This window comes from Thauera carbonicopians, from assembly GCF_025699485.1.
Taxonomy (GTDB): Bacteria; Pseudomonadota; Gammaproteobacteria; order Burkholderiales; family Rhodocyclaceae; genus Thauera.
Genome location: NZ_JANUXN010000015.1, coordinates 1 through 56,915, shown reverse-complemented (window position 1 = coordinate 56,915; position 56,915 = coordinate 1). Strand labels below are relative to the sequence as shown.

Below are 56,915 nucleotides of genomic sequence, written 5' to 3'. Positions count from 1 at the left end.
GCCAGCCCCAAAGCACGGCCAGCGGCGGCAGCGCCACACCGGCCAGCAAGGCCGATGCCTGCACGCCGGATTGCTTGAGGCCGACGACGCCGGCTTTCCGGGCTGCAGGCACGGTCTGCGCGATGGCTTGGTTCGTGGCAGGGTTTGCCAGGGATTGGGCGACTCCGCAGAACAGCAATGCCGTGACCAGGCCGCCGAATCCGGGGAGAACCGTCATCAATGAAAACGACAGGCCCACCAGCAGGAACAGTGCCGTCAATCCCGTGCAGCTACCGATCCGTTGTACCAATGCGCCGGCCCAGGGGGACAGGATCGCCGCGAGCCCGAAAGTGCTGGCGGTGAGCCAGCCCAGTTGCGTGCGCGAGATCGCAAGGTCGGCGACCAGTTCCGGCCCGAGAATGCCTATGGCGTAGAAAACCATCATCGGCATGCCCATTGCCATCACCATCAGGCTGGTGAACCCCGCCAATGAAGATGGATGCGCGCTCGCCCCGGTCATTCGGCAGCCCTGGGCAATCGCAGCGAGGGGCATGTCGGGTCGAAGCTGGCACCGGGCGCGGTGGCGTTCAGCAGTTGCCGTCCGATCGTACTGATCAACGCGTCGTCGGTACCGTCCAGGATATGGGTGGTTCGGGCATTGCGGTAGATGTTCGCCAGCGGCGTCCAGTCGCTGAGTCCTTCCGCTCCCATGATCTGGATCGCGTTGTCGGCCGCTTCGCTCACGGCATCCGAGGCGGCCAGCTTTGCCAGATTGACTTCGATGCTGTTGGCGATGCCTGCATCGAACTTGCGTGCGGCGTCCAGCACCAGTGCCCTGGCGGTGGCGATGCCGCGATACACCCGATAGATTCGCGCACGCACCAATTGCTTGTCGGCCAGCCTGGCCAGATGGCCCTTGGGTGAATGTACCCGTTCGCACATCAATTCGAAGCAGCGTTGCGCCTGTCCCAGCCAGTGCGCGGACCGCAGCAGCCTGCCCAGGCCCAGGCGCTCCTGCATCAGGGCAATGCCCTGGCCGGGCTGGCCGAGAACATGGTCGTACGGCACCTGCACGTCGTTGAACGCCAGTTCGGCCTGGCCCTGGTCGCGTCCCAGCAGTGGCAGGGGACGCACCACCTCGAAGCCGGGCGAGTCGGTCGGCACCACGATCATGGACAGGGATTGCGCTACCGGGCCGTCGGTGGTGCGTGTGACGACCGTGACGAAATCTGCGACCTGGGAACGGCAGATGAACCATTTGCGGCCCGTGATGTGCCAGATGCCGTCACGCAGCTCGGCCCGGCAGGTCATGGTCGCCGGAATCGAGCCGATGCTGTCGGGTTCCGACATGCCATAGCTCGAGACCGCATGCCCCTGCACGAGCGGCAGAAAGAAGTGTTCGCGAATGACGGGGCTGGCATGGCGCTTGAGCATGTAGGCATCCAGCGTTGCATCGGCGCCCAGGATGCCCGGCGCGTATTCCGAACGGCCTTCCTGCTCCGCCACTGCGATGTAGTCCGTCAGATTCGCCAGATGGCCCGAATGCTCGGGCGGATAGAAATTGCCGAATACCGATGCTTCCCTGGCCCGCTCCGACAGACTTCCGGCCAATTCCCGGGTGCTGTCATCCTCCCCGGCGAGCAATGGCTCGATGGGGAGGATGTGGTCATCGACGAATCGCCGGACGCGTTGTGCCAACTCGTTTGCCGCAAATGCGGGATGTTGTTTTCCGATCATCATTTTCAACCGTCTGCTCAGGCCGCTGCGGCCGTATCCATGCCGAGCGCTTCGACCTCGCTGGCCAATGCCTTCTTGTCGATCTTGCCTGCAGGCGTCAGTGGCAGGCTGCGGTAGAAGCGCAGGTATTCCGGCAGCTTGTTGACCTCCAGGCCCCTGGCACGCAGGAAGTCGGTGATCTCCTTCAGCGAGAATTTCGCTGCGCCAGCACGTAGGGTGACGCACAGGCATACCCTTTGCCCCAGGTCCGCATCGGGGACGGGTACGCACGCCACGGTCACGACATCCGGGTGCGACATCACCAGCCCTTCGATCTGCACCGGACTGATGTTGGCGCCACCGCGGATGATGATGTCCTTCTTGCGGCCGGCCAGCACCAGACGGCCCTCGGCATCGATGAAGCCGAGGTCTCCTGTCTTGACCCAGCCTTGCGGATCGCGGTACAGGGCATCCAGTTCGGGAGCATTGACGTATTGCATCGGGCTCAGCGGCCCGCGCGCGGTGATCTCGCCGATTTCGCCCTGGGGTACTTCCTTGCCTTCATCGTCGACCAGGCGGATTTCGCATACGGAAGGGTTGGGTTTGCCGACGCTGCTCAGCACCACATCGATGGGGTCGTCCAGGGTGTTGTGGCAGTTCACTCCATCGGCGGAGCCATAGAGGCTGATGAAGCCGCAGCCGAAGGCATCGCAGCATTTGCGTACCGTGGCTTCGTCGATGACCGAGCCGCCGACGATCAGGCCGTGCAGGCTGGATTTGTCGATCTTCGCCAGTGCGGGATCGGCGGCAATGCGCTGCAGCATCGTCGGTACCCCGAGGATGAAACTGGGCCGGAATGTCTGGATCGCATCGATTGCTTCGGCGACGTCGAACTTGGGCAGTACCACCAGTGATCCGCCCAGCCAGCACAGGACGCCGAAGGTGGCGGTCGAGCCGAACGAAGAGCCCAGCGGAACGAGGTACATGCCGCGGAACTCCTCGCCAGCCGGAGCGATTCGCTGCAGGAAGCGCCCACGCCCGCCCACCAGCGCGTTGTGCGAGTAGGCCACCAGCTTGGGTTCCGATTCCGTACCGGACGAAACCAGCAGGCGCACCGGAGAGTTCGGGCACACCTCGGGCAGGATCTCGGTGTCCAGGGATTCGACATCCATCAATGCATCCAGTGTCGACCAGCCTGCGCGCGGTTTTCCCTGGACGATCAGCAGGCGCATCGACAACAGCGTGGGGCGAAGCGACTCGATGATTTCGCACAGGTCGATGCCGGCGTACTCTTCCGGCACGATCACCGCCCGCGCGTCGCAGCGACGCACCAGGGACTGGATGTCGAGCTTGCCCCGGCCAGGCGGGAAGGGGGCGACGATGGCACCGAGTGCCGCCACCGCGAGGTCGATGGCGCAGCACAGCCAGTGGTTGGTCAACTGGTAAGCCACGACGTCGCCCGCAACGATGCCGGCGTCGCGCAGGCTGCGCGCCAGCCGCAGCGAAGCGTCGAGCAACTGGCCGTAGCTCACGCTGCCCTGCGGCGACAGCACGGCTTCCTTGTCCGGGTGTTCCTTCGCCTTGGCGAGGAATAGCGTGAAAACAGGCTGGTTCGGATAGGTGCCGTCCTGTGCCCAGCGTTTGCGTTCCTCGGCGGGAACCAGATCGATGATGCCAGCGTTGTTCATGGGAAGCTCCAGGGGGATTTGACGAAGGAATAAGCCCGGTGGTCCAGGCATTCGGCGAAGCGGGAATCTGCAGCGACAAGGCCGAGGTCTTCGGCGACCGTGCATGCGCCGATACCGCGTGAAATCATCAGTGGCTCCCATTCGCTTGCAGGGAGCCTGCGCAGGCGTTCGGTCAGCAATGCCGGGCTGGGGGTGGAAGAGGCCGGCAGATCGAGCAGCGCGCTCAATGACTGCAATTGAGCGGGCTCCCGGCAATCGATGGCGATCAGGCCCGAGCGGGTGGGATGCACTCCGCGCAGGAGTCCGGCAGCCCTGTCCTCGCTGCTTCGCAGCAGCAAGTCGCCCGCGCCCAGAAGCGAGCTTTCGACCTGGACACCAGTAGCTTCGACGCTGCGTTTCAACAAGGCGGCAGTCACGCCCAGGCTTGCGAGCACGCCGCCCAGCACGTCCAGCACCGTGAACAGGGAGCCGCCATGCGTGCCTGAAGCGGTGGCGATGGCATCGGCCACGCCCGACCATGCCTGCACGGTGAAATCGGTGCCGGGCGCGGCGACCGGGGCATTGCCCCAGCCACCGGCGTAGGCGTACACCAGCCGCGGCTGGACACGGTGCAGATGCGCTGCGTCCAGCATCAACTCCTGTGCCTTTCCGGGCGCCCAGTTGTGCAGGAACACATCGGATTCGCCAACCAGCTCATGAATCAGCCGCCGCCCTGCAGCAGACTTGATGTCCACTTCCTGGACATGCTTGAGATGGTTCAAGGCGTCGAAGCGGACCGAGCAGCCGTCGGCGCATGGCGGCATGGCACGCAACGGGTCGCCGCCTGGCGGTTCGAGGCGGATGACTTCGGCGCCCAGCAGTGCCAGCAGATGCCCCGCCAGCGGCCCCTGGATGCGCCGGCACGACTCGACGACCTTCACGCCTGCCAGTGGCAAGCTCCCTGCTGCAGCCTTGCGCTCGCGAGCAGCCTCCTGCTGTTCGGGAATTGCGGAAGGAAGGGAGAAATCCCATGGTGAATCCTCCATCTGCCCGTAATCCGCGTCCTGGCGGCGCTGTGCCGCCGTGCGTACCGGCACGGTGGCCACACCTGCCTGCTCGGCCAGGTGCCGGATGCGTTCGTAGGGGAGGTCTGCCAGGGCCTCGTGGCATTCGGCGGGCAGCGGCGACACCGCCCGCGCATAGCGAAGAAGAAAGGCTCGCCAGGCCGCGCCGGCCAGATCCCGGCCGATGCCGATGCTTTCCCAGAAGCATCGCCACGGTCCGCTGTCCAGCGTTTCGAGCTCGAAAGAGATCCCGTCGGCAGAGCGGAAAGGCGGACGCAGACGGGCGTCAGTACCGCCCGGCAGGAGCTGCTCGCGGTCTTCGGGCGCAGTGGCGCCCGCCAGGTATTGGCCGATGCTGAGCAATCCGCAGCCCAGCGGTGATACCCGGACCTCACGGAACGTGCCGCCGCGCAATTGGCCGACGGCAGCGGCCAGCGTGGCTTGCAAGGCCATGGCACTGGTCAGCGCGGCCAGGTAATTCACCCCCAGAGGCTGTGCCTTGCCGCTGGCCCGGCCGTGCACCGACATGATGCCGCAGGCGGCTTGTACGAGCAGTTCGGAGAGGCTCGCCACCGGCAGCCATTCGGCCGGTGAGGTGTAGCGGGCCTGGATGGAGGAAAGCGCCGGGTGTGCCAGCACGAATGCAGCATCGTCGGGGTTTGCGGCTGGGCCGGCGGCAGACTGCTGGATACCCAGAGCGCGAGCCTGTCCGGCCAGGGATGTCTGCATGGCCTTCCACTTCGGCAGTGGCGACGCCAGCGCATGCGTCAGGGAGAATTGAGTCAACAGGGGCGGCATATCGGAAGCAGCAAGCAAAGCGTCGTGTGGCGCCTCTGTGCGCATTGGCAAGAGGCGTTTTTTCTCGAACGGATGGGAATGAATCAGCCGCCGGCGACCGCAGGCAGCACGGTCAGGGTGTCGCCGGCCTTGACCGGTGTATCGAGGCCATCGGCAAAGCGAATGTCATCTTCATTGATGTAGACATTCACGAAGCGATGCACCCGGTCGCCATGGACGAGCTTGGCCTTGATCCCGGGGAACTGGCCCTCCAGGTGATCGATGACTTCCGCCACTGAACTGCCTTGAGCGGAAACCCTCTTTTCGCCATTGGTCAGGGGGCGCAACAGAGTAGGAACAACTACCAAAATCGACATGCAGGACTCCTTCTGCCCATCACTGGGCTCGATGTTTTTGAAAAACGGGAATGGCTACTCCAGAATGGAGATGCTTTCTTCAGTCATGCTTCCGTTGCATAGCCGGAAACTTCGGACGGGCACTCGGGCTGCATCCCAGGTCGAAACGATCAGGTAATGCGCTTCGGGGCTGTGGGCGTACTCGATGTCTTCGCGGCTGGGATAGGCTTCGCTGGCGGTATGCGAGTGATAGATCACCCGGCACGCCTCGTCACGCTCAGCCAGCTCCCGAAACACCCGGAATTGCTCCCGGGAATCGAACTGGAAGAACGTCTCGGAAGCGGCCTGGTTGCGCATTGGCACGAGCCTGGACGCCACCGTGCTGCCTGGGGCCGAAGACACGATGCCGCAGGTCTCCAGTGGATGATCTCTGCGCGCCTGGGCGAGAATCTGCTCCAGCACCTGATGCCTGATGTGCAGCGCCATGGTTCTCAGGGGCTCCGGACATCAATAGCTGGGCAGCGAAGGGTCGATATCCCTGACCCATGCCAGTACCCCTTCTTCCAGCGTACGGACATTGCGCATGCCAAGCTGCTGGAGCTCAAACACCACATCGGCAGAGCGCTTGCCGCTCTTGCAACTGATCACCAGATCGGCGTCGTGTCCGTATTCCCGCAGCAATGTTTGCGCCACGGTGGGAGACTTGGGAATCAAGGTGGCGCCGGGAATGCGGACGATGTCCCATTCGGCGGGCTCCCTGACGTCGATCAGGATCGGCATCTTCTGCTGGTCCATCAAGGTCTTCAGCTCGGCTGCCGTGATGCTCGGCAGAGACGCATCGGCGTTGCCGGCGGGCGCCCCCAGATTGCAGAACGCCTGGTAGTCCTCGGCCAGCGCGGCGATCGGCTCCCTGCCGGGCAGGCGGCGTAACGGCAGCTCGCGATAACGCATTTCCAGTGCGTCGTAGGCCACCAGGCGCCCGAGCAAGGGTTCGCCGATCCCGGTGATGAGCTTGACGGCCTCGGTCGCCATGATCGAGCCGATGGACGCGCACAGGATGCCGAGCACGCCGCCTTCGGCGCATGACGGCGCCATCTCCGGCGGCGGGGGTTCCGGGTACAGGTCGCGGTAGTTCAGGCCGCGGCCGTCGGGCGCGTTCTCCCAGAACACGGAAACCTGGCCTTCGAAGCGGAAGATCGAACCCCACACGTAGGGCTTGTCTGCCAGCACGCAGGCATCGTTGACCAGATAGCGCGTGGCGAAGTTGTCGGTGCCGTCCAGGATCAGGTCGAAGCGTGAGAACAGGTCCACCGCCATGTCCCGCTCCAGGCGATCCGTGAAGGTCTCCACCCGTACATGGGGATTCAGCCGCGCAATGGCCTGGCTGGCGCTTTCGACCTTCAGCTTGCCGACGGTATCCACGCCGTGGATGACCTGGCGCTGGAGGTTGGAATCATCCACACGGTCGAAGTCGATGATGCCGATGGTGCCGACACCGGCCGCGGCAAGGTAGAGCAGGGTGGGGGAGCCCAATCCACCTGCGCCGATGACCAGCACTCGCGCATTCTTCAGCCGGCGCTGGCCAAGCATGCCGACATCGGGAATCAGCAGGTGACGGCTGTAGCGGTTGATTTCTTCACGGCTCAGTTCCGTAGCAGGAGCCACCAGAGGGGGTAAGGGCATATCATTTTCTCCGTTACAACTGATAATGATTGTCATTAATGATACGGTGATCGGCCGCGCCATGGATGCCTGTTTCATATGCCGCCAGCACGAAAAACTATGCGGTTGGTCGGCAGCCATTCAGTCCTTCAGTTCACCTTGCCGAGCAGCGCCCACTGCCGTCCGTGCGGGCTATGGGCAACAAGCGGGCGGAGGGCGGATGGAGGCCCCTCTCGTTCTGTAGTGCCCTGCGGCGTCACCTCCCGCAGTCCGCATAGAAATCCGTGCTCATCACATAGATATCTACATGAGATAGGTTCTCATTTGCGGATAGCATTAATGCCGTACGGAAGCGTTGGATCGAGCCGCTGACTGGATAGAGCCCGCCATCGCGAGATTGGAGTACGGATGGCGGTGACGAGTGTGCGCAGCAGGATGCGCCGCAGGACGTTGAAGGCCAGTGCGCTGTGCCGTGCGCTTTCCAGCTGGCGCGGCGGGTGCGACACAGCGTTGGCACCACCGCGGAGGCAATGCTTGCAGCGGACCAATCTTCGGCACGAAACGGTGCCGACCCGGTAATGAAGGAGGTAAATCCCATGTCGGCAGTGAGGGAGGCACGAACCATCGGCGTGTGCCTTGTCAGTCAGGATGACGGGTTGGCGCAAGACCTCGGGGCCGTGCTGGACACCTTGAACAACCTGCTTCGAGGCACTGGCGCCGGCATTCTGTCGGAGGCGCCGAAGATTGACCTTGATGGCCTCTACCGGCAGGTCCTTTTTCAAGCGGGCCGTTATCTCCAAGCGCAAGCGGATGGTGCAGCGCCGCTATCTCTCGAACTGCAATGCTTCTCGTCGATTCCCGCGGCTAGGCAGGCACTGGGCGCGCCTGAACGACAGGCCTGCACCGAATGCGTGCTACTGGATGCCCGCAATGACGACCCTGACGTCGCCGGCGATCCCTTCCTGCCGCTCATGTCCGATTGGACCGATGCCAGGCTGTCGCCGTGCTCCGCGATGTTGTTGTGCCAGGAAGAGTGTCTAGGGAAATGGATGTGCCTGTTGGGTGGGAACCGATTGATTCGGGTACCCCATTCGCAAGAGATGCAGCGGCGCGCCGATCTGTTGCGATTACTGGTTGATCACTTGGAGCATGCCTATTTCAATCGACTCCTGGCACGCACGACCCAACAGACCGAAGAGCCGGTCGCCGTCGCGCAGGAAGTGTATCGGCTGATGCAGAATCGTTGGAAGGACCGGTGGGACTTCCACTTCTTCACCGGCTCGATGGTGGCCGGGTTCATCGACTCCATGCAAGGCTTGACTCGCGGGACGCCGGTTGGTTGCCATACCGGCTGCAATGAACATTCTTTGGCTGTCAGTGCACTGGCCGGCTGGCAGTTGTACGGTCGGGCTTACGTGATTGCAATCACGTCGGGCATGATCGACGAGGCGCGTGGCACGCTGGCAAATCTCAAGCGCGCGGGCGCGCCAGGCTTGATCGTGTGCGCCGACTCCCCGGAAACGGTGTGGTATGCCTTCCAGGGCACCATCGACGCGGACAACAATGGTCATCGGGTGATTGAGGCCCGCGGCTTGTGGCATAGCTTCATGCGCCGGCCCGAGGATATTGCAGCTTGCCTTGATGGCGCTTTTCGTGCGCTGGATGAACATCCCGCTCCCACCTTTCTTTTCGCCACACAAAGCGTCCTTGAATCGAGGGCACAGATCGCGACCGCTCCGCCTTCCCATCCGGTCGTGTCGGTGTCCGGTCCGTGCGCGCTATCGGATGCGCAACGGCAGCGACTGGACATCGCCGTGAACGTACTGAACAAAAGCGACGCGAGGGTGCTTTGGCAGTGTGGTCGGCTGACGCCTTCCGAGCGCGATCGCGTCACGCGGCTGGCCGGCCGAGCGGGTATCGCACTGGCGGATACCATCATCAGCCCCGGCGGCGTAGTGGCCTATCAAGACGGAAGGCCGGTGCCGAATTACCTGGGAACGCTGTCCATGTATGGCTTCACGCGTCGTATCCATGCTTTTCTGGAAGACGGAACCGCCGAGCCGGGAAACGCGGAGATTCCTTGGCTTTTTTTCCTCAAGAGCAAGGTGGACCAATCCGCAACGCCCTATTCGGAAGGTCGGCTCAAGCGCAATTTCCAAGTCGCACAGGTGAACCGCAACGCCGCGCACATAGCCCCTTTTACGCGATTGTCGCTTGATGTTTCGCTCGATGTATTCCTCGACTATCTGGAGGCAAGAATCCAGGTGGAGCCCGAGGTGTTGCGTCGCCGGCAGGCCAGGCTGGAATGCTTGCGAAGCATCGAAGACATGCTGCCCAGTGATCGGATCGAAACCATGCCGATGACGCCGAACTATTTCTTCTACCGGCTCGGGCAACTCGTGAGCGAACTGATCGAGGATGGGTATCGGTACACGGGCGTCTATGACGTTGGCCGTTGCGGTCTGTCCGCGGTGCGCAATGTGCCGCGCACGGACGCCGGGTTCTCTGGCTGGTATGGCCGCGCCCTGATGGGTGACGCGCTCATGTCGCTGCCCTACATCGCATTGAAGAATGAACACAATGTGCTCGCATTTGTTGGCGATGGTGCCCGCGCACTCGTACCGAACGTGGAACAGCGGCTGGCGATGTGCACCGCGCATGGCCTTGCCTCCCGACAGCGAAATATTACGGTCTTCTATTTGACCAATGGCGTCCTGTCGATGATCCAGACCTACCTGGACAAGCGATACGCCCTGAATGGGGCCACGCAGGTGAACGTGCCCATGTTCGAGCACGTCGAGGCGCAGGAGACACGGTCTGGTTCCGTCCGAGTGCATCGGGCTTGCATACGCCGGTTCTGCGCCGCGACCCTGCGCGAAGCCCTGACTGCGCCGGGACGGTTGAATTTCTTCGATGTCTGGTTGGGGCACAACTCGGAAGGCGACGGCCTGAGCCTGGTGTCGGAAACAAGTTGGAGCCGTGTTGCGGCAGAGAGGACAGTATGAAGTTCGGTTTCATCGCACACCCCACATCGCAAGGCCTGCTGCACCAGGTCAAATTGGTGGACATGGCCGACCGGATGCGCAAGGAGCAGGCAGAAGGTTATGACCCCGGTCTGTGGAAGCGCCGTAACCTGGTTCCCTTCGCGGAATTTGGCCGGATCGTCAGCGCATGTGGAAAGCATTGCGAAGGGACGCTTCAGTTCATGCCGTTGACGGCAGAGCAGATGCTTGCACAGCCTCGCGTCATCGCCGAACGGGTGCTCGAGGGTGTCAACGCGCTCCAAGTCCAGGGCGCGGAGTTGGTCGGCCTGGGGGGCTTTACCGCGATCGTGGGTAATCGGGGATTGCAGACACTGGAACGGGCATCGATCCCCGTGACCACAGGCAATTCCCTGACCGCCTATGCTGCCTATCGGAATTTGCTCGACAGCATGGCCGCATTGGGTGTCCCACCCGAGGATTCCGAGGTTGCCATCCTTGGATATCCGGGTTCCATTGCGCTTGCCGTCGCCAGGCTGCTAGCCGCTCTGGGCTGCCGTCTGCGGCTCGTGCACAGGAACCAAACACGGCCTTCGCTGGAGGATCTGCCATCGCAGCACCATCGCCAGGTGCTGCTTCATGGGCATGTGGATGAATGCTATGGAGATGTACGGTTCTTCGTCACTGCCACGTCCAGCGGCGGGGTACTCGATCCCGCGCGCCTCATGCCCGGCACTGTCGTCATTGATACGGCGCTACCCAAGGATGTACTGCCGGGGGCACACCTGCGCGACGATATTCTGATCGTGGATGGGGGGCTCGTGTCGGCGGTGGCTTCCGTCAGCTTCGGTGCTCTGGCGCTCGGACTGGACCCCAAGCGCAACCTCAACGGATGCCTGGCAGAGACCATGATTCTGGCGTTGGAAGGTCGCGCCGAACCGTTCTCGATCGGTCGCGAGCTTCCTGCCGATCGCGTGCTGGAGATCGGCCGTATCGCCGAACGTCATGGCTTTCTACCCCATCCCATCGTGTCGGGCGGAGAGACGGTGACGGACACCCGCTTCCACGAACTGGCGCGCTTTCACCGGCCAAGTTCAGCAGTGCGCAGTAGCGCCAGCGACGAGGATACGGTAGCGATGCGCGCGGAGGTACTGCGCTGCTTTGGCACCCATATCAATCCGGTACTCCGGGAGTTTTATCAGTTCAACCATGTGGAACGGGTTTTTTGCCACGGCGAAGGCTGCTGGTTGACCGATCTGGACGGGAACCGCTACCTGGACTTCGTTGCCGGTTATGGTTGCCTGAACACTGGCCACAATCATCCCGGCATCAGCGCCGCTTTGCAGCGACACCTGCAACTGCAATACCCCGTCTTTGTGCAGTACCTGTCTGCGCCTATGCAAAGCAGCCTTCTGGCCAAACGTCTGGCAGAGCTTGCACCGGGCAATCTGGAGCGCGTGTTCTTCAGCAACTCCGGCACCGAAGCCATAGAGGCAGCACTGAAGCTGGCGCTCGCCGCCAGCAGCAGACCCACGGTGCTGTACTGCGCCAATGGGTATCACGGCAAGACGCTAGGCGCCTTGTCTGTGACTGGCCGGGCAAAGCATCGCGAGCCTTTCGAACCATTGCTTCCCCGATGCGAGGAACTGCCATTCGGCGACGTGGAGGCGCTGCGCTGCCGCTTGGAGAAGGGAGACGTAGCCGCCTTCATCATGGAGCCGATTCAGGGAGAAGGAGGCGTCGTCATCCCACCCGACGGCTACCTGTCGGCTGTGCGCACGCTCTGCGACAAGCACGAATGCGTGTGGATACTCGACGAAATCCAGACCGGCCTGGGCCGGACAGGAAAGATGTTTGCGTGCGAATGGGAAAACGTCGCTCCGGACATTCTTGTGCTATCCAAGTCGCTCTCGGGCGGTGTCGTGCCCATCGGCGCGACGCTATCGAAGAAGGAGCTTTGGCAGCGCGCCTATGGAAGCATTGACACCTTTGCTTTGCATACCTCGACCTTCGGCGGAGGCAACTTCGCGGCTGCCGCAGCCTTGGCCTCGCTGGACGTCATCGAACAGGACGGCCTGGCAGACAATGCGGTCCAAGTGGGCGGATACCTCAAAGCAGGGCTGGAAGAGCTGGCCAGTCAGTATTACTTCATCCGCGCAGTGCGCGGACGCGGGCTGATGATCGCCATCGAGTTCCAGAACGACGTGACCGAAGGGCTTGATGCGCTCGTGCGCGAGATGACCAGCCGTATTCCTGCCAAGGCCGCCGCCACTTACCGCATGATGCCGGGCAAAGCCCGTTTCCATCTCGAAGCTGCCATGCGCGAGCTGGAGGCGAGCCTGGAGGACATGTTCGTCCTTCGCTTCATGACCAAGCTATCGAAAGAGCATGGCGTTCTGACTTTCGTGACTGCCAACAACAACCGCGTCATGCGCATCCAACCGCCGTTGGTGCTGACGATGGAGGAGGCGGACCGCTTCCTGGCCGCATTCCGCGCAGTATGTGCGGATCTGGCCACATTCGAGGCCTGACGCAGCTTGCGTCATGTATGAATAGTTTTTCTCCGCTTCGCATATGAGCACGCGGTCGGTGGGTATTGCTCGGCTCCATATGCAATATGAGAACAGGCTTGGTTCTTATCTGATTCCCGACCTTCAGCCTGAGCGTTGATTGCTGCCCGTTTGTGTATGGACGGCAAGGCGATGTCGGCGAAGGGCTGTCTCTCGTTCTTTACTGGCTTGCGGCTTCAGTTCTCGCAATCCGCATAGGAATCAGTGCGCATCGCATAGATATCTACATGAGACGCATTCTCATTTTCGGATAGCATTCATGCCATACGGAAGTGTCGCATCAAGCCGCTGATCGGATGGAGACCGCAACCGCGGGATTGCAGTAGGGATGAACGAGTCCCGCTGCGCCGGGCGATCGGTCCGCTTACCTCAAACCATCGTTGAGCTGTGTGCCGGCAGGCGCACGGGCCGGCTCTCGACAGATAAAGGATCGTTACTTGTCATGCTGTCCATAACTACAAAATCATCCATTCCTCGCTTGAGCCCGATTGTCATATGCGTGGGGCTTGCGCTGATGCAGGGCACGTCGAGCTATGCCAATGAAGGCGCCGACTTGGCGGCGGCAAGCAGCGATGGGGAGGCAAAGGAAGAGGCGCGGGAGAAGCGCGGGGACAGTGCTGCGGTGATGAAGAGCGTCGTCGTGACGGGGCAGCATGAGAGCCGGGATGAGAGAGGCAGAAATGAGGTGTTCGAGAAAGACGTGGTGAACGTCTATCAGGGCAAGGAAGAAATCGAACGCTACAAGGGCAGTGCCGCCGCCGACCTTTTCAAGGGCATGAACGGGGTCTACAGCGGGGACGCGCGCAACAGCGGTGCCTTGGACCCGAACATTCGCGGCATTCAGGGGGAAGGGCGGGTTCCCGTGATCGTGGATGGCACGGAGCAGGCAACCTCGGTATGGATGGGGCCGGCGGGGGTGTCGAACCGCAACTACGTCGATCCGAACATGATCGGCGGCATCACGGTGGAAAAAGGCCCGTCGCTGACTTCTCCCGTCAGCGGCATCGGCGGCTCGGTGCAGGTCAGGACGCTGGAAGCGGACGACATCGTCAAGCCAGGGGAGCGCTTCGGGATCGAATTCAAGGCCGAAACATCCACCAATTCCGTCAAACCGAACGAAAGCACTTTTGGCTATTTCGGCAGGGATTACCGGGATATTCCAGGCGCGGTCAGCGATTTGTCATTCCATGGCGGTGTCAGCCTGCCGGGCCGGAGCCAGATTCCCAAGGGGGGCGATGGCGGCAGGAGCTTCGGTTTCGACGACAAGGCCTTTCGTCTGGCAATCGCCACCAAGCAGGAGCACTTCGATTTGCTGCTGGCCCATAGCGACCGCAAACGCGGAAATTATTTCAGCGGCAAGAAAGGCAGCAGCAAGTACGAAACCGATTCGTGGCGGGAAGATGCCGAGCGCGACGCGCATGTCGGCAGTGTCTCGGGGGTGCCCAGTATTTCGTATATCGCACGCTATTACCTGCCCGGCGATGAAGTCAAGAACACTTCCAGCGACCAGCAATCCACCCTGCTGAAAGGCACGCTGCGTCTGCCGCACGATCAGACCCTGAAACTGGGTTTCATGCGCACCGAGCATGAATTCGGCGAGTCGATTCCGTGGAAGGTTATCCGGGCGGTCGTGGACAGCGATGTGCGCAGACCATGGGCCGTCGATGAGCCCTACAGCGAAATCAGACAAGACAATTTTAATATCGGCTACACATGGCAGCCTGTGGACAACCCCTGGGTCGATCTGGAAGCAGGTCTGTGGATGACGCAGAACGACAGCAGGCGCCACCAGAACGGCAATGAGACTTTTGCAATTGGTGATTTCGACCGGGCCTGGGACAGCTATACCCATTGCCATGTCCTGCATACACCGGATCAAAATTGCGCTGGTGTTTCCAGCACTCCGCCGGAAAAGCTGCCCAATGACGATGGCCGTTTCAACGTGCAGGCAAGCGCGCTGCAAATATCGGATCACCGCCGCACCGGCTTCAATCTGAGCAACCGCATGCGGCTGCATCCGACCCTGGACCTTGCCATACACGGCGATTACACCAGGGAAAAACTGAGGCAACGGGATGCTTCGGAAAACCAGGTACTGACGGAGCTGACCTGGGGCGTCAATCACATGGGGCCGCGTTCCGGGACGCGCCAGCAATGGAATGCCGGGTTCAATTTCGACTGGCGGCCTGTTGGCTGGCTGCAGGTTAATGCCGGCATGCGCTACAGCGATTACTGGTCTTTCGACGACAAGCTTGCGGAGCAGCGGCGCAATCAAAGTAATAATTGGGCCGTTCTGCCAGCAATCATTGGCCAGCAATTTCAGTATTACGAGCTGATGAATGACGCTGAGGTGGAAGAAATGCGGGATGTGGTTCTCTATGAGTACTACGACAACATTGAATATCTTCGGGATAGTGGGTTTGAAGATGCTCTTAACGAATTCCTGCAGAAAAACCCCGATGCAGAAGCCTACTACAATAACTATGACGGACCGAACAGGGTCAATGGATACTGGTATCGCGAGCAGCCTGCTGGAACCGTCGATGTCCCATATAACGGGACGCACAAAGGTTATGCTGCCACCAATCCTTTCCGAAATGGCGAATTTCAGAACGAGCAAATCGAGGGCGCCCAGGGCCGGCAAGGCAGTGCCAACCGCTATCGGGTACAACAAAGCGGTCATCTCGAGGCTCCAGCCTCTTCCGTAGCCGACAGATGGGAGCAGCCGAGGAAGCAGAAGAACCATGCCTGGGTGCCGCATATTGGCATAACGGCTTTCATCTCGGACAACGCCAGAGTTTACGCGCGGTATTCGGAGTTCGTTCGCTTCCCGAGCTTATTCGAGTCTTCCCTCGCCCTGGTCGGCTCCAACAAACGACCCAGCGGTGCTGCTGGCCGGCCGGAGCATGCCTACAGTTGGGAAGTCGGCTACGTGCATAGCTTGTCGGGCTATTTCGACAGTCTGGAGCATGCGGATGTTCGCATCAATTATTTCAACAGCCGCATCGAGGACTATATTGATCGAGACTGGAGTTTCAACATCGTCCAGTTCGCGGAAAAGAAGCTGTCGGGGGTCGAGGTGCAGGCCAGGGCGGATAGCGGAAAATATTTCGCCAATTTCGGCGCCACTTACCGGCTCAAGCAGGAGTTGTGCGACAAGGATTACGCCTCTTATCTTGATCCGATTGGCGGACGGATTTCAACGTGCATCGACGGCGGGTTTCCGCGGACTTTTGCCCGGACTGCCCTGCAGCCCAAATATTCGGTCAATCTTGATCTTGGCGCCCGCCTTTTGGAGCGGAAGCTGCAGTTCGGCACGCGCGCTGTCTATCACAGCGAAGCCAGCAATGACGACGAGGCGCAGTTCGGTCAGATTGGCTGGGGTCTGAATCGTGCCAATTACTGGAATTCCATTCTCGTGTTCGATGCCTATGCCAGTTACCGGCTGGACAAGAACATCGACGTGGATGTCGCCGTCACCAACCTGACCAACAGGTATTACCTGGACCCGATGGCCCGCGTCAGCCAACCCGCTCCTGGCCGCACGATCAGGGTGGGCATGACGGCAAGATTCTGAGCAGATTCAGTTTTTGGCTGTTTTAGCAAAAACGTCCGTTCTTGACCAATCGGAGATTGAAATGAGGAAAACCATGCATTTCCAGAAACTTGCTATTGCTTCAGCGATGATGATCGTATCGGCATCTGCGCTGGCGCAGAATTCGTCTACTCATGGCGGGGCATCGACTAATTATGTCAACACGGGTATCGGGGCATCGATGGGAACTGGTGTAGGCATCTCGATGCCGGGCACCAATCCGCCAACGACCAATCCTGGCGACCAGTCCGCGATTGTCAGTTTTGCGGGTGGTCCGATCATGCAGGCCAATGCAGCCTATGCCTCGCAGTCTGGTCCGTATTACTACATCTATATCCCTGGCTCAAGTGGACCCATTCAGATGGCCCAGACGTGGCGCGCAGATGCGGCCTACGGCACCAAGATCTATGCCTATCGCCAGATCAACAATCCGCTTCCGACGTTCCCTCACTTCGGTGGCGAGGTCGTCGCCAAGGTCAAGGACCACGAGGTCTATTTCGGTGAGTGGGCGCCCAAGGGCAGCAATACCGGTACCGGCAACAACACCAATCTGAACCTGAACAGCAATCTGCGGACGGTGTTCTACGTCGGTGAAAACCCGACCGCCAGCATGCCGAACCTGGTCAATGCCAAGTACGACGTGGTGGGTGTGCGCCGCTATAACCCGGGCACCCAGGCCGGCGTCCATACCGGCACGCTGACGGCGAACTACAGCATCAGCAGTGCCAGCGGCACGCTGACCGGTTCCGTCTGGAACGCGAACTTCAACGGCACCACCATCGCGTCCAACGGTACGTTCCAGAACACCAATGGCACGATCACTGGACGGTTCTACGGCGCCAGCGCCAGCGCGCTGGCCGGTATCTACAATCCGTCCGGCCATGCCAACGACATGGCTTTCGGCGGAGCCAAGCGTCCGTGATCAGCGCTGCTGACTGAAAGCATGTGAAGGGGGAGCAATCCCCCTTCCTGTTTCATTTGCCGAATTTCAATCTTTTCTGCAAGGCAGGCTTCATGTTGCATCGTGTAATCATCGCGCCGTTTTTGTTGATCAGTCTGGTTTCCACCGGTGTTCATGCCGACGATGACGACACCCGCCGCCTGCTTCATCAGATCGACCGTGGCGTGATGGAGCGTGAACGTTCCCATCTGGTCGATGAAACTCCGCTGCCCGGCATGGGGCAAGGTTCGTTGATTACCATCGGCGAGACGACCTACCTTGTGCAGGACACGCTTGAAGACCTGAAGCCGGCCATCTACGTCGCAATGAACCTGCGCCAGTGGGCCAAGGTGGGTCAGTTCGTCGAGAAGTACGGTCAATTGCCCGGCCATGACGAGGGCCTGGTTCTGCTTGCGGAGGGGATGCTGGCGCGGGAAGTGCGAAACTATGGCGAAGCATCCGCCAAGCTGCGTTCGGCATTGGAGCGTGACCCCGACAATGTGCGCGCCAAGCTGGAACTGGCACGCGTCTACTTCGAGGACAACCAGTCCTACGAATCCCGCATGCTGTTCGATCAGATTTCCATTAGCGGCATTCCTGACGAAGTGCGGCCGGTGATCGAAGGATTTCAGGGCGCCTTGCGCGAGCGCGATTCCTGGAACGGCTCTCTGTCGCTGGGTGTCGGCTACAACAGCAACATCAACCAGGCCAATGGCATGGTGACCGTCTCCGAGTACTGCCTGCCGCCTTTTGGCTGCTTCCCCAGCATTCGAAGAATGCCCGAGCCCATCCAGTCCTCATCGTTTGTATACGATCTGACCTTGAATCGTCGTCTGCAACTGGCTGGCCATCATAATGCCCAGCTTCGTGGCATCAGCTATGGAAAATTCTATCGCCAGCACAAGGAGGTGAGCGAGGACAGCAGTGCTGTGCATTATGGCGAAAGTACAAGCATTGTCTATGCGGGCTACAATTATCTGAGCGCCCTCGATGACGTGCTGATTGCGCCTCTATTCGAGCATAACTACGGGAATCGCCATTCCCGATACCAGGCAGTGGGGTTGCGGGTGGAATGGAAGCATAATCTGACGGCCCGCACGCAACTGGGTGCAACCGCCCAGCGCAAACATGTCAGTTTCAAGGCACAGGAGCGCCAGTATTTTGACGACTACGACGAAAACCAGTTCGGCGTTTTTGCTTCGTACATGCTGGGCGATCGGACTGCAATCTATGGTGGTCTGAACCATACGCGCCAACAGCATTCCCAGCCCACGGCGAGCAACAGGGAGTACATGGCCAACCTGGGCATTTATCACGTCTTCGAAACCGGCTTCAATGTCAATGCCACGGCGCTGTACCGGCGCCTGCGTCACGATGCTGCAGATGCCTTCCTGGGTGGCCAGCGCAAGGACCGCCAGCAGGTCTACATCGTCAACATCGGCATGCCGCGTTTCGCTTTCAAGGGTATCACGCCCAATCTCTATCTCAAGCGTACTGTCAACGACAGCAATATCGACTGGGCTTATGAATACCGCCAGACCGAGGTGGCGTTGAAGCTCGAGAAAAGTTTCTGATACGCACGTTCTACATATTAGGTTCTGCAATGAAAAACATCATTTCCTTCTTGGAGTCCACTATTGAAAGTCTGTCTAAAATCGCAGGCTCCGTATTCAAATTCAGTATCGCCCTGGGCGGTATTTGCGTAGTCATTTACGCGCTGCGCGTTGGTCATTTTCCGCAAGGGATATCTCTTGGGGATGGGCTTCTGTTTTTGTTGGCCGCAGCATGCTTCGGCCTTGTCTATGCTTTGTTCGTTATTTGTATGCTGTCGTTGGGGATTTTTATGTCTCCTATTCTGCGGCCCGTACTCCGGGGAATTTTCTGGGTCGTACGCATGATCACTCGTACCGATGTGAAGCCTGCTTACGAGTTGGCAGGTTTCCATGGGCTTTCAGTATTTTTCGTTTTCTTGGCCTTGGTTTTCATCCTGGGTCTGGGTAGGGAGGATGTTTCGGCCTATTGGGGGCTGCCGCTGCTGTCGATTGCGCTGTATATGTTCTATTCGGTGGCGAAGGACGCTGGTGCGCGATATCGCCGTGCTGAGCGCTTGCTGAATGCTACGATCGATACGCCCGAAAAGGATATGGCTTTGCGCTCGGGGGAAATGAGTCGGCAAAAGAGCACATATCTCATGTGCATTGTCATCATTGCTGTAATGCCGTTGTTCATGAGCGGGGTATTTGGTTACCTTCTGAACGGCTCCATGCGGCTGGCTCAAGTGCGCGTCGAGGACCCCACCATCTACGTCAAGCTGCCCTACAGCGCGATGCTGCCGGATGAACTCGCCACCAGCGAAGTGCGCACTCCGGAAGGTTACACGGCCTACAGGGGCACGACAGTGCAGTTCAAGGGCTTCGGCAGCATGACGGTGGTGTCATTCCCGGATAAGGATCGCACCCGCCAACTCGATATCCCCAATGAGCTGCTTATCGTGGAACGCCAGGTCGACAGATAGCGGAGGGGCGGCTGAGAGCCTCGGCTGTGCCGCAAGGCTGGCGCAATCGCTTAGAATCCGCCCTTCGCTTTCCGCGCACCCAACAGCTTCCAGCCATGTCCCAGCCTTCCGCTTCCCGTCCCGTCCGCACCCGCTTCGCGCCCAGCCCCACCGGTTACCTCCACATCGGCGGTGCGCGCACAGCGCTGTTCTCGTGGGCCTTCGCCCGCCGCCATGGCGGCAAGTTCATCCTGCGCATCGAGGATACCGACGTCGCCCGTTCCACGCCCGCGGCGGTGCAGGCCATCCTGGACGGCATGCAGTGGCTGGGCCTGGAGCATGACGAAGGCCCGTTCTACCAGATGCAGCGCATGGAGCGGTACAAGGAGGTGATCCAGCAGATGCTGGCTGCCGGTACCGCCTACCACTGCTACATGTCGCCGGAAGAACTCGACCGTATCCGGGAGGAGCAGCGCGCCCGCGGCGAGAAGCCGCGTTACGACGGCCGCTGGCGGCCGGAGGCCGGCAAGGCGTTGCCGCAGCCGCCCGAGGGCGTGCAGCCGGTGGTGCGCTTCCGCAACCCGGTGGAGGGCGCCGTGGCCTGGGACGATCTGGTCAAGGGCCGCATCGAGATCGCCAACGCCGAGCTGGACGACTTCATCATCGCCCGCGCCGACGGCACGCCGACCTACAACTTCTGCGTGGTGGTGGACGACTGGGACATGGGCATCACCCACGTCATTCGCGGCGATGACCACGTGAACAACACCCCGCGCCAGATCAACGTGCTGCGGGCGCTGGGTGCCGAGGTGCCGCTGTATGCCCACCTGTCGATGATCCTCGGCGACGACGGCACCAAGCTGTCCAAGCGCCACGGCGCGGTCAGCGTGATGCAGTACGACGAGGACGGCTACCTGCCGGACGCGGTCATCAACTATCTGGCCCGCCTGGGCTGGAGCCACGGCGACGACGAGGTGTTCAGCCGCGCGCAGTTCGTCGAGTGGTTCGACCTCGACCACATCACGCCTTCGGCGGCGCAGTTCAACACCGAAAAGCTGAACTGGCTCAATGCCCAGTACATCAAGAAGGCGGATGACGCCTTCCTGGCCGCCCAGGTCGCCAACCGGCTCGCGCGGCGCGGAGTGAATCCCGAGACCGGTGTCTCGCTGGAAGCGGTGGCCGCGCTGTACAAGGATCGCGTTTCCAACCTGAACGAACTGGCCGATTCGGCCGAGCTGTTCGTCGCCGACGTGCATCCGGCGCCGGAAGTGATCGGTCAGCACCTGAATGAGGCCGCGAAGGCCGCGCTGACCAGCCTGCGCGGGCGTCTGGCCGGCGCGGAGTGGAACAAGGCGGCGCTGTCGCAGGCGATCAAGGACACCATGGCCGAGCACGGCCTGAAGATGCCGCAGGTAGCGATTCCGCTGCGCGTCGTCGTGCTGGGCGTGCCGCAGACGCCGTCGATCGATGCGGTGCTGGAAGTGCTGGGACGCGAACGGGTGCTGATGCGGCTCGATCGCTACCTCTGAGCGAAAGTCTGCTCCCCGGCGGGGGCGTAAACGGCGAAGGCCCCGAAAAAAATTCGGGGCCTTCGCCGTTTACCGCTTCAGCGCAGGTCAGGCAGCCTTGCGGGCAGTGTTGCGTGCATTCGTCGTCGGCGTGACGAAGGTTTCCAGCGTGGCAGCCGGCGTCAGCTTGGAGACTTCGTCGAACAGCGACTGCATCGAGTTGCTGACTTCGCTGATGTGGCGGGTGCTGATTTCGGCGATTTCCGACTGCGCGCGCAGGCAGATTTCATTCACGTTGCGCAGGTATTCGGTGGCCTGCTCGAAGTGTTCGTTGTTCACATTGATGCCGTTGGCGAAACGGTTGCGAAGTTCTTCGCCATCGAGCGGCAGGGTCTGGGTCGAGGCGTAGGCGCACAGCGAGCGGGCGGCCTCGACGTTGAGCGAAAGCAGTTGTTCCGAGGCATCGAGGACGATGTCGGCCAGCGACTGGAAAGTCTGCAGGTTGGAGTTGGCAGTTGCTGCGAACTTCTGTACGGACGGGTGGGTAGTCATCTTGGCTTCCTCGCAGGTGTGGGCATTGGATTGCTTGAAGCCCCCGATGCTAATGTCAAAGACAGGAGGGGGATATACCCCGTTCAGGGTGTTTGGATGTACCGGTAAACAGGTAGGCCGTGTAACGCAGCGTAAATGAGGCGCCGGATGTTTCCGGCGTCATTCACTCACCTGGCAGATACCGTTGCGGATGGCATAGCGGGTGAGTTCGGCGACGCTGTGCAGATCGAGCTTTCGCATGATGTTGCGCCGGTGCACTTCGATGGTCGATGGCGCAATGTGAAGCCGCTCGGCGATGCGCACCGATGTGTGGCCTTCGGCGATCAACTGCAGCACCTGGCGCTCGCGCGCGGTCAGCTGTGGCGCTCCGGTACGCGGTTCGGTGCCGGAGCGCAGTGCGCTGGCCACCGCACCGGCCACTTCGGGGCAGAGATAGGTGCGGCCGTGCCGGACGTTTTCGATGGCGCGCAGCAGGTCGTCGCTGGCTGCGGCCTTCGTCACGTAGCCCTGGGCGCCGGCATTGAGCAGGTCGATGACGAACTGCTGGTCGGAGTAGGCCGACAGCCCGATCACCCGGATGTCGGGGTAGAGCGCCAGCAGGCGGCGCGTGGCCTCGATCCCGTTCATGCCCGGCATGCCGATGTCGATGCAGACGATGTCCACCGCTTGCTCGGCGAGCAGGCGGAGCAGGTCTTCGCCGTTGGCCGCTTCGCCGACCACGGCCAGGCCGGGCTCCTTTTCCAGCAGCGCGCGCAAGGCATGGCGGAACATCTGGTGGTCGTCCGCGAGCACGATGTTCAGTGGTTTCATGGCCTGCCTCTCGGGAAGCGATGTGTATGGGGTGCGAGCACGACCTCGATTTCGGTGCCGTCGCCGGGCGCGGAGCGCAGCGTGAAGCGGCCGCCGGCCAGCTCGGCGCGCTCCCGCATGGTGATGAGCCCCAGGCCGGGCGCGCTGCCGTGCTGGCCGAGCAGCTCCGGATCGAAGCCGCAGCCGTCGTCGGCAATGCGCAGGATGATGTCCTTGCCGCGGCGCCGCAGCTCGATCCGGATCCGGTGTGCGGCTGCGTGTTTGGCGCAGTTGGTCAGGGCTTCCTGTGCGATGCGGAACAGCATGGCCTGCAATTCGGCAGGCAGGCCACTCATGTCCTCGTCCAGTTCGAGCAGTACGCGGATGTCGCTGTGGCGGGAGACCAGGTTGGCATACTCACGGATCGCGGCGGCAAGGCCGGCATAGTCGAGCGTGGCCGGATGCAGGGTGGCGCAGGTGTCGCGGATGCCCGCATCGGTGTCGGCGAGCAGTGCGGCCGCATCGTCGAGCAAAGGTTCCAGTTCGCTGCGCATCGTGTCCGGCAGCGCATTGCGGAGATTGGTGAAGATCAGCTTCAGCGCCGCGAGGTTGGGGCTCGCCCGGTCGTGCAGGGCGGCAGCCAGTTGGCGGCGTTCGCGCTCGCCGACTTCGAGCAGGCGGCGCGACAGTTCGGCGACGCGGGCGACCTGGCGCAGGCGTTCGGCTTCCAGCGCCTTGCGCTCGGTGATGTCCTGCACCGTGCCGTAGAGCATGAACACGCGGCCGTCGCCGTCGGCGACCGGCACGATCTCGGTGACGTAGTGTGCGGTCGTGCCGGAGGGCAACTGCGCGGTCTGCTCAAGCGTGCAGCGCTCACCCTTGTCGATCGCGTACCAGAAGGCGGTGCGGGTGAGTTCGAGCGATTCAGGGCTGAAGTACGCCAGGGCTTCGTTGATGTCGGGCACGCCTTGTTCGATGGGGCGTTCGAACAGGCGGAAGAGCTCCGGTGACCAGCGCATGCGTCCGGTGTCCCGCTCCAGCGTCCAGTCGCCGACGCGGGCAAGCGTCTGGGTCGCTGCCAGGCGGCGTTCGGTATCCGCAAGCGCGGATGTGAGATGGGCATCGTATGCAAGCACGAACATCTCCCGAGATGAAGGTGAGCCGTTTGCAGAACCCGATCCGCCACGCCATGGCGACCTGTTCTTCCGTGGTCCTCATGCGTTGCGGACGCAGCAGGAAGCATGCTGGGTCGACAGCGTCGCAAGGATTTTGTTCGAGCGGCAGGGGTTTGCCCTCGAGCTGGCTGGTCAGCAGTTCGGCAGCGAGTGCGAACCATACCGGACCGCGTGCGCCGTAGCTCGACGGCATCCAGGCGCCGGCAGTGGCCTGCGGCGCTCCATCGGGCCCGGTATCGGCAGCGCACGGACGGTCGGCCTCACGGTGGACACGCTGCAAGGGCAGGCCAGGAACAGCGTGTTCAAGGACTGTATCAATGGGGACCCGTCTCCCGCGGCGGCGTCGAGGGCGCCACTGCGTTCGCCGCCATTCTGGCGGCACGACGGGCGACGTCGAGGCGCTTGCGCAGTGCGGTCTCCGTCAGATCGAGTTCGGCGACCAGGCTGCGCAGCGATTCGTCGTTGATCCGGTGGGCGTGCCGTTCGGCGTAGAGTGCATTGCGTTCGGCGTGCAGCGCCTGCAGCCGCAGCTCCTGTTCGACGACGTAGCGCTGGCGGCGCTGGAGGATTGCGTCGGGCGCCTCGGCCTGTGCTTCGGGCGTTGCCGGTGGGGTGTCGTCATCGAGCAGGTCGATGCGCTTGCGGTATTCCTGGGTCAGGCGGCCGGCGGATTCCTGGTATTGCGCCAGCCATTGTGGATCGGCGGTGTCGGCCTGGGTCTTGTCCAGCACCATGCTGGCGATCGCCGCCTTGCATGCGGCCAGCCGGGCCTGGCGTTCTTCCTGCATCGATGCGGGTTCGCCGCTCGGCGGCATGCGGCGCAATACCAGCGGCAGGCCGATGCTGCCGATCAGCAGCGTGAACAGGATGGTGCCGGTGGCGAGGAAGACCAGTTGATTGCGCCCGGGGAAGGGGCTGCCGTCGTTCAGCAGCAGCGGCACCGACAGCGCGCCGGCCAGTGTCACCGCGCCGCGGATGCCGGCCAGCGTGGTCGCCAGGGTCAGCAGCCGCGACGGTTTTTCGGCCAGTTTGCCTTCGGCGTGCGCGCGGCCCAGGCTGGTGTGCACGCCGGTGCTGAGCCAGAGCCAGCGCATCAGCAGCAAGGCCAGCGAGATTGCCACGACCTGTCCGACCGGCACCCACCAATGTTCGCCCGCCTGCTCCAGCGTGGTGCCGATGATGGACGGAAGCTGCAGGCCGAGCAGCAGGAAGATGGCGCCGTTGAAGGCGGATTCCACCAAGGCCCAGGTGCCTTCGGTCTGCATCCGCTCGGTGATGAATTCGCTGCGGTTCAGGTCGGCGAAATTGGTCGTGATGCCAGCGGCCACCGCGGCCAGGATGCCCGACACGCCGATGCGTTCGCCGACGATGTAGGCGGCAAAGGGCAGCAGCACGAGCAGCAGCACCATCTGGGTGGCGGCGACATCGCCGAGCTTGCGGGTCACGGTGGCGCGCGCCACGGCGAAGCCCCAGCCGATCAGCGCGCCGGCGGCGAGCCCGCCCACGGCCATCCACAGAAACTCTTTCGCCGCCTCGTTCCACGAGAACAGCCCGGTGAGCGTGGCGGCGATGGCGAACTTGAGCGCGACCAGGCCGGATGCGTCGTTGAGCAGCGATTCGCCTTCGAGCACGTGCATCGTCTTCGGCGGCATGCCCAGGTTGCGCGTGATCGCCGACACGGCCACCGCGTCGGTGGGCGACACCACGGCGGCGAGCGCAAAGGCGACGGTCAGCGGCATCTCCGGAATCAGCCAGTGGATGAGATAGCCCAGGCCGAGCACGGTGAACAGCACCAGGCCGAAGGCCAGTTTCAGGATCGGCTTGTAGAGCGAGAAGAACTCACGCTTCGGAATGCGCCAGCCGTCGGCGAACAGCAGCGGTGGAATGAACAGCAGCAGGAACAGCTCGGGGTCGAAGGCGATGTGCAGGCCTTGCTGGGGCCAGGCCAGCAGCGTACCCAGGCCGATCTGGATCAGCGGCAGCGGAATGGCACTCAGATAGCGGGCGGTGATGCCGGTCAGCGCGCCGAGCATCAGCACCAGCAACACGGTTTCGACGGTATGCACGGATGGTCCTCAGTACATTCACGCCCGGGGCCGCAGCAGGAAGCGGGCCGGGTCGATGGCATCGCACAGATTGCGTTCGAGTGGCAGGGGTTCGCCTTCGATTTGGCTGGCCAGCAGTTCGGCAGCAAGCGCCGACCATACCAGGCCGCGCGCGCCGTAGCCCGACAGCACCCAGGCGCCGGGCTGGCGAGGCACGTCCGGCAATGGTATGCCGCGATCCAACGGGCCCGGCATCGGCAGGGCGCCGACCATCGGCAGGCGGTCGGGCGAGGCAGGGCGGAAGCCGACGCGGCCGGCCACGTCGCCGGGCGACAGGCCGGCGGCGATGCCGGGCAACATGCCGTCGAGCTTGGCGAGGTTTTCGGCGTGGTCGGCGTCGCGCAGGCCGGTGTCCTCGTCGTCCACCGAGAAAGTGGCGCCGGCACAGCGTTGGCCATCGACTTCAGGGCTGACGTAGCCGCCGCGGCAGACGACCAGGCGCGGCGGGCTGCCGGCCGCAGCGGGCAGGATCGACACCTGTCCGCGTGCGCTGACCACCGGCAGCAGGCCGGGCGGCAGCAGATCGCGCACGCCTGTGCCGGCGGCAAGCACCATCACCGGTGCTCGGGCGATCGTGCCACCCTCGGCGTCGATGGCCTGCCAGGCTTCGCCGTCGTGCTGCAGACGGGCGACGGCATGGCCGAAGTGGCCATGGATGCGATCGGCGTGATGCGCCAGGTTGGCGGCGCACAGGCTGGGCGGCTGTACCCAGCCGCTGTCGCCGAAATGCCAGCCGCCGATCGGTAGCGGCCAGCCCGCCAGTTCCGAGGCCGTGCTCGCATCGACGCAGCGCAGGTGCTCGGCAGGCAGGGCGAGCCGTTCGACGACCTTGCCCATCTTCGCCGCCTGGGCGTCGTCGCGCGCCAGGTGCAGCACACCGCAGGCCTCGGCCTTGATTGCCTGGCCGTTGCGCCGCAGCCGGGCGATGTGGCGCCAGCCGTACAGCGTGCCGGCGCGGGTCAGCCGGCTCATCGGGTTGTCGTCTAGGCTGGGCAGTGGACGCAACACGCCGGCGAGGTTGCCGGAGGCGCCGGTCGCGGGCGCATCGGCGGCATCGACCAGTTCGATGGTCCAGCCGCGTGCGGCGAGCCGTTCGGCCAGCGCGCAGCCGGCCAGTCCTGCGCCGATCACCAGCGCATGGCGTGAAGAGGCGGCAGGGGCGGGGCGCTTCTCTGCGTGTTGCCGATCCTGCAGTCGCCCGCGCAGCATCTGCCGCTTGCCGCCGAAGCCGGGCGCCTTTTCGACGTCGAAGCCGGCGTGGCGCAGATGCTCGCGCACCGTGCCGGCCACCGACCAGGTCGCCAGCGTCGCGCCCGGCGCGGCCAGGCGGGCGAGCAGGTGGCAGATCTTCGGCGACCAGAGTTCCGGGTTTTTCGCAGGCGAGAAGCCGTCGAGGTAGAAGGCGTCGGCACGCGCGGCGATCTGCGCCAGGCCGTCGCGGGCGTCGCCGAAATACAGTGTCAGCGTCACCCGCTCGCCATCCAGATGCAGCCGATGCAGGCCGGGTGCCAGCACCGGCCATTGCGACAGCAACTCGGCGCTGAGTTCGGCGAAAGTGGACGAAGCTGAGGACCAATCCCCGAGCCAGTCGGTGGACTGATTCGCCTGCAGGCGCGCATGCAGCGTGGCGAGGTCGTCGCGGCTGAAGGGGTGCAGCTCGCAGGAAACGAAATGCAGCCGTCCGCAGCGCTGCGGATCGGCTCGCCAGGCCGCCCAGGTGGCGAGGAAGTTCAGGCCCAGGCCGAAGCCGGTCTCCAGCACGACGAAGCCTTCGCGCCCCCGCCAGCGCTGCGGCAGGTCGTTGCCGGCCAGGAACACGTGGCAGGCTTGGCCGAAGCCGCCGTCGCTGGAGTGGTAGATGTCGTCGAAGGTGTCGGAACGGGGTGTGCCGTCGTCGGCAAAGGCGAGGCGTGCCGGGATGATGGACATCGGTGTTCAGTGTGCAGCGGATTGACCAGGCAGCATGCGCCTGACGATGCTGACCACGACCAGAACCAGTGCACCGACAATGATGCCGAACACGCCGTCGAGCAGGCTGGGCAACAACGCACCGGTGATTCCGCCGATGCCGGCAGTGAGCGTTTCGATGAGGTGATGCACCGGTGGCAGGCCATGAGTGAGGATGCCGCCGCCGACCAGGAACATTGCCACCGTGCCGATCACCGACAGCGCACGCAACAGCCAGGGCGCGGCCCACAGGATGGCCTTGCCCACTGCACTCACCAGGGCATTGGCGCGCTGGCTGAGATAGAGTCCGGCGTCGTCGAGCTTGACGATGCCGGCGACCACGCCATACACGCCGATGGTCATCATGATGGCGATGCTGACCAGCACCGCGATCTGGGTCCCGAAGTCCATGCCGCCGACCACGCCCAGGGCGATGACGATGATCTCCGCCGACAGGATGAAATCGGTTCGCACCGCACCCTTGATCTTGTCCTTTTCGAAGGCGACGAGATCGACTTCCGGGTCGATCCGTGCCTTGACTGCTTCGGCGTGGCGTTCGTCTTCTTCCTTGCCGTGCAGGAACTTGTGCGCCAGCTTCTCGAAGCCTTCGAAGCACAGGAAGGCGCCGCCCAGCATCAGCAGCGGCGCGATCAGCCACGGGATGAAGGCGCTGATCGCCAGCGCCGCCGGCACCAGGATGGCCTTGTTCAGCAGCGAGCCCTTGGCGACCGCCCATACCACCGGCAGTTCGCGGTCGGCGCGTACGCCGGTGACCTGCTGGGCGTTCAGCGCGAGATCGTCGCCGAGCACGCCTGCGGTCTTCTTGGTCGCCACCTTGGTCATCGTGGCGACGTCGTCGAGCATGCTGGCGATATCGTCCAGCAGCATGAACAGGCTGGTTCCGGCCATGGCGGTCTTACTCCGAAAGCAGATGGAAAGTCATGAGGAAAGACCCGCCTGTGTTGCCGTGATTCATGGATGCCTGCGCCAGCGTGATTGGGGAGGAAATTGTAGCCGTGCGGTGCCCGGCAAAGTTGTTTCCCGTGATGTCAATGCCGTTTCGGCTGCCAGGCAAGACCGAAGCGTTTGGCCAGCGCCAGCAGGCGCCGGTCCAGCGTCCATAAGGCGACGCCGGGCGTCAGCAGTACCGAGGCGAGCAGCGTGAGATCCACCACGCTGCAGCCGAGGCCGTGGAGCTTTTCCCGCTCGATGAAGTCGATCACCTCGTCCAGGGTAGCGAGCCTTGGCGTCGCCAGCAGGGCCAGGTCGGCCAGCACCGCGGTACGTCGGGGCGGCGTGCCGCAGGCAATTTCACCGCGCACCAGCGGATGCGTCAGTATGGCTTCAACTGCCGCCAGTTCCGCCAGCACGGGATTCGATTGGCGGAAATGCGCCACCCAGACGGAGGTATCGACGAGCACTCCGTTCATGCCGCCGGCGCTTCCCGCCGCCGGGGAATTTCGGGCATGTCGGGGCTGCCGCCGCCCAGCGCCGCCAGCCGTTTGGCCGCCTGCACCCGTACGAAGGTCTTCACCGCCTCGCGGAACAGATCGGCCTTGTCCATCGTCGGGTCGGCCACTTCGAGCGCCTTTTCGTATAGCGCATCATCGATGGTCACAGTCGTTCGCATGGCGTTTCTCCTGCATCAATCTTGATGCGAATTTACACCAAAAGTGCCATCAATATATGCCCCTACCGAGCAGACTTCAATTTTTGAGGTGGATATATTTGCTGCAATGATCGGCAACAAAAGCACGCCTGGCTTATATCAGGTGTGTGAGCAACAAAAATTCTGCGCCTTCTCGCTCCCGGACTTCCTCGACTTGGTTTGCAAAATACGAGATCGAAAGCTTCTTTTCTGCCAGGAAGCCCATGTGTGCGGAAAAACCCTGCAGCACTTCGTTCTTTACCAGGAGTTTGCTCGCATACTCGATCACGGGAGGTTCGACCGTCGAATAGGCGTTGCGAACGAAAGTCATCTTGCCAAGTGTCCTTCTGAGCTCGTCTATCCATTGCACGCCACGCTGGGTGCCGTTGACGAAGTCGAGGAAGCCGATCAGACCGGCAGTGGGTATTGCTTGGGTGTAACGGGAATCGAGCAAGCGTGCTGGGTCGTCGCCCAGGAGGAGCCTCCCGCAATGCTGGCGTGCCAAGGTTTGCCATGTTTGACGGTGCTTCTCCATCTCGTCGCTTGCCGCTTTGCCCATGCCCAGGTCGCTTGTAGCCATCACGCTGCCGATGCAGGCCAGCATGTAGCATTCCTCGGACGCAGCCAATTCGACGATGTCCTCGATTTCGTCGAGTTGAGATCGGTAGTGGTGCACGAGCGTCGTAAATGAATGTTTGCTTTGTAGCAGCAGATCACGGCGCATGGCCTCGTCCGTTGCCTGGCTGGACAGCCGAAGGTGATCTATCGCTGCCATCAGTTGTGCCCGCTGGGATGACTGCAGGAAGCGCTTGATCGATTTTGTCTGCTTTTCGATTGAATCGAGCCGTTGATCTATGCGTTTCAGTCGCGAGGCAAGAAAGGCAAAACCCGTGATAGATGTGACCAGCCCCAGACCGGACAAGGCCGTCGTTGCCATCGAATAGCTAAGGACCTGTTCGGTTGCGGTCTTCACGGCAGCCACGCTGGAGGAGAGGGACTGCAACTGGATACCGTTTATGATGGTACCGACAGCACCCAGGCCGGGGATACCGTTGAATAGCCCGGAAGAGGCGGGCATGGCAAGGTGAGAGACGATGCGGCCTGCTGTATCGCGTATTACGCCTCCGTGAAGTTTCAGGGTGCCTGTTGCCAGTCCGGCCAGTTGATCGGTTGGGATGGAGCGCGCGACCTGCAGGCCAAGATCAGTCAGCATCTGGCGTACCTTTATGTCTGTCATTGTTTTGATTGACGCTCCGGGGCGGGCCGGCGAGCCTGTGCAAAGCTAATCCACCTTCATGCCCGCATCAAACAACTCAATCACACTCGATGCCTATTCTAGGCAATCGGCCTATGCGGAGCCAAACTGAGAACCGAGTTGGAGTTCCGCCCTTGGTCGGACACGCAGAAAAAACCGCAGGGTTTGTGGTCCTGCGGGTTTCGCGAGTATTCCGGGATGCTGCAGGGCAGTTCCAGAGCAGATGGCCCCTGCCTTACTCCGGTCGCATCTGCGGAAAGAGGATGACGTCGCGGATCGACGGGGAGTCGGTCAGCAGCATCACCAGGCGGTCGATGCCGATGCCGCAGCCGCCGGTCGGCGGCAGGCCGTATTCGAGCGCGCGGATGTAGTCGGCGTCGAAGTACATGGCTTCCTCGTCGCCAGCCTCCTTGGCCTCGACCTGGGCGCGGAAGCGTGCGGCCTGGTCTTCGGGGTCGTTCAGCTCGGAGAAGCCATTGGCGATCTCGCGGCCGACGATGAAGAGCTCGAAGCGTTCGGTGATCTCGGGGTCGCTGTCCGAGGCGCGGGCCAGCGGCGAGACTTCGACCGGATAGTCGATGATGAAGGTCGGCTCCCATAGCTGGCTTTCGGCGCAGGCTTCGAACAGCTGCAGCTGCAGGCTGCCGAGGCCGCCCGGCTTGACCTTCTCGCCGAAGGCGACGATCTGCTGCCTGACCCATTCGGCGTCGGCCAACTGCGCCTCGGTGAATTCCGGGTGGTACTTGCGGATGGCCTGGACGATGGTCAGGCGGTGGAAGGGCTTGGACAGGTCCAGCTCGCGTCCCTGGTAGACGAAGCTCTCGGCGCCCAGCGCTTCGCGCGCGGCCTGGCGGATCAGGCCTTCGGTGAAGTCCATCAGCGTGCGGTAGTTCGCGTACGCCTCGTAGAACTCCATCATCGTGAACTCGGGGTTGTGGCGCGGGCTCAGGCCTTCGTTGCGGAAGTTGCGGTTGACCTCGAACACCTTCTCGAAACCGCCCACCACCAGGCGCTTCAGGTAGAGCTCGGGTGCGATGCGCAGGAACAGTTCCATGTCGAGCGCGTTGTGGTGGGTGACGAAGGGCTTGGCCGTGGCGCCGCCGGGGATGGGGTGCATCATCGGCGTCTCGACTTCGAGGAAGCCGTGGCCGGTCATGTAGTTGCGGATCGACTGCACGATGCGGCTGCGCGCGGCGAAGGTGAAGCGCGACTGCTCGCTGACGATCAGGTCAACGTAGCGCTGGCGGTACTTCTGCTCGACGTCGGTGAGGCCGTGGAACTTGTCCGGCAGCGGGCGCAGGCTCTTGGTCAGCAGGCGGATCTCGCCGGCCTTGACCGACAGCTCGCCGGTCTTGGTCTTGAACACGGTGCCGACGCAGCCGACGATGTCGCCGATGTCCCAGGTCTTGAACTGGGCGTAGACGTCCTCGCCGACACCGTCGCGCTGCACGTAAAGCTGGATGCGGCCCGACAGGTCCTGGATGGTGACGAAGCTCGCCTTGCCCATCACGCGCTTGAGCATGATGCGGCCGGCCACCTTGACTTCGACCGGCAGCGCTTCCAGTTCCTCGGCTTCCTTGCCGCCGTACAGCTCGGCGAGCTTGCCGGCGGTGTTCTCGCGCGAGAAGTCGTTGGGGAAGGCGCGGCCGCTGCTGCGCCAGGCGGCGAGCTTGTCGCGGCGCTCGGCGATCAGGTGATTCTCGTCCTGCGGCGGGGTGTTCGTCTGGTCGGACATGTTTTCGGTTCGGGAGATGAGGATGCGTGGGCACCGGCATGGCGCCGGCGACAAAGGCGTGATTGTCGCAGGCCGGCGCAGGCAGGGCAATTGCGAGGCTGAGGCCGGCAGGGATGGGGAACGGCGGGAGGGTGGCCGGGAGGGCAGGTAGTGACGCGGCGCTCACAGGCCGGTGGCCGTTTATTTGCCAAAAATGAGATTTATGTCCTTGTTTCATTCCCCAAGCTGGGGAATATTCGGCCAAAAGAATACTGTGCGCTGCATCGAAGTCTGTTCTCAAGTGCAGGCGCTCAGGACCGATAGAGGGAATCGGAGGCAGTTGATGAAGACGAATTTCTAGCTCGGGAACCACACCAAATGAGCACGTTGAGACAGCTGTACGAGACTGTCGAGAAGACCTTCTGGAACACGCTGACCAAGAAGCTGTGCAGCTTCCTGCTGCTGTTCTTTTTCAATCTGGGCTATCTGGCCGTGCAGGCCTGGCAGACCTCGGAGATCGGCCGCGCGCTGGCCGACGGCAGCATCGCGCCGGAGTTCGCGGCGCGCATCCTGGGTGCGCTCGAGGCCGGGCAATGGGTGATGATCGTCATCAGCGCCGTGGCGCTGGCCTGCATCCTCGGCCAGATCGCCTACCTGCGCCACCTGATCGTGCGCCCGATCCGCGGCATGATCGGCATCTTCGAGGAGATCGGCCGCGGCGAAGGCGACTTCTCGCGCGACCTGCCGCTCATCACCCACGACGAGTTCCGCGAGCTCGCCTGCAGCTACAACCGCTTTGCCGAAAAGATGCGCCACATCATCGGCGAAGTGCGCACCACCAGCGTCGGCATCGCGCGCGAGGCGGTGCAGGTCAAGCTGCGTGTCGAGGCTGCGGCCAGGCACGCGCGGGAGCAGGGGCAGATGACCACGGCGGTGTTCGACGCCAGTAGCGCATCGACTGCCGCCATCGAGCAGGTGTCGCAGAGCGCGCGGCAGATCGCCGAGTCCACCGCCGACAACCTGCGCATCGCACGCGGTTCGCTGCACGAGATGCAGGACATCGCCGGCAAGATCAACTCGGTCAGCAACAAGGTGACCGAATTCAATCGCACGGTGGACGACCTGTCGCAGCGCTCCGAGAGCGTGAAACAGATCGCCGTGCTGATCCGCGAGATTGCCGACCAGACCAATCTGCTGGCACTCAATGCGGCAATCGAGGCCGCACGGGCGGGTGAGGCCGGGCGCGGCTTCGCCGTGGTGGCCGACGAGGTGCGCAAGCTGGCCGAGCGGGTGAACAACGCGACCGCCGAGATCGTCGGCAACATCAACGGCATGCTCGAACTGGTGTCGGAGACACGCAGCGAGAACGAGGTGATCAATGCCGACGTGCTGCAGACGCGCGAAGTCGTCGACCGGTCGGCGACCCAGTTCGGCCACATGGTGGGCGAGTTCGAAGCGACTGGAAGGCAGCTCGAGCAGATCGCTGCGGCGATGGGCTCGCTGGCGGACACCAACGTCAGCGTGCATGAGAAGGTCAGTGCCATCAATGCCCTGTCGCACACCGTCGCCGGACAGATGGATGAGAGCGAGCAGGGCACGGAACAGCTCGCCAAGGCGACCGAAGGCGTGCAGGAACTGGTTTCGCGCTTCAAGACCGGGCGCGGCGCCTTCGACAAGATCGTCGACCAGACGCGCCGCTTCCGCGACGAGGTGCAGGAACAGCTCGAGCAGATGTCCGCCAGCCGCATCGACATCTTCGACCGGCGCTACCAACCCATCCCCGGCACCAATCCGCCCAAGTTCCGTGTGGCATGGGGCGAGGAGTTCGTCCGCCGCTGCCAGGCCTTGCTCGACGACAGCCTGGCCTCGATCCGGGGCGGAGTATTCGCCGTCGCGGTCAATGCAGACAGCTACCTGCCGGCGCACAATGCCAAATTCTCCCGGCCGCTGACCGGCAACTATGAGCAGGATCTGGTGGGCAACCGTACCTGCCGCAAGTTCGAAAGCCCGTCCGAGCTGCGTGCCGCGCGCAATACCGAACCCTTGCTGCTGCAAACCTATCGCCGTGACACCGGCGAGATCCTGTGCGACATCGCCATGCCGATCATGGCCGCTGGCCGCCACTGGGGCAACGTGCGCATCGGCGTCCCGGCCGAGAGCCTGCTCGGCAACTGAATTGCCGGCGGCATTGCCCCGGGGTGCGCATTGCCCGCGGGGCCGCTGCGGGCGTATAGTGCGGCCCGCATCGATCGGGAGCTTTCGCGGGCATTCGCGCGCGGAGCGAAACAGGAAGTCCGGTGAAGCGGGGGGCGTGTCTGCCCATTTTTCCGCCATTCCGGCGCAGCCCCCGCTGCTGTAAGCCGGACGGTGCCGCCATTTCGGCCACTGGAGCATGTTGCTTCGGGAAGGCGGCGGCAACCGGGTGAAGGCGAGCCAGAAGACCGACCCGTTCGACGAGACTGGTGAATGCCCCGGGGTGAGGGCGGACTGCCGATCGGTCGTGCGGGCCTGGCTGCGCCTTGCCTGGCTGCTTTTGCCGCGCATGCGCCATCGTCATTCTTCTCCCCCGGTTCCGACAGTGACGAAATGGAGGCCGGACCGATGGAAGAGGACAAGAAGCAGAGCCACAACGCGCGCATGCAGCGCAAGAAGGAAGTCGTCGATGCCGCCATCGAACGGGCGCAGGAAGAGCGCGGCATCGTCATCCTGATCACCGGCAACGGCAAGGGCAAGACCACTTCGGCCTTCGGCACCCTGTATCGCGCGCTCGGCCACGGCCAGCGTGCCGGTGTGGTGCAGTTCATCAAGGGCACGCACGCCACCGGCGAAGTCATCTTCCTGCAGAAGCAGGGGCTGGACAGCGCCGTCCAGTACCACGCCATGGCCACCGGTTTCACCTGGAACACGCAGAACTGGGATGCCGACAAGCGCGCCGCCGACGAAGCCTGGGCGCAGGCCAGCCGCATGCTGGCCGATCCGACGCTCGACCTGGTGCTGCTCGACGAGCTGACCTACATGCTCAAGTACAACTACCTCGACACCGAGCAGGTGCTCGCCGCGATCCGCGCCCGTCCGCCGCGCCAGACCGTCATCGTCACCGGCCGCGCGGCCAAGCCGGAGCTGGCCGAGCTGGCCGACACGGTCAGCGAGATCGCCGACCGCAAGCACGCCTTCAAGGCGGGCGTGAAGGCGCAGGCGGGCATCGATTTCTGAGCTGGCCAGCCGTCAGTTGGATGGCGCCAGCCGTGCCTCCAGCCAGCCGCGCAGGCTGTTGATGAAGGCCCAGCCCTGTATGCGTGGCAGGTCCTGCACGCACACCACGGCCTCCACCACGCGGCCGTCGCGCAGCGCGACGGCGCGGCCGACGCCGGGCAGCAGGCCGCAGGCGAGGGGCGGCGTGACCCAGCGGCCGTCGATCAGCATGGCGAGGTTGCCGAAAGTGGATTCGGTGATCTCGCCGGCCTCGTTGTAGAGCACGGTGTCGAACACGCCCGAGCCCGCTGCGGGCGCGAAGGCGGCGTAGTGCGCGCGGCGGGTGGTCTTGTGGCGGCTGAATTCGCTGTGTGCCTGGAGGAAGGGGTGGGCGGCCAGCGCCAGCAGTACCGGTTCCGGCGTGGGTGCGAGAGCGGCGGCTTCGGTGCGGAGTGCGCCCTGCGCATTCAGCAGCAGGCGCACGCGCCAGGCGTCCTGGCCGCGCGTGCGTACGAGCTCGTCGAGGCAGGCGTCGATGCGCGATTCATCCCAGGGGTAGCCGAAGTGCGCGGCGGCGGCCCGCATGCGGGCGACATGCTCGCTGCGATGGCGCAACTCGCCGTCATGCAGGCCCAGGGTTTCCAGCAAGTCGAAGGGTGCGCTGGCGCGTTCGACGAAGGCACGCTTGGCGGCCCATTCCGCCCATTCGTCGCCGGCGCTGGCGCCCCAGACGATGCCGCTGCCGATGCCGCAGCGGGCAGCGCTGCCTTTCATTTCGATGCTGCGGATCGGCACGTTGAAGGTGGCGGCGATGCCGCGCCGGCCGTCGGGCGAAACGTGGGGACGAACCACGCCGACGGCGCCGCAGTAGACGCCTCGCGGCCCGCCTTCGAGGGCGCGGATCATGCGCATTGCCTCAACCTTGGGCGCACCGGTGACCGAGCCGCAGGGAAACAGCGCGGCGAACACGTCGGCGAGCCGCGTGCCGGTCCGGGTGCGCGCCACCACGTCGGAAGTCATCTGCCACACGGTGGGCAGGGCCTCGGTGTGGAACAGCGCGGGCACGCGCACGCTGTGCGGCTCTGCGATGCGCGAGAGGTCGTTGCGCAGCAGATCCACGATCATGACGTTCTCGGCGCGTTCCTTGGGGCTGGCGCGCAGCCGCGCGGCCAGCGCGGCGTCTTCGTCGGGCGTGGTACCGCGCGGGGCCGTGCCTTTCATCGGCCGCGTGAGGATCTCGTCTCCGCGCCAGTCGAAGAACAGCTCGGGCGAGACGGACAGCACCTGCACGCGATCCTCATCGCTGTGGCCGCAGTCGATGTGTGCCGCATACCCGCCCGGCTGCGCCCGCCGTAGCGCGGCGAACAAGGCACGGCTGTCGCCCGCCAGCCGTCCACGCAACTGTGCCGTGTGATTGACCTGGTAGAGCACGCCGTCGGCGATCGCCTGCTGGATGTGGGCATGGGCGGCATCGAAGGCGGTGCGCTCGGGCAGGGTGTGCCAATCGACCACTGCTGCACGGCCCTCCGGTTCGCCGTTCCTGGGCAGCGGGACGTCGTGGATGGCGAACCAGGCCAGCGGCCCGTCCGCTGCATGCGCGCTCAGCGCCGCGTCGAACGCGGGTGCGGCCTCGTAGCGCAGATAACCCAGCGCCCACGCACCGGCGCGGGCAGCGGCCTCGACCGCATCGAGCAGTGGGCGCACCTCATCCAGGGTGTGTGCGGCCAGCACCGCGCGAGGCTGGCCGAAGGCATGGCGCAGGCGCGGCGCGTTGCTGTCGCGGGGATCGGTGAAGTCGATGAGGCTGGTCACGGCGAAGGTGCTGGGGCTCGTCAGGATGTCAGGCCTGCATTTTGCACGTTGGGCGCGCTCGGGGTGTGCTATAAGCCCGCGCAATCGCTCTTCCGTGCATTCCACATGAATCAAGCCATTCCCGGCACTGTTGCCGACAGCGACCTGCCGTCGCGCCGTCTGCTGCTTTCCACCCAACTGGTCTTCAACATCGGCTTCTATGCCATCGTGCCCTTCCTGGCCCTGCACATGAGCCAGAACCTGGCGCTGGCGGGCTGGATGGTGGGCCTGGTGCTGGGGGTGCGGACCTTCTCGCAGCAGGGCATGTTCTTCATCGGCGGCACGCTGGCCGAGCGTTACGGCTGCCGCACGCTGATCCTGTGCGGCTGCGTGGTGCGCATCGCCGGCTATCTGTGCTTCGCCGCTGCCGACTCGGCGGCGATGATGCTGCTCGGCGCCTGCCTCACCGGCATCGGCGGCGCGCTGTTCTCGCCTTGCATGGAAGCGCTGGCGGCGCGCATCGATGCGCAGCCGGACGGCAAGGGGCGCAACATCTTCGCCCAGTTCGCGGTGTATGGCGAAGTGGGCGCGGTGGCAGGGCCGCTGCTCGGCAGCCTGCTGTTCGACATCGGCTTCATGCAGATGGCGCTGGTCAGTGCCGGTGTGTTCCTGCTGGCGCTGCTGGTGCTGTGGTCGCGGTTGCCGGCGCTGAAGCCGGCTGCGCCGGGGGCGGGCGGCTGGGGCTGGCGCGAGCTGTTCGCCAACCGTCCTTTCCTGCTGTTCATGCTGTTCTACAGCAGCTACCTGCTGAGCTACAACCAGATGTACCTGGGCCTGCCGGTGGAACTGGAACGCTCGCAGGGCGGCGCACGCGACATGGCCTGGCTGTTCGCGCTCGCCTCGGTGCTGGTGGTGAGCTGCCAGATGCCGCTGGCGGCGCTGTGCAAGCGCCTGCCGCCGCGGCTGCCGCTGGTGCTGGGTTTTGCGCTGCTGGCGGCGGCTTTCGTCAATCTGGCGCTGTGGTCGGCCATCCCGCCGCTGGCCGGCATCTGGCGCTTGCTGCCGGCAGTGCTGACGGTGGTATTGCTGACGGCCGGCCAGATGTGCGCGGTGCCGGTGGCGATGGCGCTGGTGCCGGTCTTCGCCCGCCGGCGCCTGCTGCCGGTGCATTACGGTGCGCTGGCCTCGGCCGGCGGGCTGATGGTGCTGTTCGGCAACATGCTGCTGGGCAAGCTGTTCGCCGGGATACCGGCCGAGCCGGGCGCCGGTGTGCTGGCCTGGAGCGTGGCGGCGGCCTTTCCGGCCTCGAGTACGCTGTATTTCGCCTTTGCCCGAGCTGCGCTGCCCCGCCCGGCATGACGCCAGCACAGGACATGACGATGATGCAATGCGCCAAATGCTCGGGCTATAATCGCGCCGCACCGGTTTCCGCAAGGAATTAATTGGGAATCCGCAAGGGCCGCATGGCCCCAAACGGAACTGCCCCCGCAACTGTAGGCGCCGAGCCTGCTCCACGATGCCACTGGCTTGCCCGGGAAGGCTGGAGCGAGGCGACGAAGCGCGAGTCAGGAGACCTGCCGGCCGCATCGTTGACCATAGACCGGCGGGGTGTCCGGGAAGGGCAATCCCGCGACGGCCTCGGCCTGTCCTCATCCGGGATGTGCTTTCCATGCTGCACACCGCCATGTGTACGCCCAATTGGAGATCGCATCCATGGCACTGCCCAGCCTCGAAGTTTCCCGCCTTGCCGTTCTGTTCGCCGGCCTCGGCCTGTCCGCCGCCGCCTTCGCCGCGCCGACCCAGTACCCGCTCACCGTCGAGAACTGCGGCCAGCAACTGAAGTTCGCCAAGGCGCCGACCAAGGCCGTGACCATCGGCCAGGGCGGCACGGAAGCCTTCTACGCGCTGGGCCTGGGCGACAAGCTGGTCGGCACCTCGCTGTGGTTCAACTCGGTATCGCCGGAATTCGCCGAACAGAATGCCAAGGTCGAGCGCCTGGCCGACAACGACCCGAGCTTCGAGGCGGTGCTCGGCAAGCGTCCCGAACTGGTTGCCGTGCAGTTCGAGTGGATGGTCGGCCCGCAAGGCGTGGTCGGCACCCGCGAGCAGTTCCATGACGTGAACATCCCGACCTACATCCTGCCGTCCGACTGCGAAGGCAAGGACAACCTGGTCGGCGCCGACGGCACCCGCCTGCAGCCTTTCGACATCGCCAGTGTTTACAAGGGCGTGCAGCAGCTCGCGCAGATCTTCGACGTGCAGGCGCGCGGCGAAGAGCTGGTGAACAGCTACAAGGCCCGTGTCGCCGCTGCCCAGGAAAAGGCGCGCGCGAACGGTGCGGACAAGCTGTCGGCGGTGTTCTGGTTCTCCAGCGCCGACCTCGAGATCGACCCCTACGTCGCCGGCCGCAAGGGCGTCGCCGACTACATGCTGGCCTCGCTGGGCATCCGCAACGTCATCGAGTCCAACGAGGAATGGCCGACCGTGGGCTGGGAAACCATCGCCAAGGCCAACCCGGACATCCTGATCATTGCGCGCATGGATCGCCGCCGCTTCCCGGCCGACGACCATGAGAAGAAGCTCGAATTCCTCAAGTCCGACCCGGTGACGCGCAACATGGAAGCGGTCAAGCACAACCGCATCGTCATCATGGACGCCGACGCCATGCAGGCCAGCACCCGCATGGTCGCCGGCATCGAGCAACTGGCCGAAGAAGCCGCCAGGATCAAGCGATGAGCCGTGCCGGCCATTCCCTGGTCGTGCCCGTTTTCGGGCACGGCCTGTGGGTTGTTCCGCTGCTGTGCCTGGCGGTCGCCGCCGGCGTGGCGATCGGCGAGACGCCGATCAGCCTGCCGGTGATCGGCCAGGTGCTGGCGAACAAGCTGTGGGAGGCCGGTTATGTGCTCGATCCGATCGACGAGGGCATCGTCTGGAACTACCGCCTGACGCGCACCATCGTCGCCGCCGCCTGTGGCGCGGGGCTGGCGATTTCGGGTCTGATCCTGCAGTCGCTGCTGCGCAATCCGCTGGCCGAACCCTATCTGCTGGGCATCTCTGCCGGTGCGTCGACCGGTGCGGTGCTGGTCACGCTCGCCGGCATCGGCGCCGGCGCGATCTCGCTGTCGATGGGCGCTTTCGTCGGTGCCATCGCCGCCTTCCTGCTGGTGGCGATGCTGGCGCATTCGGCGCGCGGCGGCACCGGTGGCGGCCAGATCATCCTCGCCGGCATCGCCGGCTCGCAGCTGTTCAATGCGCTCACCGCCTTCCTGATCACCAAGTCGGCGAGCGCCGAGCAGGCGCGCGGCATCATGTTCTGGCTGCTGGGCAACCTCAGCGGCGTGCGCTGGCATTCGGTCACGCTGGCGGTGCCGGTGGTGCTGGTCGGCCTGCTGGTCTGCATCTGGCATCGCCGTTCGCTGGACGCCTTCACCTTCGGCGCCGATTCGGCCGCCAGCCTCGGCATTCCGGTGCGGCAGGTGCGCCTGGTGCTGATCGGCTGTGCGGCGCTGGTGACGGCGGTGATGGTGTCGATCGTCGGCTCGATCGGCTTCGTCGGCCTGGTCATTCCGCACGCGGTGCGCCTGCTGGTGGGCGTGCGCCATGCCCGCCTGGTGCCGCTCAGCGCCTTGGCCGGAGCCTTGTTCCTGATCGCCGCCGACGTGCTGTCGCGGACGCTGATCAAGGGCCAGGTGCTGCCGATCGGTGTCATCACCGCGCTCGTCGGTGCGCCGGTGTTCGCGCTGATCCTGATCCGCGGAGGGCGCCGCTGATGGACATGTCCGTTGCCCGCCTGCCGGTGCTGGCGTGCGAGAACCTGAGCTATGCGGTGGGGGAGACCTGGCTGCTGCGCGACGTCGGCTTCAGCGTGCACGAGGGCGAGAACCTCGGCATCGTCGGCCCCAATGGCTCCGGCAAATCCACCCTGATCAAGCTGCTGACCGGCATCCACAAGCCGGCGAGCGGCGTGGTGCGCCTGCTCGGCCAGCCATTGGCGAAGATGCGCCGCCGCGACATTGCCCAACTGCTGGCGGTGGTCGAGCAGCATGCCGAGACGGGCGATGCCATCCAGGTGCGGGATGCGGTCGAGCTGGGGCGCACGCCCTGGCTGTCGGCGCTGGCGCCGTGGACCCGGGAGGACGAACGCATCGTCCTCGAAGCGATGCGCGACGTCGCCATCGAGCACCTGCAGAACCGCATCTGGCACAGCCTGTCCGGCGGCGAGCGCCAGCGCGTGCATATCGCTCGCGCACTGGCGCAGCGGCCGACCGTGCTGGTGCTGGACGAGCCGACCAACCACCTCGACATCCAGCACCAGCTCTCGCTGCTCAAGCTGGTCCACACCCTGCCGGTGACCACGGTTGCGGCTCTGCACGACCTCAACCAGGCCCTGGGCTGCGACCGCCTTGCGGTGATGGAGCGCGGAAAGATGGTCGCGCTCGGCGCGCCGTACGAGGTGCTGACGCCCGAACGCCTGCGCACCACCTTCGGCGTGCAGGGCCACTGGCTGACCGATCCGCTGGACGGCGCGCGCGTGCTGCGCCTGCGCCAGCTTTCAAGCCCGAAATCCAGAGAAGGAAATACCGTTCATGCTCAATAAACTGCTCTGCGCGCTCGCACTGTGTGCGCTGCTTCCCGCGACGGCCGCGGCCGAAGTCCACGAGATCAAGATGCTCAACCGCGGCGATGCCGGCCCGATGATCTACGAGCCGGACTTCGTACGCGTCGCGCCCGGCGACACCGTCAAGTTCCTCGCCACCCATCGCACCCACAACGCTGCGTCCATCCCCGGCATGCTGCCGGAAGGGGCGGCGCCCTTCAAAGGCAAGATCGACGAGGAAATCGAACTGAAGCTGGACGTTCCCGGCTACTACGGCGTGCAGTGCATTCCGCACATCGGCATGGGCATGGTCATGCTGATCCAGGTCGGCGAGCCGGAATCGCCGATGTCGGCACTGCCGGCGAGCCTGCCGAAGCGGGCTGCCGAGCGTTTCAACACGATCATCGAGCGAGAGGTACTCATGAAATGAGAATGCTCGAGCTACTCAAGTTGGATTGATCGGCAGATAGATTTGGTAAATGAGAGTGGATATCATTTGCGTTGCCAGGGAAAGTGGGCTGCTATAGACTCCGCCCAACTTCAACCCGCTGTCCTTGGAAATCACTCATGATGAATCTCAAGCACCTGGTCAAAAGCCTGCTCGTCTCTGCCTGCATCAGTGCATCGGCATTTACCGCTCATGCCGAAGTCAAGACCCTGACCGACATCAGCGGCCAGCAGGTCACGCTCGACCTGCCCGCCAAGCGCGTGGCGCTGGGCTTCTATTTCGAAGACTACATGGCCGTGGCCGGCGAGCAGGGCTGGACCAAGGTGGTCGGCATCTCGAAGGAAGCCTGGAAGGGCTGGCGGCCGACGAGCTGGAAGCTCTACACCGACCACATGCCTGCCATCGACGAGCTGCCCGACATGGGCGAGGTGGAGATCATGACTTTCTCGGTGGAGAAGGTCATCGAACTCAAGCCCGACGTGCTGGTGCTGGCCGAATGGCAGGTGCTGGGCCTGGGCAGCGACGTGGACCAGATTAAGGAAGCCGGCATCCCCATCGTGGTGGTGGATTACAACGCGCAGAAGCTGGAGAACCACCTGAAGAGCACCGAGCTGTTCGGCGAGATCGCCGGTCAGCCCGATCGCGCCGCCGCGATCAACAAGGACTACAAGGACGCGATCGACGACATCAACGCCCGCCTGGCCAAGGCCGGCCTGCCCAAGCCCAAGGCCTACGCCGAATTCGGCAACAAGGGTCCGGGCGAAGTCGGCTTCACCTACGGCAAGAACATGTGGGGCGGCATGATCGAGCAGGCCGGCGGCATAAATATCGCCAAGCCCTTCGTCGAATGGTGGGGGCCGATCAACCCCGAGCAGATCCTGGCTTCGATGCCGGACGTGGTGTTCATCACCGGTACGGAAGGCGGCAACCTGTCCAAGACGTCCACCGCGATGCGCATCGGCCAGGGCGTGGACCGCAAGGAATCGGCCGAGCGCCTGGCCGGCTACACCAAGCGGCCGGGCTGGGACGCGCTGCCGGCGGTCAAGAACAAGCGCCTGCATGCGCTGTACCAGGGCGCGTCGCGTACCCAGGCCGACTACACGATGGTGCAGTACATCGCCAAGGCGCTGTACCCCGAAGTGTTCGCCGACCTGAACCCGGAGCAGAACTACATCGATTTCTACAAGAAGTATCTGCCGGTGGTGCCGCAGGGCACTTTTGCCACCAACCTGGACGGGCAGTAAGCACGATCGGCCGCAACGCAGGGCTTTTGCACTGCGTTGCGGCCATGGAGTTTCCATGCAACTTTCCGCTCAACTGGAGTCGGCACAGCTGACACACCGCCGCCGCGAACGCCGCCGCGGCGGCTTTTTGCTTGTGTTCGCGGTGCTCTGTCTGTTCACGCTGGTGCTGGACATCGCCACCGGCCCGTCGATGATCGGCCTGGTCGACGTCGTGCAGACCCTGCTCAATGTGGACGAGGCCGACAGCTCCACCCGTGCCATCGTCATGAACATGCGGCTGCCGATCGCAGCGATGGCGCTGGTTGTCGGAGCGTCGCTGGCGCTGGGCGGTGCCGAGATGCAGACCCTGCTGAACAACCCGATGGCCAGCCCTTACACGCTGGGCCTGGCGGCGGCATCGGGTTTCGGTGCGGCGCTGACGCTGTATTTCGACGGTTTCGGCCTGCCGACCCTGATCGCCGTGCCGCTGGGCGGTTTCGTCTTCTGCATGCTGGCGGCGGGGCTGCTGTTCGTGCTGGCCTCGGTACGCGGCATCAGCACCTACGTGCTGGTGCTGGCAGGCATCTCGCTGCTGTTCCTGTTCCAGGCGCTGCTGAGCCTGCTGCAATACATCGCTTCACCGGAGCTCAGCCAGCAGATCACCTTCTGGCTGTTCGGCAGCCTGCTGAAAAGCCACTGGTACAGCGTGGCCTGCGTGGCCGGGGTGCTGGCGGTCTGCACCGTGCTGCTGATGCGCGACGCCTGGAAGCTGACCGCCTTGCGCATGGGCGAGGAGCGCGCCGCGAGCCTGGGCGTGAACGTGCGCTGGCTGCGGCTGAAGACGCTGGCGCTGGTGTCGCTGATCACCGCCACGGCGATCGGCTTCGTCGGCGTGATCGGCTTCATCGGCCTGGTGGCGCCGCACATCGCCCGCATGCTGGTGGGCGAGGATCAGCGCTACTACATCCCGTTGTCGATGCTGTGCGGCGCCTGCCTGCTGTCGGCTTCGTCGGTGCTGTCCAAGACTATCCTGCCGGGGGCAATTTTCCCGATCGGCATCGTCACCGCGCTGATCGGCGTGCCCTTTTTCTTCGTGCTGATCCTGCAGAGCCTGCGCAAACATGCTTGATATCACTGACGCCACCGTGCTGAGGGGCAAGGACACCATCCTCGAAGGCATTTCCCTGCGACTGCATCCGGGGCGGCTGTACGCCATCATCGGCCCCAACGGCGCCGGCAAGTCCACCCTGCTGAAGATGGTCACGGGACAGTTGCAGCAAGTGAGGGGGCAGGTGCGTCACGGCAATGTGCAGAAAGACCATTCCCGCCTGACGCAGTGGCAGGCCGCGATGGCCTACATGCCGCAGGACATCAACCTGGACGTGGATCTGAGCGCGGTGGAAGTGGTGCTGCTCGGACGCCTGACCAACCTCGGCATGCACATCAGCGACGAACTGCTGCAACAGGCGCTGGCCGCCCTGCAGACCGTCGGCCTGCTGCATCTGGCCAACCGCTCGGTTGCCCGCCTGAGCGGCGGACAGCGCCAGATGGTGCTGTTCGCCCAGTTGCTGATGCGGCAAAGTCCGCTGATGCTGCTCGACGAGCCGGTCAGCGCGCTGGACCTGAAGCACCAGGTGCAACTGCTCGACATCCTTCTGGAGCAGACGCGCCAGCGCAACTGCATCACCCTGACCGTGCTGCACGACCTGAACCTGGTGGCGCAGTACGCGGACGAGGCCATCGTCATCGCCGAGCGCGGCGTCCAGGCGCAAGGTGCGCCGAACGAAGTAATGAGCGTCGGCTTCCTGGAGCGCATCTACGGCATCCGCACTGACGTCGTCACCGGCTGCGATGGCCTGCCGCGCATCACGCCGCTGCGCGGCGCGTTCGGCGGTGCCGCTGGCAGGGTCGTGGAAGTTGCGTATCAGCCCGCCTGATCCGTGCCTCGAGACCGTTTTCCTTTGTTAACTCACTCGACTCATCAACCATGAAAACTAGAAACTGGATGGCTGCCGTAGCCTGCATCGCAGCTACGACCCTGGCCCCCCAAGCCTGGGGGGCCGATCACGTCGTGGAAATGCTCGACATCGACGATGCCGGTGCCACGATGGCCTTCAAGCCGATGTACCTCACGGTTCAGCCGGGCGATACGGTCACCTTCAAGCCGACGCACAAGACCCATTTCGTCAAGCTGATGACCGCGCCTGCCGGCGTGAAGAAATTCACCAGCCAGGAAGACGAGGAATACACCGTCACCTTCGACAAGCCCGGCATGTATTTCTACGTCTGCCCGCCGCACATGATGATGGCGATGATCGGCGCGATCCAGGTCGGTGAAGGCGAGGAAATGCAATCGCAGGTGCCCGCCGCCGTGAAGTCGGTGCAGGGCCTGCGCGGGCGCATGATGACCAACGCCAACCGCGCCGACGAGCTCATCGGCCTGATGGAGGCGGCGAAGTGAAATCCATCAAGAACACCCCTCTGGCGCTCTGCGCACTTGTCTCCGCGCTGGCGGTTTCCATGCAGGCGCATGCCGGCGCCCAGGACGAGGCCAAGGGCTTCGTCGAAGGTGCCAGCCTGAAGATGCAGAACCGCCTGCTGTACGAGCGGCTCAACTATCAGCACGGCGACACCACGCGCGTGGTGAAGGGGCCGCGCTCGGACAAGGCCGAAGAAATCGGCTACGGCCTGATGCTCAACTTCGAATCGGGTTACACGCAGGGCACGGTCGGCTTCGGCGTCGATGCGCATGCCTATGGCGGGCTGAACCTGGGTGCGGATCCGGATACCGTGCGCAGCAATCCGCGCTATCTCGCGCGGGACGACGACGACCTGAAGGACGCCTTCGGCCGCGCCGGTGCAGTGGTGAAGCTGCGGTTTTCCAATACCGAGCTGAAGTACGGCGAAATGCGCACCAAGAATCCGATCTTCCACTCGTCGGATACCCGCCTGCTGCCCGAAACCAACCGCGGCTGGCTGCTGAGCAGCAACGAGATCAAGAGCCTGTCGCTGCAGGCCGGCCGCTTCACCCAGTGGGCCGACCGCAATTCGCGCAAGAACGGCGGCGAACTGCTGGCCAACTACTCGGGCGTCAACGGCAATTCCTTCACCTTCGCCGGTGGCAACTGGACCACGCCGGTCGCGGGGCTGAGCCTGTCCGGCTACTACGGCCGCTATGAGGACGTGTGGAACACCGCCTATCTGGGCGGCTTCTACAAGATGGCGCTGGCCGACAAGCAGTCGCTGTCGTTCAGCCTGAACCTGTACCGCAACACCGACACCGGCAAGGCCAAGGCCGGCAAGGTGGACAACACCACCTGGAGCCTGATGAGCACTTATGCCTTCGGCGTGCACAAGCTGGGGCTGGGGTATCAGAAGGTGGATGGCGACACGCCGTTCGACTACGTCAACCGCGGCTCGATCTGGCTGGAAAACGCCATGCAGATCTCCGATTTCAATGCGCCGAACGAAGCATCGTGGCAGTTGAAGTACGACGTCGATCTCGGCCAGATGGTCACGTCGGGCCTGACGGCAGGCGTGGCCTATACGCGCGGCTCCGACATCGACTACCGCCGCATGAACAGCGTCTACACCAACTTCCTCGGCGCGCCGGGCTCGGGTGGCAAGCACTGGGAACGCGACATGATCGTTCGCTATACGGTGCAGGAAGGCAAGGCCAAGGGCCTGGCCCTGCAACTGCGCTACAGCGCCCATCGCGCCAACAAGGCCCAGGGCGAACTGAGCGTGGATCAGATCCGCCTGGTGGCGGAAATGCCGCTGAGCATTTTCTGATCGGTGACGCAGCCGGCCTGGCGATGGGCCGGCTGCACCCCGCAGGCCATACGGCCGCAGCTCGCCGGCCGCAGCTGCATGCCGCTTGCTAGCGCATGCGACCGTCGGACAGCTTGCCCGGCAACTGCCCAAGGCGTTCGGCGAACCAGCCGATGCGCTCGGTGTGGCGGACGTCGAATGCCGGTACGTAAGGCTTGATGTCCAGCACCGGCGTGCCATCTACCATGTCGTTGCCTTCGAACGACAGCCGCGCACCATCGATCCCTGCGAGCCGCACGATCGACAGGCCGATCCGGTTCGGGCGGCTCGGCGCCCGCGTCGCGAACACGCCATGGCTGGCGTCGTCGAGGAAGGGCACCACTTCCAGCGGTTCGTCCGTCCCGAGATGGAGGCGGGTGAGCAGGATGATGTACTCGAACTCCGCCAGATCCTTCAGACCGGCGACGAATTCGGCAAAGACCTCGATTTCTCCCTTCACCTCCGGCGCACCGGCCGTCTGGATCGGAACGCCTTCCTTCGACGTGAACGGGCTCAGAACCCGGCCGATGGGGCGCATACGGATGAAGTCGGAATCACTCATGGATTTTCGGGCCCTGCACAGTTAGCGAAGAGACGGAGCTACACAGTGCATCATGAAGCGCCTTAAGAAGTTCGCTTCAGTTCTCCTTGCCATCCGGCATGAACTGCTCGAATACCTGCTGGCCGGTGAGCTTGTGCGTCTCGTTCCTGAAGTCGTAGAACGATGGCTTCTCGTCGATGAAGATCTCATTGGTGAGCCGGAATTGAGTGTCCTGGAAAAGCCCGGCTGGAAGGATGTACTCGTTGCTCGGCAGCAGGTGGTAGAACAGGTGCGTTCCGCATGTGGAGCAAAAACCGCGCTCGGCCCAGTCGGATGAGCGATAGGTGGAAGGCGTGTCGCCACTGAACCGGACGCTCGCTCCACAGTGGACGGCGAACATCGGCCCACCCGACCAGCGCCTGCACATGGAGCAGTGGCAAAGTCCGACTTCGGTGTGATCTTCTGTCTCAACTTCTATGGAGCCGCACAGGCATGAGCCTTTCATGGCAATCTCCTTGATAGTTATCTGACGAAAACTGGGTCACTCAGCCTTTTTGTCCATGCGTTCGGGATCTGAGAGTCATCAAAGCCTGACTGACGAAGACCAGTGCGATTGCAGAAATGAGTCAGGCAGGTCCTCGTATGCCCATGAGCGAGTGTACGGCACTGTATATGTAGGAAAGTTTCCCGCTGAATGGCGGCAATAAAGGTTGGAGCCATTCGGCTGCTGCGATGATTGCCACGATCAGGCTCACGCCGAGGGTGCCAAGAAATTTTGGGTCTGAATAAGGGGGCCGCTCTCCGCCGCTGGAGGGGCTGCTTGTCCATAGATAGCCGAAGATCAGCACGACTGGTGCAGAGGCGAGGGAGAGAACCAGTAGCGGAGTCATGCGCAGGCAGTGCTTCAGGTCTTGCTTGTCAGGGATGGCTTGATCACGAGAATGACGAGGAAGATCAAGGTACGGATCACTTTCTGGACGGAGGTGAGGCACAGGATGAAAACAAGGATCCGGCTCGCTTCAAAAGATCCTTCAAGTACATTAAAACCGGCCGATCGCGTCAGCCATAGAGAAAGCATGAATGCAAGGTAGAATGTAGTGGCTTGCATCCACCATTTGTTTTCAATTTTCGGGATCGAGATGTTGAGCATGAGTGTGGCGTCTGAGTCTGGTCGCTGCGAAGCGTTCGCTGGTTGACGGGAAACTAGAATAGATTGGCAGCGAAGTATGGTAAAGCGGGATATGTGAAGGCCGTCAGGCCTTGTTACCGCTTTCTGACTATGAAATCGAAACGATGCCAGTGATGGGGCACGTGCCCGCCATCCCCCTCGATTTCGCGCAGCAGTTCAACCTCCAAGCCCTTACACAAGGCATCGACGTCTTCCCTGCCATGGAAGCTCATCTCAGGGTGCCCGGCCCAGTCATGCCTGTCGCCAAAAAGGTGGCCGACGAACACTCCGCCAGGCTCGAGCGCCGTGACGATCGAGGCCCAGAAGGATGGAAAATTCGCCGAGGCGCAGAACGGCAGGCTGAGTCCCGCGTGAACGAGTGCGGCGGGCGGTAGTTCGTCCAGATCCTCGAAGCGCGAGACGAGGGTAAGCAGAGTGCCGCTGGTACTCTTGGCTACCAATGCTTCGACACGCCGGATCGCTTCCGGCTCCTTGTCGATGGCCAGGACGTTCCAGTGCGCGTTCAGCAACAGCGAGGTCTCTATGCCGGCGCCGCAACCAAGATCGATGGCGTGGCCATTGCCACGGGGCAGAAGCTCAGGGCCAAGAGCGCGGCGGAGAAGTGGAGAGACTGCGCGATCCTGGTTGGCTCGATAGAAGGCTTCCCATCCACTCTCTGTATCCTTGGCTGTCATCAGGATCGTCCTTTCGTCTTATCGCGTAAGTCGCTGAGGCGGCTCTATTTTCCAGCTTCCGGACTGGTCGATGGATCGGGCGGCAAGGCCTCAATGGAGCGAAGTGTTGACCGCGCGACCGCCTCTCTCTTGTACAGATCGTCCAGCCTGTTGGGAGTATCGATGTTCAGCGCGAAGAAGACGGGGCCCGTGGGCCACTCGACCCAGCCTACCCACCAGCCCGTGCTGCCTTCCCAGCCCGTTTTCGCGCGCAGTATCCAGTTGCGGCCTGCCTCCACGATCATGAGGTCCTTGACCAGGCGCTGATGTTCCACCCGGAAGGGCAGCTCGTTCCGATAGAGCTTTCTGAGAAACGCGACCTGCTCCTGTGCCGAGATTGCAAGTTCGCCATCTATCCAGTAATCGCCATCCTTGGTCGAAGGATCGGCGTTGCCATAGTCGATTTGCTCGAGATAACGCCTGGCGCTGCTTTCGCCGATCTCCTTGGCAAACAGCTCATAGACCCAGACGGTGGAATTTCGCATTGCGGATCGCAAGTCCTGATCCTGGTTGTGGCCCGCGAAGCTCCTCTCGACACCGTCCCAGTGAAAAACCTGGAATTCATCGCGAACCACGCCTGCATCGAGCGCAAAAAGCGTATGTGGAATCTTGAACGTCGAGGCGGGTGAGTAGCGCTTCTCCGATCGGGAGATATCGAAGCTCATGATGGTAGCGTCCGCCTGGCGCTCGTCCGTGATGGCTATCGTACCTTTGGCCTGCATGCTGCTGAAGAACCTTCCCCAGTCGGGGCGTTCTTGCACGCCTTCCTGCGCATGCGAGAACGCGGCTGGAGAAAGCGTCAAAAACAGTATTGCAAGGATCCGGGTTGCCACCTGTTCTCCTTTGCGATTCGATGGTAGTTGCAATCGGTGTACACCGCTGTTGCTAGGCATGGTCTTCAGCCAAGGGTTGCAGCGCCTCGTCCTGAAAATGCCTGCCTGCAAAATCAATCACTGACACGAGGCCCGATGAACATACAGGCGAGTACCAGCGCTGAACGTCAGCATCGAAGCGCAATTTCAGCATGCTGGGCACGGCTGCATCGAGCACGAGCAGCCGGACAGGATGGCGGTAGTCCGATGCCGCCCCGCTTAACGCCTGCAATGCCTGTTCAAGACTGCTGCCGCGCAACTGGTCGGCGATGATCAGCGTGGGCCGGCGTGGCCTGAAGCTTGCCAATCGAGCCATTGCCGCGGAGTTTTCCATCAGGTAACCGCAGTCCCAGGGCTGGCGTGGATGCCGTTTTCGCCACCACCACAGTTCGTGCCATTTCGTCGCCAGCTTGAGCTGCCAGCCTTTCAGCTTTGAAGCTGCGGATAATTCGGCGAGTTCATCATTGCGGTCGAGGTGGAGCGCAAAGGTGTCGACCAGGCGTGATCTGCCAACGCTGTCTTCTCCCACCATGACGGCCAAGCTGAAGCGCACGGGCACGTCGGGTAGTTGCGACGGGCGCCAGAACGGTGTGCGCCCGGTGCCCGCGCCGGTCTGGCACCAGGACTCGAGGGCGCCCCAGGCGCGCTGCTGTTCCGCATCCAGCGGTTTGCCCGGCTCAGCCGGGGAAGGCGATCTAAGCACTTCGTCGTCGTAGCGCGCGACCAAGGTGGCAAACCAGTTCCTGCAGGGATCGGTGAGGCGGGGCTTCTGAAGGGGTTGGCTCATCTTCTGTGCGATATGAGAAATGCGGGGGGCCTCGTCAGAACTGCGGATTGATGCTCAAGGACAGCATGGCGGATAGCTGGCAGAGCGGTCTTCCGGAGTCTTGCTGCAATGCATTGAAGGCATCCTGCACGATTTGCAGGTCGCGCTGGCTGGTGGGCTCATGGTCGATGATGCCGGCGGCAGCAAGGCGTGCAATCACATCGCTGGTCAACAGGAAAGTATCCTTTCCGACCAGGCGCAGAAATCCGGCGCCCGAGCGCCCGCCCAGGCGGGCGCCGCGCTTGGCCAGCAAGCGCCATAAACCAATGATGTCGGAGATCGGCCAGCTGGCAATGAATTCGCCAAAACTGCTTCCTCTCTCCTGGCGGATATCCAGGATGAAACGGGCGTTTTTGGGAATGCTTTGCAGCTTGGTGCGATCGCGGATGATCCGCTCGTTCTTCATGTGGGCTTCGATTTGCTCGGGGCCCAGCAGTACCATCTGCTCAGGCACGAAGCCGCAGAAGGCTTCTTCAAAGGCAGGCCACTTGGCATCGACGACCGAGTGCTGGATGCCGGCCTGGAATACCCGCTGGCTCATGGCGGAAAGATAGCGGTCATCGCCTTTGCACTTCAGTTTTTCGGCAGTGAGTGCCTTGGGCAGGAAGGCCTCCATGGCCTCGTCCGATTCGAAACGCATGCGCACCGTGTCGTAAAGCCAGCGGTAATCGAGAGTCATTTTGGTCTCTTGTTGTTTCGGCATGTGGAGTCTTGCGAAAATCGATTTTCAAGTTTGGTGATGCTTGAGCTGAACCACAGAGCCCGCAGTGGGCTGCATACTGAAACTGCATACGGCAAAAAGCTGGAAGATACCTCATTCACAACGACGAGCGTCATCGATTGAACGCCTGCATGGAGGTATTCTGCCGAGCCATGTTCGGCTGGATGTCTCCAAGATCGCGGCATGGTCCGGTATAGTCGAACCGGACTCCATGGAGGCGACGACAACGCATGCAGCCCCTGACCGCCCACCGGATCAGCTTCGTCACCCTCATCATACTGGTGACTGCCGCCTTCGTATGGCTGCTGCTGCCCTATTATGGCGCGCTGCTGTGGGCGGCAATTCTCGCCATCCTGTTCAATCCCCTGCAGCGCCGGCTGGTGGTCTGGCTGGGTGGGCGGCACACGCTGGCGGCGGCGCTCAGCGTGTTTGCCTGCGTGTGCATCGTCGTCATCCCGGGCCTCGTCGTTTTTTCCTCGCTGGTCCAGGAGGCAACCGGTCTCTACACTCGCCTCAGCACGCGGCAGTTCGACCCCGGAGCGATCGTTACACACATCCATGACGCGCTGCCCGCGACCGTGATGAGAGGGCTCGAAATGCTGGATCTGGGGGATGTCGCCGAGATCCAGGCGCGGCTGAGACAGTTTGCGGTGAAGTCGGCGCAGGTCATCACCACGCAGGCGCTGAGCATCGGCCAGAGTACGGCGCAACTGCTCGTCAGCGGGGCAGTGATGCTGTACGTGCTGTTCTTCCTGTTTCGCGACGGCGCCGGCCTGGTGGCCTCGATCCGCGGTGCCAGCCCGCTCAGCGCCCACCATACCGACCGGATGATGGCCAAGTTCATCGAGGTGGCGAAGGCCACGGTGCTCGGCAATTTCACCGTCGCTGCGATCCAGGGCGCAATCGGCGGCGTGGCGTTCTGGCTGTTGGGCATCGAAGCCGCCTTGCTGTGGGGGACCGTGATGGCCGTGCTGTCGCTATTGCCGGCCATCGGCACCTTCGTCGTGTGGGGGCCGTTCGCCTTCTACATGCTGCTGTCCGGCGATTACATGAGAGGCCTGATCCTGCTGGCGATCGGCGCATTCGTGATCAGCACGATCGACAACCTGCTGCGCCCCGCGCTGGTCGGCAAGGGGCTGCGGCTGCCGGACTACGTGGTGCTGGTGTCCACGCTCGGGGGGCTCACCCTGCTCGGCATCAACGGTTTCGTCATCGGCCCGTTGATTGCGGCCTTGTTCGTGGCGGTGTGGTCGATATTCACCGAGGAGCGGCGGCAGCCGGTTACCGGCGTCGGGCCGGTCGCACGGGTAGCGGAACAGGAGGAGGGCTTGCCGCCGCTGGCTGAATCATCGAGTGGGACTGTGGGTGCGCAGACGGAGAAATTGGACTCTGATCACGCGGACTCATAGCTGATCAGATCGATCTCTGCCGCCTGAGTGCGTAAAGGGATCAGCGCCTGATAAGCGCTCGAGTTGTACCATTTGGCCACAGCCTCCGAGTCAGGGAAGCGTATGACGACTGTATCCGTATGCCTGTGCTGTCCGCTGAGTACGCCGGTCTGCTTGCCGCGCAGCACGAGTTCGGCGCCCCAGGGCGCCAGCGTTTCCGGTACCTTGCTGCGATATTCAGCCCATTTGTCCGGGTCTTTCACGGTGATGTGGCCGATGACATAGGCTGCCATTTCTTTCAATCCTCTGATGTTTGAGCTAATCGGGCCGAATGTCTTGATGGTTTGCTTGAGTGGAACTTATACGGCACCGAGCAAGTGAAGGCCGATGTCCTCCAGATGATCGCTGCTGAATGCCACTTTTGCCGAGGCTACTACCAGAACAGGCTTTCCTGTTCGCCTTTTTCGCCAAGATCCAGCATGGTTGTTGCAAGCCCCGCGAGCGTGGCCGGCATAGGATGTTGCTGCAGTTGTTCGAGCAGGGCGCGGTCGCGATCGGTGAGAGGGCGGCGGTGGGCGAGTCCGCGCAGGTCGGCGGCATTCATGCGCCACGGCGTCCATTCTTGCCCCGCCTCTTCCCACAGAGAGCCGGCCTGCATCGCGATGGCGATGCCGATGCCGTCCGGGTCGGGGTCGCAAGCAATGGTGGCGGGAGCTGGGGAGAGATGCAGCAGCTGAGTGATTGATTCGCTCCACCAGCCTGGTGGGTAGCAGGGCAGCCGTAGCACGGCTTCATCGGACTGGCGCGCAGCGGCGGCTTTCTCGAAGGCGCTGCGGTTTTCGACCAGACGCCAGGTGGCGGGAGGGGCATTGGCGCGCTCGGAGCCGGCCTTCTCGAATAGCGCTTCGTGGCGATGGCGTTTGTCGGGAGTGGCACAGCGCACCCATTGCGTCAGCAGTTCGCGCCACGCGGAAGGCCAGGCGTCGATATCAGGGAGAGGGTGGTCGAAGGCGCGGCGCAGGCGCTTGCCGCGCAAGCTGGAATGGCTGGGGTCGGTAAGCCATGCGGTGGAGATGCCTTGGGCGTCGGGAGGGAGCCAGTCGAGATGCTCTGCGTTCACGCAATCACCACATGATGGCGAGGAAAGTCGCTAATGATCCGTTCCCGCATAGATCCACATCGGCACTGTTCGCCCCGCTCGGGCAAAGCCCATCGCTTCGTAGAACTGAACAGCGTCTCCATCTGCCGTCAGCATGAGCTGATGAAAATGGCGGTAGCGCTCCAACAAAGCGTTCATCATCGAGCGACCGATTCCCTGCCGATGAGAATCAGGATGAACCAGCATGTGCGGGAAGTACACCACCAGGTGCCCATCCGAGATGGCATTTGCGAGGCCGAGCAGCCGACCTTCAACTCTGGCGGTAACCAGCGAATGCGACCCTCTCAACGCCGCCATCAGTTCGATCGGTTTGTCTGCCGAGGACCAGCCGTTGGCGCGATAAAGCTCGATAACTTCATCCTGATCGATCGCATCTTCCAGGCTCACGACTACGTTCATTGTCTCTCCATCCTGTTCCAATGCCCCCAATTGCTGCGCCTCGGACGCCGTCATCCCGTCGTACTTTGCCTTCCAGTTGTAGTACATCATTTCCGATATTCCGTGCTTGCGGTACAGCTCCGCCGGCTTGACGCCTGCCTCGGCCTCTTTGAGCACGCCGATGATCTGTTCCTCCGTGAACCGTTTGTTCATTGCCGTTCCTTTGCGAACGGACTCTACATCGGTTACGTACTATTCACAGGGAGCGGGTCACCAACGTTTGAAATCACCGACCTGCACGGCTTTCCGCGCAGGCCCGGTGGATTAAAAGGTTGGGCGTCGCAGAGCCAGAGGGGACTGGGTTGTTGAATTCTGTAGCCGTCATTTGTTCCGCGGATAAAGACCGACAGCGATTAGTCCAAACCCCACCCCGAGCAACGCCAGCTCGGCAATAGAGCCGTTTTCTGCAGGAACAACGCGATAGTAGGTGTGGCCTGGTGAAGAAGAACTGAAAAGCAAGTTGGTTAGTGAAGAAGGAAGGTCGACCGGCAGGAAATCAGCCCCCCAGGACAGCAGCAGGCCAAGAGCTAGGCACGTAATTCCTGCTCGTAGCGCCCATGTGCGTAGTTTCGTCATTGAAGAGATGCCCAACGTAGAAATGAGCGGCCTGCGCGGCTTTTCGCGCAGATCCGCTCGACTGAAAGGTTATGCGTCATGGCTTCAGCAGTTGAGTACCGGCGCATACACGTCCTTGCTGATGCCGAATTTGACGGGAGGAATGTCTAGCTTCTTCCCGTTGAGAAAGATATCGGGGAATATGACCGTGAAATTGTCAAGCATCTTTGGCGAAATAACGAATTGCGGCCCCCAAATTCCGTGGGCGCGGGGATCTTCACTATGGTTGTACGGCTTCTCAAGGAACGGAAGTGCGACTTGAGTTCTCGTTCCGTCCGGGAGCACGATAGTAGCGAAGGGGCTCGATGCCGTTATCTCAAGTCGTTGGTGCTTTCTCCGCTCCAAGAGGTTTTTATTCTCCTCCTTTTCCGCTTCGCTGGGGAATAGCGACCAGCTCGTGCGCGGTGGTTCAGGAAGAAGATAGATAAAGCGGAAGTACGCGGTGAGCTTCGTCCCCTCAGGGCTATGCGGGTTGGGAAGCTTGGCCAGGACGCGAAAGACAATCCACGTTTCGTCAGCGGGACGGAACTCGATGACCTGCTGCGGGCCAGGATAAGTGGGGTTCTCAGTGTTATAGGTGCCGTTAGCGGCCTCAGGCTTGAGATAAAGCCCCGTGCTGCAACCACCAAGAGTGAGCGTAAGCAGAAGGCCAAGACAGCGGAAAAGATGGCTAGGTGTCATGACGCATAACGTTGTAAATCACCGAACGGAGGCAAGCGCAGCTTGCCGGAGGTTCGGTGGATTGACTACAAAGGGACTTCCCACTTCCGCTGGTGGCCTGTTGGGCCCGGCATCGAAGTGCCAAGATTGGATTGCTGAAGTTCAATCTGAAGACGCGAAAGGGGAAGTCCAAATGAATGCTACGACGATCGGGGTGGATCTGGCAAAGAACGTGTTC

51 protein-coding genes, 1 pseudogene and 2 riboswitches (1 of these 54 running past the window's edge) are annotated in these 56,915 nt (G+C 62.9%); of the genes and pseudogenes, 21 read left to right on the top strand and 31 right to left on the bottom strand.

Going from position 1 to position 56,915, the window contains the following annotated elements; translation table 11 throughout:
- The 7 genes in view from NX068_RS16380 to moeB are tightly spaced (at most 56 nt apart) and all read right to left on the bottom strand, a layout consistent with a single transcriptional unit that may run on beyond the window.
- On the bottom strand, positions 1-499 hold the start of the coding sequence (locus NX068_RS16380; RefSeq protein WP_263462326.1) for an MFS transporter. 695 nt of this gene lie to the left of the window's left edge; the window shows 499 of its 1,194 coding nt (coding positions 1-499); its start codon is at positions 497-499; its stop codon lies beyond the left edge, outside the window.
- The gene (locus NX068_RS16375) at positions 496-1,677 is read right to left on the bottom strand and encodes an acyl-CoA dehydrogenase family protein (protein ID WP_263462325.1); all 1,182 of its coding nucleotides are present in this window, start codon (positions 1,675-1,677) and stop codon (positions 496-498) included. Before NX068_RS16375 ends, NX068_RS16380 begins: the two co-directional genes overlap by 4 nt.
- Before the next feature lie 56 nt (positions 1,678-1,733).
- On the bottom strand, positions 1,734-3,383 hold the full coding sequence (locus NX068_RS16370; protein WP_263462324.1) for a class I adenylate-forming enzyme family protein: 1,650 nt from the start codon (positions 3,381-3,383) through the stop codon (positions 1,734-1,736).
- Entirely contained in the window at positions 3,380-5,269 is a 1,890-nt protein-coding gene (locus NX068_RS16365; RefSeq protein ID WP_263462323.1) for a CoA transferase, read from the bottom strand. The genes NX068_RS16370 and NX068_RS16365 overlap by 4 nt, the downstream gene beginning before the upstream one ends.
- A 38-nt stretch (positions 5,270-5,307) precedes the next feature.
- Complete coding sequence (locus tag NX068_RS16360; protein WP_263462322.1) at positions 5,308-5,580, bottom strand: MoaD/ThiS family protein; 273 nt, start codon at positions 5,578-5,580, stop codon at positions 5,308-5,310.
- Positions 5,581-5,634: 54 nt separating this feature from the next.
- Positions 5,635-6,045, bottom strand: coding sequence for a M67 family metallopeptidase (locus NX068_RS16355; RefSeq protein WP_263462321.1), 411 nt, complete (start codon positions 6,043-6,045; stop codon positions 5,635-5,637).
- A gap of 21 nt (positions 6,046-6,066) precedes the next feature.
- Entirely contained in the window at positions 6,067-7,242 is a 1,176-nt protein-coding gene (moeB, locus tag NX068_RS16350) for a molybdopterin-synthase adenylyltransferase MoeB (RefSeq protein ID WP_263462320.1), read from the bottom strand.
- Between the two features lie 575 nt (positions 7,243-7,817).
- Here moeB and NX068_RS16345 point away from each other — a divergent pair.
- The 7 genes from NX068_RS16345 to gltX all read left to right on the top strand — a co-directional run bounded on the left by NX068_RS16345 (position 7,818) and on the right by gltX (position 21,330).
- Positions 7,818-10,226 carry a hypothetical protein gene (locus tag NX068_RS16345; protein WP_263462319.1) on the top strand — a complete coding sequence of 803 codons (2,409 nt, stop codon included), beginning with the start codon at positions 7,818-7,820 and terminating at the stop codon, positions 10,224-10,226.
- Complete coding sequence (gene pigE / locus NX068_RS16340) at positions 10,223-12,733, top strand: prodigiosin MAP biosynthesis aminotransferase PigE (RefSeq protein WP_263462318.1); 2,511 nt, start codon at positions 10,223-10,225, stop codon at positions 12,731-12,733. The genes NX068_RS16345 and pigE overlap by 4 nt, the downstream gene beginning before the upstream one ends.
- 367 nt (positions 12,734-13,100) lie before the next feature.
- On the top strand, positions 13,101-16,349 hold the full coding sequence (locus NX068_RS16335) for a TonB-dependent receptor domain-containing protein (RefSeq protein ID WP_263462317.1): 3,249 nt from the start codon (positions 13,101-13,103) through the stop codon (positions 16,347-16,349).
- Positions 16,350-16,422: 73 nt separating this feature from the next.
- The gene (locus tag NX068_RS16330; RefSeq protein WP_263462316.1) at positions 16,423-17,289 is read left to right on the top strand and encodes a Slam-dependent surface lipoprotein; all 867 of its coding nucleotides are present in this window, start codon (positions 16,423-16,425) and stop codon (positions 17,287-17,289) included.
- Between the two features lie 92 nt (positions 17,290-17,381).
- Positions 17,382-18,881, top strand: a complete 1,500-nt coding sequence (locus tag NX068_RS16325; protein ID WP_263462315.1) for a surface lipoprotein assembly modifier — start codon at positions 17,382-17,384, stop codon at positions 18,879-18,881.
- Positions 18,882-18,910: 29 nt separating this feature from the next.
- Positions 18,911-19,822: a hypothetical protein gene (locus tag NX068_RS16320; RefSeq protein WP_263462314.1), complete on the top strand. Its 912-nt coding sequence runs from the start codon at positions 18,911-18,913 to the stop codon at positions 19,820-19,822.
- A 95-nt stretch (positions 19,823-19,917) separates the two neighbouring features.
- A complete protein-coding gene (gltX, locus tag NX068_RS16315) occupies positions 19,918-21,330 on the top strand; it encodes a glutamate--tRNA ligase (protein ID WP_263462313.1) in 1,413 nt (470 codons plus the stop codon).
- An 87-nt stretch (positions 21,331-21,417) separates the two neighbouring features.
- Here the strand turns inward: gltX and NX068_RS16310 are convergent, their stop codons facing one another.
- The 10 genes from NX068_RS16310 to lysS form a co-directional block, all read right to left on the bottom strand.
- Positions 21,418-21,861, bottom strand: coding sequence for a phasin family protein (locus tag NX068_RS16310; protein ID WP_068638328.1), 444 nt, complete (start codon positions 21,859-21,861; stop codon positions 21,418-21,420).
- Between the two features lie 159 nt (positions 21,862-22,020).
- Positions 22,021-22,671 carry a response regulator gene (locus NX068_RS16305; RefSeq protein ID WP_263462312.1) on the bottom strand — a complete coding sequence of 217 codons (651 nt, stop codon included), beginning with the start codon at positions 22,669-22,671 and terminating at the stop codon, positions 22,021-22,023.
- A complete protein-coding gene (locus NX068_RS16300; protein ID WP_263462311.1) occupies positions 22,668-23,786 on the bottom strand; it encodes a PAS domain-containing sensor histidine kinase in 1,119 nt (372 codons plus the stop codon). The genes NX068_RS16305 and NX068_RS16300 overlap by 4 nt, the downstream gene beginning before the upstream one ends.
- A gap of 353 nt (positions 23,787-24,139) precedes the next feature.
- Positions 24,140-25,891 carry a Na+/H+ antiporter gene (locus NX068_RS16295; protein WP_263462310.1) on the bottom strand — a complete coding sequence of 584 codons (1,752 nt, stop codon included), beginning with the start codon at positions 25,889-25,891 and terminating at the stop codon, positions 24,140-24,142.
- An 18-nt stretch (positions 25,892-25,909) separates the two neighbouring features.
- Positions 25,910-27,859, bottom strand: coding sequence for a bifunctional tRNA (5-methylaminomethyl-2-thiouridine)(34)-methyltransferase MnmC2/FAD-dependent 5-carboxymethylaminomethyl-2-thiouridine(34) oxidoreductase MnmC1 (gene mnmC / locus NX068_RS16290; RefSeq protein WP_263462309.1), 1,950 nt, complete (start codon positions 27,857-27,859; stop codon positions 25,910-25,912).
- A 6-nt stretch (positions 27,860-27,865) separates the two neighbouring features.
- A complete protein-coding gene (locus NX068_RS16285; RefSeq protein ID WP_263462308.1) occupies positions 27,866-28,786 on the bottom strand; it encodes a DUF808 domain-containing protein in 921 nt (306 codons plus the stop codon).
- Positions 28,787-28,926: 140 nt separating this feature from the next.
- A complete protein-coding gene (locus tag NX068_RS16280; protein ID WP_263462307.1) occupies positions 28,927-29,307 on the bottom strand; it encodes a type II toxin-antitoxin system VapC family toxin in 381 nt (126 codons plus the stop codon).
- Positions 29,304-29,507 (bottom strand): type II toxin-antitoxin system VapB family antitoxin, encoded by a 204-nt coding sequence (locus tag NX068_RS16275; protein WP_263462306.1) that lies wholly within the window; start codon positions 29,505-29,507, stop codon positions 29,304-29,306. Before NX068_RS16275 ends, NX068_RS16280 begins: the two co-directional genes overlap by 4 nt.
- Positions 29,508-29,640: 133 nt before the next feature.
- The gene (locus tag NX068_RS16270) at positions 29,641-30,738 is read right to left on the bottom strand and encodes a hypothetical protein (protein WP_263462305.1); all 1,098 of its coding nucleotides are present in this window, start codon (positions 30,736-30,738) and stop codon (positions 29,641-29,643) included.
- A gap of 277 nt (positions 30,739-31,015) precedes the next feature.
- Positions 31,016-32,515 carry a lysine--tRNA ligase gene (gene lysS, locus NX068_RS16265; protein WP_263462304.1) on the bottom strand — a complete coding sequence of 500 codons (1,500 nt, stop codon included), beginning with the start codon at positions 32,513-32,515 and terminating at the stop codon, positions 31,016-31,018.
- A 357-nt stretch (positions 32,516-32,872) separates the two neighbouring features.
- Between lysS and NX068_RS16260 the strand changes: the two genes are divergently transcribed.
- Positions 32,873-34,669, top strand: coding sequence for a methyl-accepting chemotaxis protein (locus tag NX068_RS16260; protein ID WP_263462303.1), 1,797 nt, complete (start codon positions 32,873-32,875; stop codon positions 34,667-34,669).
- A 59-nt stretch (positions 34,670-34,728) separates the two neighbouring features.
- Positions 34,729-34,958, top strand: a riboswitch (cobalamin riboswitch).
- A 137-nt stretch (positions 34,959-35,095) separates the two neighbouring features.
- Entirely contained in the window at positions 35,096-35,707 is a 612-nt protein-coding gene (gene cobO, locus NX068_RS16255) for a cob(I)yrinic acid a,c-diamide adenosyltransferase (protein WP_263462302.1), read from the top strand.
- 12 nt (positions 35,708-35,719) lie between these two features.
- Here the strand turns inward: cobO and NX068_RS16250 are convergent, their stop codons facing one another.
- Complete coding sequence (locus tag NX068_RS16250) at positions 35,720-37,498, bottom strand: chorismate-binding protein (protein WP_263462301.1); 1,779 nt, start codon at positions 37,496-37,498, stop codon at positions 35,720-35,722.
- A 105-nt stretch (positions 37,499-37,603) separates the two neighbouring features.
- Between NX068_RS16250 and NX068_RS16245 the strand changes: the two genes are divergently transcribed.
- The 10 genes from NX068_RS16245 (at position 37,604) to NX068_RS16200 (ending at position 47,537) form a co-directional block, all read left to right on the top strand.
- Positions 37,604-38,836: an MFS transporter gene (locus NX068_RS16245; RefSeq protein WP_263462300.1), complete on the top strand. Its 1,233-nt coding sequence runs from the start codon at positions 37,604-37,606 to the stop codon at positions 38,834-38,836.
- Between the two features lie 46 nt (positions 38,837-38,882).
- A riboswitch (cobalamin riboswitch) is annotated at positions 38,883-39,074 on the top strand.
- A 116-nt stretch (positions 39,075-39,190) separates the two neighbouring features.
- Entirely contained in the window at positions 39,191-40,213 is a 1,023-nt protein-coding gene (locus NX068_RS16240; protein WP_263462299.1) for an ABC transporter substrate-binding protein, read from the top strand.
- Entirely contained in the window at positions 40,210-41,247 is a 1,038-nt protein-coding gene (locus tag NX068_RS16235) for a FecCD family ABC transporter permease (protein ID WP_263462298.1), read from the top strand. Before NX068_RS16240 ends, NX068_RS16235 begins: the two co-directional genes overlap by 4 nt.
- A complete protein-coding gene (locus NX068_RS16230) occupies positions 41,247-42,074 on the top strand; it encodes an ABC transporter ATP-binding protein (RefSeq protein WP_263462297.1) in 828 nt (275 codons plus the stop codon). The genes NX068_RS16235 and NX068_RS16230 overlap by 1 nt, the downstream gene beginning before the upstream one ends.
- Entirely contained in the window at positions 42,064-42,504 is a 441-nt protein-coding gene (locus NX068_RS16225) for a pseudoazurin (protein ID WP_263462296.1), read from the top strand. The genes NX068_RS16230 and NX068_RS16225 overlap by 11 nt, the downstream gene beginning before the upstream one ends.
- 137 nt (positions 42,505-42,641) lie before the next feature.
- Entirely contained in the window at positions 42,642-43,766 is a 1,125-nt protein-coding gene (locus tag NX068_RS16220) for an ABC transporter substrate-binding protein (protein ID WP_263462295.1), read from the top strand.
- A 55-nt stretch (positions 43,767-43,821) separates the two neighbouring features.
- Positions 43,822-44,874: a FecCD family ABC transporter permease gene (locus NX068_RS16215; protein ID WP_263462294.1), complete on the top strand. Its 1,053-nt coding sequence runs from the start codon at positions 43,822-43,824 to the stop codon at positions 44,872-44,874.
- On the top strand, positions 44,867-45,682 hold the full coding sequence (locus NX068_RS16210) for an ABC transporter ATP-binding protein (protein ID WP_263462293.1): 816 nt from the start codon (positions 44,867-44,869) through the stop codon (positions 45,680-45,682). Before NX068_RS16215 ends, NX068_RS16210 begins: the two co-directional genes overlap by 8 nt.
- Positions 45,683-45,732: 50 nt before the next feature.
- The gene (locus tag NX068_RS16205) at positions 45,733-46,206 is read left to right on the top strand and encodes a plastocyanin/azurin family copper-binding protein (protein WP_263462292.1); all 474 of its coding nucleotides are present in this window, start codon (positions 45,733-45,735) and stop codon (positions 46,204-46,206) included.
- Complete coding sequence (locus NX068_RS16200) at positions 46,203-47,537, top strand: OprD family outer membrane porin (RefSeq protein WP_263462291.1); 1,335 nt, start codon at positions 46,203-46,205, stop codon at positions 47,535-47,537. The genes NX068_RS16205 and NX068_RS16200 overlap by 4 nt, the downstream gene beginning before the upstream one ends.
- An 88-nt stretch (positions 47,538-47,625) precedes the next feature.
- Here the strand turns inward: NX068_RS16200 and tsaA are convergent, their stop codons facing one another.
- The 7 genes from tsaA to NX068_RS16165 all read right to left on the bottom strand — a co-directional run bounded on the left by tsaA (position 47,626) and on the right by NX068_RS16165 (position 52,375).
- The gene (gene tsaA / locus NX068_RS16195) at positions 47,626-48,117 is read right to left on the bottom strand and encodes a tRNA (N6-threonylcarbamoyladenosine(37)-N6)-methyltransferase TrmO (protein WP_263462290.1); all 492 of its coding nucleotides are present in this window, start codon (positions 48,115-48,117) and stop codon (positions 47,626-47,628) included.
- 76 nt (positions 48,118-48,193) lie between these two features.
- A complete protein-coding gene (locus NX068_RS16190) occupies positions 48,194-48,601 on the bottom strand; it encodes a GFA family protein (RefSeq protein ID WP_263462289.1) in 408 nt (135 codons plus the stop codon).
- A gap of 399 nt (positions 48,602-49,000) precedes the next feature.
- The gene (locus NX068_RS16185) at positions 49,001-49,246 is read right to left on the bottom strand and encodes a hypothetical protein (protein WP_263462288.1); all 246 of its coding nucleotides are present in this window, start codon (positions 49,244-49,246) and stop codon (positions 49,001-49,003) included.
- A gap of 113 nt (positions 49,247-49,359) precedes the next feature.
- Positions 49,360-49,959 carry a class I SAM-dependent methyltransferase gene (locus NX068_RS16180; RefSeq protein ID WP_263462287.1) on the bottom strand — a complete coding sequence of 200 codons (600 nt, stop codon included), beginning with the start codon at positions 49,957-49,959 and terminating at the stop codon, positions 49,360-49,362.
- A gap of 44 nt (positions 49,960-50,003) precedes the next feature.
- On the bottom strand, positions 50,004-50,831 hold the full coding sequence (gene blaOXA, locus NX068_RS16175; protein WP_263462286.1) for a class D beta-lactamase: 828 nt from the start codon (positions 50,829-50,831) through the stop codon (positions 50,004-50,006).
- Between the two features lie 52 nt (positions 50,832-50,883).
- Positions 50,884-51,657 (bottom strand): hypothetical protein, encoded by a 774-nt coding sequence (locus NX068_RS16170; RefSeq protein ID WP_263462285.1) that lies wholly within the window; start codon positions 51,655-51,657, stop codon positions 50,884-50,886.
- Positions 51,658-51,691: 34 nt separating this feature from the next.
- Entirely contained in the window at positions 51,692-52,375 is a 684-nt protein-coding gene (locus tag NX068_RS16165) for a DNA-3-methyladenine glycosylase I (protein ID WP_263462284.1), read from the bottom strand.
- A gap of 272 nt (positions 52,376-52,647) precedes the next feature.
- Between NX068_RS16165 and NX068_RS16160 the strand changes: the two genes are divergently transcribed.
- Positions 52,648-53,826: an AI-2E family transporter gene (locus tag NX068_RS16160; RefSeq protein ID WP_263462283.1), complete on the top strand. Its 1,179-nt coding sequence runs from the start codon at positions 52,648-52,650 to the stop codon at positions 53,824-53,826.
- Here NX068_RS16160 and NX068_RS16155 read toward each other — a convergent pair.
- The 6 genes and pseudogenes from NX068_RS16155 to NX068_RS16130 form a co-directional block, all read right to left on the bottom strand.
- Positions 53,811-54,098 carry a DUF1330 domain-containing protein gene (locus NX068_RS16155; RefSeq protein ID WP_263462282.1) on the bottom strand — a complete coding sequence of 96 codons (288 nt, stop codon included), beginning with the start codon at positions 54,096-54,098 and terminating at the stop codon, positions 53,811-53,813. The two genes, NX068_RS16160 and NX068_RS16155, sit on opposite strands and share 16 nt — an antisense overlap.
- Positions 54,099-54,238: 140 nt before the next feature.
- Entirely contained in the window at positions 54,239-54,841 is a 603-nt protein-coding gene (locus NX068_RS16150; RefSeq protein WP_263462281.1) for a DUF2399 domain-containing protein, read from the bottom strand.
- 114 nt (positions 54,842-54,955) lie between these two features.
- Positions 54,956-55,363: a GNAT family N-acetyltransferase gene (locus tag NX068_RS16145; RefSeq protein WP_327084833.1), complete on the bottom strand. Its 408-nt coding sequence runs from the start codon at positions 55,361-55,363 to the stop codon at positions 54,956-54,958.
- A gap of 11 nt (positions 55,364-55,374) precedes the next feature.
- Positions 55,375-55,555: pseudogene (locus tag NX068_RS16140) on the bottom strand (transposase); the annotation flags it as partial.
- 168 nt (positions 55,556-55,723) lie between these two features.
- Positions 55,724-55,978, bottom strand: coding sequence for a hypothetical protein (locus NX068_RS16135; RefSeq protein ID WP_263462280.1), 255 nt, complete (start codon positions 55,976-55,978; stop codon positions 55,724-55,726).
- 84 nt (positions 55,979-56,062) lie between these two features.
- Positions 56,063-56,698 (bottom strand): hypothetical protein, encoded by a 636-nt coding sequence (locus NX068_RS16130; RefSeq protein WP_263462279.1) that lies wholly within the window; start codon positions 56,696-56,698, stop codon positions 56,063-56,065.
- Between NX068_RS16130 and NX068_RS16125 the strand changes: the two genes are divergently transcribed.
- A partial coding sequence (locus NX068_RS16125) for a hypothetical protein (protein WP_263462278.1) occupies positions 56,697-56,915 on the top strand: 219 nt, incomplete at its 3' end. The two genes, NX068_RS16130 and NX068_RS16125, sit on opposite strands and share 2 nt — an antisense overlap.

Bases quoted from the DNA above. Each gene is read 5' to 3' on its own strand.
- NX068_RS16370 (WP_263462324.1), bottom strand. From the start codon at position 3,383: ATGAACAACGCTGGCATCATCGATCTGGTTCCCGCCGAGGAACGCAAA.
- NX068_RS16355 (WP_263462321.1), bottom strand. From the start codon at position 6,045: ATGGCGCTGCACATCAGGCATCAGGTGCTGGAGCAGATTCTCGCCCAG.
- NX068_RS16225 (WP_263462296.1), top strand. From the start codon at position 42,064: ATGCTCAATAAACTGCTCTGCGCGCTCGCACTGTGTGCGCTGCTTCCC.
- tsaA (WP_263462290.1), bottom strand. From the start codon at position 48,117: ATGAGTGATTCCGACTTCATCCGTATGCGCCCCATCGGCCGGGTTCTG.
- NX068_RS16275 (WP_263462306.1), bottom strand. From the start codon at position 29,507: ATGCGAACGACTGTGACCATCGATGATGCGCTATACGAAAAGGCGCTC.
- NX068_RS16280 (WP_263462307.1), bottom strand. From the start codon at position 29,307: ATGAACGGAGTGCTCGTCGATACCTCCGTCTGGGTGGCGCATTTCCGC.
- gltX (WP_263462313.1), top strand. From the start codon at position 19,918: ATGTCCCAGCCTTCCGCTTCCCGTCCCGTCCGCACCCGCTTCGCGCCC.
- NX068_RS16260 (WP_263462303.1), top strand. From the start codon at position 32,873: ATGAGCACGTTGAGACAGCTGTACGAGACTGTCGAGAAGACCTTCTGG.
- pigE (WP_263462318.1), top strand. From the start codon at position 10,223: ATGAAGTTCGGTTTCATCGCACACCCCACATCGCAAGGCCTGCTGCAC.
- NX068_RS16180 (WP_263462287.1), bottom strand. From the start codon at position 49,959: ATGACAGCCAAGGATACAGAGAGTGGATGGGAAGCCTTCTATCGAGCC.
- NX068_RS16270 (WP_263462305.1), bottom strand. From the start codon at position 30,738: ATGCTGACTGATCTTGGCCTGCAGGTCGCGCGCTCCATCCCAACCGAT.
- NX068_RS16335 (WP_263462317.1), top strand. From the start codon at position 13,101: ATGAACGAGTCCCGCTGCGCCGGGCGATCGGTCCGCTTACCTCAAACC.
- NX068_RS16325 (WP_263462315.1), top strand. From the start codon at position 17,382: ATGTTGCATCGTGTAATCATCGCGCCGTTTTTGTTGATCAGTCTGGTT.
- NX068_RS16185 (WP_263462288.1), bottom strand. From the start codon at position 49,246: ATGCTCAACATCTCGATCCCGAAAATTGAAAACAAATGGTGGATGCAA.
- moeB (WP_263462320.1), bottom strand. From the start codon at position 7,242: ATGCCCTTACCCCCTCTGGTGGCTCCTGCTACGGAACTGAGCCGTGAA.
- NX068_RS16190 (WP_263462289.1), bottom strand. From the start codon at position 48,601: ATGAAAGGCTCATGCCTGTGCGGCTCCATAGAAGTTGAGACAGAAGAT.
- NX068_RS16215 (WP_263462294.1), top strand. From the start codon at position 43,822: ATGCAACTTTCCGCTCAACTGGAGTCGGCACAGCTGACACACCGCCGC.
- cobO (WP_263462302.1), top strand. From the start codon at position 35,096: ATGGAAGAGGACAAGAAGCAGAGCCACAACGCGCGCATGCAGCGCAAG.
- NX068_RS16135 (WP_263462280.1), bottom strand. From the start codon at position 55,978: ATGACGAAACTACGCACATGGGCGCTACGAGCAGGAATTACGTGCCTA.
- NX068_RS16345 (WP_263462319.1), top strand. From the start codon at position 7,818: ATGTCGGCAGTGAGGGAGGCACGAACCATCGGCGTGTGCCTTGTCAGT.
- NX068_RS16220 (WP_263462295.1), top strand. From the start codon at position 42,642: ATGATGAATCTCAAGCACCTGGTCAAAAGCCTGCTCGTCTCTGCCTGC.
- NX068_RS16245 (WP_263462300.1), top strand. From the start codon at position 37,604: ATGAATCAAGCCATTCCCGGCACTGTTGCCGACAGCGACCTGCCGTCG.
- NX068_RS16130 (WP_263462279.1), bottom strand. From the start codon at position 56,698: ATGACACCTAGCCATCTTTTCCGCTGTCTTGGCCTTCTGCTTACGCTC.
- NX068_RS16205 (WP_263462292.1), top strand. From the start codon at position 45,733: ATGAAAACTAGAAACTGGATGGCTGCCGTAGCCTGCATCGCAGCTACG.
- NX068_RS16210 (WP_263462293.1), top strand. From the start codon at position 44,867: ATGCTTGATATCACTGACGCCACCGTGCTGAGGGGCAAGGACACCATC.
- NX068_RS16285 (WP_263462308.1), bottom strand. From the start codon at position 28,786: ATGGCCGGAACCAGCCTGTTCATGCTGCTGGACGATATCGCCAGCATG.
- NX068_RS16310 (WP_068638328.1), bottom strand. From the start codon at position 21,861: ATGACTACCCACCCGTCCGTACAGAAGTTCGCAGCAACTGCCAACTCC.
- mnmC (WP_263462309.1), bottom strand. From the start codon at position 27,859: ATGTCCATCATCCCGGCACGCCTCGCCTTTGCCGACGACGGCACACCC.
- NX068_RS16165 (WP_263462284.1), bottom strand. From the start codon at position 52,375: ATGACTCTCGATTACCGCTGGCTTTACGACACGGTGCGCATGCGTTTC.
- NX068_RS16360 (WP_263462322.1), bottom strand. From the start codon at position 5,580: ATGTCGATTTTGGTAGTTGTTCCTACTCTGTTGCGCCCCCTGACCAAT.
- NX068_RS16320 (WP_263462314.1), top strand. From the start codon at position 18,911: ATGAAAAACATCATTTCCTTCTTGGAGTCCACTATTGAAAGTCTGTCT.
- NX068_RS16365 (WP_263462323.1), bottom strand. From the start codon at position 5,269: ATGCGCACAGAGGCGCCACACGACGCTTTGCTTGCTGCTTCCGATATG.
- NX068_RS16230 (WP_263462297.1), top strand. From the start codon at position 41,247: ATGGACATGTCCGTTGCCCGCCTGCCGGTGCTGGCGTGCGAGAACCTG.
- NX068_RS16305 (WP_263462312.1), bottom strand. From the start codon at position 22,671: ATGAAACCACTGAACATCGTGCTCGCGGACGACCACCAGATGTTCCGC.
- NX068_RS16155 (WP_263462282.1), bottom strand. From the start codon at position 54,098: ATGGCAGCCTATGTCATCGGCCACATCACCGTGAAAGACCCGGACAAA.
- NX068_RS16235 (WP_263462298.1), top strand. From the start codon at position 40,210: ATGAGCCGTGCCGGCCATTCCCTGGTCGTGCCCGTTTTCGGGCACGGC.
- NX068_RS16170 (WP_263462285.1), bottom strand. From the start codon at position 51,657: ATGAGCCAACCCCTTCAGAAGCCCCGCCTCACCGATCCCTGCAGGAAC.
- NX068_RS16160 (WP_263462283.1), top strand. From the start codon at position 52,648: ATGCAGCCCCTGACCGCCCACCGGATCAGCTTCGTCACCCTCATCATA.
- NX068_RS16240 (WP_263462299.1), top strand. From the start codon at position 39,191: ATGGCACTGCCCAGCCTCGAAGTTTCCCGCCTTGCCGTTCTGTTCGCC.
- NX068_RS16330 (WP_263462316.1), top strand. From the start codon at position 16,423: ATGCATTTCCAGAAACTTGCTATTGCTTCAGCGATGATGATCGTATCG.
- lysS (WP_263462304.1), bottom strand. From the start codon at position 32,515: ATGTCCGACCAGACGAACACCCCGCCGCAGGACGAGAATCACCTGATC.
- NX068_RS16145 (WP_327084833.1), bottom strand. From the start codon at position 55,363: ATGAACGTAGTCGTGAGCCTGGAAGATGCGATCGATCAGGATGAAGTT.